Annotated in this window: 60 protein-coding genes and 1 tRNA gene (2 of these 61 cut by a window edge); 36 read left to right on the forward strand and 25 right to left on the reverse strand. The window is 65.2% G+C overall.

Features of this window, described 5'->3' with window-relative positions:
- Positions 1–31 carry the 3' end of an FAD-dependent oxidoreductase gene (locus ACOGI7_RS12940; protein WP_419849169.1) on the forward strand. The gene continues 1184 nt to the left of window position 1, outside the view, so only the last 31 of its 1215 coding nucleotides appear in the window; the start codon falls outside the window, past its left edge; its stop codon occupies positions 29–31.
- Here the strand turns inward: ACOGI7_RS12940 and ACOGI7_RS12945 are convergent.
- Complete coding sequence (locus ACOGI7_RS12945) at positions 18–1385, reverse strand: FG-GAP repeat domain-containing protein (protein WP_419849170.1); 1368 nt, start codon at positions 1383–1385, stop codon at positions 18–20. The two genes, ACOGI7_RS12940 and ACOGI7_RS12945, sit on opposite strands and share 14 nt — an antisense overlap.
- 253 nt (positions 1386–1638) lie before the next feature.
- Between ACOGI7_RS12945 and ACOGI7_RS12950 the strand changes: the two genes are divergently transcribed.
- The 7 genes from ACOGI7_RS12950 to ACOGI7_RS12980 are packed head-to-tail and all read left to right on the forward strand — an operon-like array spanning position 1639 to position 11484.
- Entirely contained in the window at positions 1639–2403 is a 765-nt protein-coding gene (locus ACOGI7_RS12950; RefSeq protein WP_419849171.1) for a hypothetical protein, read from the forward strand.
- Between the two features lies 1 nt (position 2404).
- Positions 2405–3682 carry a hypothetical protein gene (locus ACOGI7_RS12955; protein ID WP_419849172.1) on the forward strand — a complete coding sequence of 426 codons (1278 nt, stop codon included), beginning with the start codon at positions 2405–2407 and terminating at the stop codon, positions 3680–3682.
- A 9-nt stretch (positions 3683–3691) separates the two neighbouring features.
- Positions 3692–4987, forward strand: a complete 1296-nt coding sequence (locus tag ACOGI7_RS12960) for an acyl-CoA dehydrogenase family protein (RefSeq protein ID WP_419849173.1) — start codon at positions 3692–3694, stop codon at positions 4985–4987.
- Positions 4984–5238 (forward strand): hypothetical protein, encoded by a 255-nt coding sequence (locus ACOGI7_RS12965; RefSeq protein ID WP_419849174.1) that lies wholly within the window; start codon positions 4984–4986, stop codon positions 5236–5238. Before ACOGI7_RS12960 ends, ACOGI7_RS12965 begins: the two co-directional genes overlap by 4 nt.
- Before the next feature lie 28 nt (positions 5239–5266).
- On the forward strand, positions 5267–6712 hold the full coding sequence (locus ACOGI7_RS12970; RefSeq protein WP_419849175.1) for a hypothetical protein: 1446 nt from the start codon (positions 5267–5269) through the stop codon (positions 6710–6712).
- A gap of 9 nt (positions 6713–6721) precedes the next feature.
- A complete protein-coding gene (locus ACOGI7_RS12975; RefSeq protein WP_419849176.1) occupies positions 6722–8716 on the forward strand; it encodes an ATP-binding cassette domain-containing protein in 1995 nt (664 codons plus the stop codon).
- A complete protein-coding gene (locus tag ACOGI7_RS12980) occupies positions 8716–11484 on the forward strand; it encodes an ABC transporter permease subunit (RefSeq protein WP_419849177.1) in 2769 nt (922 codons plus the stop codon). Before ACOGI7_RS12975 ends, ACOGI7_RS12980 begins: the two co-directional genes overlap by 1 nt.
- Here ACOGI7_RS12980 and ACOGI7_RS12985 read toward each other — a convergent pair.
- The gene (locus ACOGI7_RS12985) at positions 11462–12268 is read right to left on the reverse strand and encodes an SDR family NAD(P)-dependent oxidoreductase (protein ID WP_419849178.1); all 807 of its coding nucleotides are present in this window, start codon (positions 12266–12268) and stop codon (positions 11462–11464) included. The two genes, ACOGI7_RS12980 and ACOGI7_RS12985, sit on opposite strands and share 23 nt — an antisense overlap.
- Positions 12269–12334: 66 nt before the next feature.
- Positions 12335–13294, reverse strand: coding sequence for a hypothetical protein (locus ACOGI7_RS12990; protein ID WP_419849179.1), 960 nt, complete (start codon positions 13292–13294; stop codon positions 12335–12337).
- 80 nt (positions 13295–13374) lie between these two features.
- Here ACOGI7_RS12990 and ACOGI7_RS12995 point away from each other — a divergent pair, with 80 nt between their 5' ends.
- The 4 genes from ACOGI7_RS12995 to ACOGI7_RS13010 are packed head-to-tail and all read left to right on the forward strand — an operon-like array spanning position 13375 to position 16218.
- Complete coding sequence (locus tag ACOGI7_RS12995; protein WP_419849180.1) at positions 13375–13830, forward strand: hypothetical protein; 456 nt, start codon at positions 13375–13377, stop codon at positions 13828–13830.
- A complete protein-coding gene (locus ACOGI7_RS13000; RefSeq protein ID WP_419849181.1) occupies positions 13827–14645 on the forward strand; it encodes a DUF3891 family protein in 819 nt (272 codons plus the stop codon). The genes ACOGI7_RS12995 and ACOGI7_RS13000 overlap by 4 nt, the downstream gene beginning before the upstream one ends.
- Positions 14642–15544 (forward strand): hypothetical protein, encoded by a 903-nt coding sequence (locus tag ACOGI7_RS13005; RefSeq protein ID WP_419849182.1) that lies wholly within the window; start codon positions 14642–14644, stop codon positions 15542–15544. Before ACOGI7_RS13000 ends, ACOGI7_RS13005 begins: the two co-directional genes overlap by 4 nt.
- Positions 15541–16218 (forward strand): hypothetical protein, encoded by a 678-nt coding sequence (locus ACOGI7_RS13010; RefSeq protein WP_419849183.1) that lies wholly within the window; start codon positions 15541–15543, stop codon positions 16216–16218. The genes ACOGI7_RS13005 and ACOGI7_RS13010 overlap by 4 nt, the downstream gene beginning before the upstream one ends.
- A gap of 79 nt (positions 16219–16297) precedes the next feature.
- Here the strand turns inward: ACOGI7_RS13010 and ACOGI7_RS13015 are convergent, their stop codons facing one another.
- The 5 genes from ACOGI7_RS13015 to ACOGI7_RS13035 form a co-directional block, all read right to left on the reverse strand.
- Positions 16298–16600, reverse strand: a complete 303-nt coding sequence (locus ACOGI7_RS13015; RefSeq protein ID WP_419849184.1) for a hypothetical protein — start codon at positions 16598–16600, stop codon at positions 16298–16300.
- 298 nt (positions 16601–16898) lie between these two features.
- Positions 16899–17840: a hypothetical protein gene (locus ACOGI7_RS13020; protein ID WP_419849185.1), complete on the reverse strand. Its 942-nt coding sequence runs from the start codon at positions 17838–17840 to the stop codon at positions 16899–16901.
- 9 nt (positions 17841–17849) lie between these two features.
- Positions 17850–18569, reverse strand: a complete 720-nt coding sequence (locus ACOGI7_RS13025) for a hypothetical protein (protein WP_419849186.1) — start codon at positions 18567–18569, stop codon at positions 17850–17852.
- Entirely contained in the window at positions 18566–19705 is a 1140-nt protein-coding gene (locus tag ACOGI7_RS13030) for a Rieske 2Fe-2S domain-containing protein (RefSeq protein WP_419849187.1), read from the reverse strand. Before ACOGI7_RS13030 ends, ACOGI7_RS13025 begins: the two co-directional genes overlap by 4 nt.
- 53 nt (positions 19706–19758) lie before the next feature.
- Positions 19759–20571: an oxidoreductase gene (locus ACOGI7_RS13035; protein WP_419849188.1), complete on the reverse strand. Its 813-nt coding sequence runs from the start codon at positions 20569–20571 to the stop codon at positions 19759–19761.
- Positions 20572–20688: 117 nt separating this feature from the next.
- Between ACOGI7_RS13035 and ACOGI7_RS13040 the strand changes: the two genes are divergently transcribed.
- A complete protein-coding gene (locus tag ACOGI7_RS13040) occupies positions 20689–21510 on the forward strand; it encodes an HpcH/HpaI aldolase/citrate lyase family protein (RefSeq protein ID WP_419849189.1) in 822 nt (273 codons plus the stop codon).
- 1 nt (position 21511) lies between these two features.
- Here the strand turns inward: ACOGI7_RS13040 and ACOGI7_RS13045 are convergent, their stop codons facing one another.
- Together ACOGI7_RS13045 and ACOGI7_RS13050 are read right to left on the reverse strand one after the other, a co-directional pair.
- Positions 21512–23119, reverse strand: coding sequence for a nitrilase-related carbon-nitrogen hydrolase (locus ACOGI7_RS13045; protein ID WP_419849190.1), 1608 nt, complete (start codon positions 23117–23119; stop codon positions 21512–21514).
- Between the two features lie 10 nt (positions 23120–23129).
- Positions 23130–23882 carry an IclR family transcriptional regulator gene (locus ACOGI7_RS13050; protein ID WP_419849191.1) on the reverse strand — a complete coding sequence of 251 codons (753 nt, stop codon included), beginning with the start codon at positions 23880–23882 and terminating at the stop codon, positions 23130–23132.
- Positions 23883–24053: 171 nt separating this feature from the next.
- Between ACOGI7_RS13050 and ACOGI7_RS13055 the strand changes: the two genes are divergently transcribed.
- The 4 genes from ACOGI7_RS13055 to ACOGI7_RS13070 are packed head-to-tail and all read left to right on the forward strand — an operon-like array spanning position 24054 to position 28927.
- The gene (locus ACOGI7_RS13055) at positions 24054–25244 is read left to right on the forward strand and encodes a CaiB/BaiF CoA transferase family protein (RefSeq protein WP_419849192.1); all 1191 of its coding nucleotides are present in this window, start codon (positions 24054–24056) and stop codon (positions 25242–25244) included.
- Positions 25241–26068 carry a cyclase family protein gene (locus ACOGI7_RS13060; RefSeq protein ID WP_419849193.1) on the forward strand — a complete coding sequence of 276 codons (828 nt, stop codon included), beginning with the start codon at positions 25241–25243 and terminating at the stop codon, positions 26066–26068. Before ACOGI7_RS13055 ends, ACOGI7_RS13060 begins: the two co-directional genes overlap by 4 nt.
- Positions 26065–27474: an MmgE/PrpD family protein gene (locus ACOGI7_RS13065; RefSeq protein WP_419849194.1), complete on the forward strand. Its 1410-nt coding sequence runs from the start codon at positions 26065–26067 to the stop codon at positions 27472–27474. The genes ACOGI7_RS13060 and ACOGI7_RS13065 overlap by 4 nt, the downstream gene beginning before the upstream one ends.
- Complete coding sequence (locus tag ACOGI7_RS13070; RefSeq protein ID WP_419849195.1) at positions 27467–28927, forward strand: dihydroorotase; 1461 nt, start codon at positions 27467–27469, stop codon at positions 28925–28927. The genes ACOGI7_RS13065 and ACOGI7_RS13070 overlap by 8 nt, the downstream gene beginning before the upstream one ends.
- Before the next feature lie 26 nt (positions 28928–28953).
- Here the strand turns inward: ACOGI7_RS13070 and ACOGI7_RS13075 are convergent, their stop codons facing one another.
- The gene (locus ACOGI7_RS13075; RefSeq protein WP_419849196.1) at positions 28954–29856 is read right to left on the reverse strand and encodes a hydroxymethylglutaryl-CoA lyase; all 903 of its coding nucleotides are present in this window, start codon (positions 29854–29856) and stop codon (positions 28954–28956) included.
- A gap of 32 nt (positions 29857–29888) precedes the next feature.
- Here ACOGI7_RS13075 and ACOGI7_RS13080 point away from each other — a divergent pair, with 32 nt between their 5' ends.
- Both ACOGI7_RS13080 and ACOGI7_RS13085 read left to right on the forward strand, forming a co-directional pair.
- On the forward strand, positions 29889–31085 hold the full coding sequence (locus ACOGI7_RS13080; RefSeq protein ID WP_419849197.1) for a CaiB/BaiF CoA transferase family protein: 1197 nt from the start codon (positions 29889–29891) through the stop codon (positions 31083–31085).
- Between the two features lie 18 nt (positions 31086–31103).
- Complete coding sequence (locus ACOGI7_RS13085) at positions 31104–31733, forward strand: N-carbamoylsarcosine amidohydrolase (RefSeq protein ID WP_419849198.1); 630 nt, start codon at positions 31104–31106, stop codon at positions 31731–31733.
- Here the strand turns inward: ACOGI7_RS13085 and ACOGI7_RS13090 are convergent.
- Positions 31726–32661, reverse strand: coding sequence for a zinc-binding dehydrogenase (locus ACOGI7_RS13090; RefSeq protein ID WP_419849199.1), 936 nt, complete (start codon positions 32659–32661; stop codon positions 31726–31728). The genes ACOGI7_RS13085 and ACOGI7_RS13090 overlap by 8 nt on opposite strands.
- Before the next feature lie 95 nt (positions 32662–32756).
- Here ACOGI7_RS13090 and ACOGI7_RS13095 point away from each other — a divergent pair, with 95 nt between their 5' ends.
- The 4 genes from ACOGI7_RS13095 (at position 32757) to ACOGI7_RS13110 (ending at position 36917) form a co-directional block, all read left to right on the forward strand.
- Entirely contained in the window at positions 32757–33311 is a 555-nt protein-coding gene (locus tag ACOGI7_RS13095) for an HD domain-containing protein (protein WP_419849200.1), read from the forward strand.
- Complete coding sequence (dcd, locus tag ACOGI7_RS13100) at positions 33308–33868, forward strand: dCTP deaminase (protein WP_419849201.1); 561 nt, start codon at positions 33308–33310, stop codon at positions 33866–33868. Before ACOGI7_RS13095 ends, dcd begins: the two co-directional genes overlap by 4 nt.
- An 80-nt stretch (positions 33869–33948) precedes the next feature.
- Positions 33949–35529 (forward strand): glycerol-3-phosphate dehydrogenase/oxidase, encoded by a 1581-nt coding sequence (locus ACOGI7_RS13105; protein ID WP_419849202.1) that lies wholly within the window; start codon positions 33949–33951, stop codon positions 35527–35529.
- Positions 35526–36917 carry an FAD-binding oxidoreductase gene (locus ACOGI7_RS13110; RefSeq protein WP_419849203.1) on the forward strand — a complete coding sequence of 464 codons (1392 nt, stop codon included), beginning with the start codon at positions 35526–35528 and terminating at the stop codon, positions 36915–36917. The genes ACOGI7_RS13105 and ACOGI7_RS13110 overlap by 4 nt, the downstream gene beginning before the upstream one ends.
- A 62-nt stretch (positions 36918–36979) precedes the next feature.
- Here the strand turns inward: ACOGI7_RS13110 and ACOGI7_RS13115 are convergent, their stop codons facing one another.
- The 4 genes from ACOGI7_RS13115 to ACOGI7_RS13130 form a co-directional block, all read right to left on the reverse strand.
- Positions 36980–37300: a helix-turn-helix domain-containing protein gene (locus tag ACOGI7_RS13115; protein WP_419849204.1), complete on the reverse strand. Its 321-nt coding sequence runs from the start codon at positions 37298–37300 to the stop codon at positions 36980–36982.
- An 11-nt stretch (positions 37301–37311) separates the two neighbouring features.
- Positions 37312–37635, reverse strand: coding sequence for a type II toxin-antitoxin system RelE/ParE family toxin (locus ACOGI7_RS13120; protein WP_419849205.1), 324 nt, complete (start codon positions 37633–37635; stop codon positions 37312–37314).
- Between the two features lie 120 nt (positions 37636–37755).
- Entirely contained in the window at positions 37756–39651 is a 1896-nt protein-coding gene (locus ACOGI7_RS13125; RefSeq protein ID WP_419849206.1) for a DUF262 domain-containing protein, read from the reverse strand.
- Positions 39652–39677: 26 nt separating this feature from the next.
- On the reverse strand, positions 39678–39860 hold the full coding sequence (locus tag ACOGI7_RS13130) for a hypothetical protein (RefSeq protein ID WP_419849207.1): 183 nt from the start codon (positions 39858–39860) through the stop codon (positions 39678–39680).
- A gap of 222 nt (positions 39861–40082) precedes the next feature.
- On the opposite strand from ACOGI7_RS13130, the gene ACOGI7_RS13135 reads away from it, so the two are divergent.
- The 3 genes from ACOGI7_RS13135 to ACOGI7_RS13145 are packed head-to-tail and all read left to right on the forward strand — an operon-like array spanning position 40083 to position 42432.
- Positions 40083–40736, forward strand: a complete 654-nt coding sequence (locus ACOGI7_RS13135; RefSeq protein ID WP_419849208.1) for a TetR family transcriptional regulator — start codon at positions 40083–40085, stop codon at positions 40734–40736.
- On the forward strand, positions 40733–41536 hold the full coding sequence (locus ACOGI7_RS13140) for an SDR family NAD(P)-dependent oxidoreductase (protein WP_419849209.1): 804 nt from the start codon (positions 40733–40735) through the stop codon (positions 41534–41536). Before ACOGI7_RS13135 ends, ACOGI7_RS13140 begins: the two co-directional genes overlap by 4 nt.
- Positions 41533–42432: a TIGR03620 family F420-dependent LLM class oxidoreductase gene (locus ACOGI7_RS13145; protein WP_419849210.1), complete on the forward strand. Its 900-nt coding sequence runs from the start codon at positions 41533–41535 to the stop codon at positions 42430–42432. The genes ACOGI7_RS13140 and ACOGI7_RS13145 overlap by 4 nt, the downstream gene beginning before the upstream one ends.
- 8 nt (positions 42433–42440) lie before the next feature.
- Here ACOGI7_RS13145 and ACOGI7_RS13150 read toward each other — a convergent pair whose 3' ends face one another.
- Positions 42441–43229: a polyphenol oxidase family protein gene (locus ACOGI7_RS13150; RefSeq protein ID WP_419849211.1), complete on the reverse strand. Its 789-nt coding sequence runs from the start codon at positions 43227–43229 to the stop codon at positions 42441–42443.
- A gap of 28 nt (positions 43230–43257) precedes the next feature.
- On the opposite strand from ACOGI7_RS13150, the gene ACOGI7_RS13155 reads away from it, so the two are divergent.
- From ACOGI7_RS13155 to ACOGI7_RS13165, 3 genes are read left to right on the forward strand one after another with little or no spacing between them, the layout of a single operon-like run.
- A complete protein-coding gene (locus ACOGI7_RS13155) occupies positions 43258–43473 on the forward strand; it encodes a ribbon-helix-helix domain-containing protein (protein WP_419849212.1) in 216 nt (71 codons plus the stop codon).
- Positions 43474–43478: 5 nt separating this feature from the next.
- A complete protein-coding gene (locus ACOGI7_RS13160; protein ID WP_419849213.1) occupies positions 43479–43826 on the forward strand; it encodes a type II toxin-antitoxin system PemK/MazF family toxin in 348 nt (115 codons plus the stop codon).
- 25 nt (positions 43827–43851) lie between these two features.
- Positions 43852–44853, forward strand: a complete 1002-nt coding sequence (locus ACOGI7_RS13165) for a queuosine salvage family protein (protein ID WP_419849214.1) — start codon at positions 43852–43854, stop codon at positions 44851–44853.
- A 72-nt stretch (positions 44854–44925) separates the two neighbouring features.
- On the opposite strand, the gene ACOGI7_RS13170 is transcribed toward ACOGI7_RS13165, so the two are convergent.
- On the reverse strand, positions 44926–45666 hold the full coding sequence (locus ACOGI7_RS13170) for a PaaX family transcriptional regulator C-terminal domain-containing protein (RefSeq protein WP_419849215.1): 741 nt from the start codon (positions 45664–45666) through the stop codon (positions 44926–44928).
- A 290-nt stretch (positions 45667–45956) separates the two neighbouring features.
- On the opposite strand from ACOGI7_RS13170, the gene ACOGI7_RS13175 reads away from it, so the two are divergent.
- Positions 45957–47054: an aromatic ring-hydroxylating oxygenase subunit alpha gene (locus ACOGI7_RS13175; protein ID WP_419849216.1), complete on the forward strand. Its 1098-nt coding sequence runs from the start codon at positions 45957–45959 to the stop codon at positions 47052–47054.
- Positions 47051–47320, forward strand: coding sequence for a hypothetical protein (locus ACOGI7_RS13180; protein ID WP_419849217.1), 270 nt, complete (start codon positions 47051–47053; stop codon positions 47318–47320). The genes ACOGI7_RS13175 and ACOGI7_RS13180 overlap by 4 nt, the downstream gene beginning before the upstream one ends.
- Before the next feature lies 1 nt (position 47321).
- Here ACOGI7_RS13180 and ACOGI7_RS13185 read toward each other — a convergent pair whose 3' ends face one another.
- Complete coding sequence (locus tag ACOGI7_RS13185; RefSeq protein ID WP_419849218.1) at positions 47322–48503, reverse strand: aminotransferase class V-fold PLP-dependent enzyme; 1182 nt, start codon at positions 48501–48503, stop codon at positions 47322–47324.
- Between the two features lie 158 nt (positions 48504–48661).
- On the opposite strand from ACOGI7_RS13185, the gene ACOGI7_RS13190 reads away from it, so the two are divergent.
- The 5 genes from ACOGI7_RS13190 (at position 48662) to ACOGI7_RS13210 (ending at position 51621) form a co-directional block, all read left to right on the forward strand.
- Complete coding sequence (locus ACOGI7_RS13190) at positions 48662–48988, forward strand: helix-turn-helix domain-containing protein (RefSeq protein ID WP_419849219.1); 327 nt, start codon at positions 48662–48664, stop codon at positions 48986–48988.
- A complete protein-coding gene (locus ACOGI7_RS13195) occupies positions 48985–49542 on the forward strand; it encodes a nucleotidyl transferase AbiEii/AbiGii toxin family protein (RefSeq protein WP_419849220.1) in 558 nt (185 codons plus the stop codon). Before ACOGI7_RS13190 ends, ACOGI7_RS13195 begins: the two co-directional genes overlap by 4 nt.
- Before the next feature lie 73 nt (positions 49543–49615).
- The gene (locus tag ACOGI7_RS13200) at positions 49616–50413 is read left to right on the forward strand and encodes a hypothetical protein (protein ID WP_419849221.1); all 798 of its coding nucleotides are present in this window, start codon (positions 49616–49618) and stop codon (positions 50411–50413) included.
- A gap of 278 nt (positions 50414–50691) precedes the next feature.
- On the forward strand, positions 50692–51051 hold the full coding sequence (locus ACOGI7_RS13205) for an excisionase family DNA-binding protein (RefSeq protein ID WP_419849222.1): 360 nt from the start codon (positions 50692–50694) through the stop codon (positions 51049–51051).
- 15 nt (positions 51052–51066) lie between these two features.
- The gene (locus ACOGI7_RS13210) at positions 51067–51621 is read left to right on the forward strand and encodes a PIN domain-containing protein (RefSeq protein WP_419849223.1); all 555 of its coding nucleotides are present in this window, start codon (positions 51067–51069) and stop codon (positions 51619–51621) included.
- On the opposite strand, the gene ACOGI7_RS13215 is transcribed toward ACOGI7_RS13210, so the two are convergent.
- The 6 genes from ACOGI7_RS13215 to ACOGI7_RS13240 form a co-directional block, all read right to left on the reverse strand.
- A complete protein-coding gene (locus tag ACOGI7_RS13215; RefSeq protein ID WP_419849224.1) occupies positions 51618–52190 on the reverse strand; it encodes a hypothetical protein in 573 nt (190 codons plus the stop codon). The two genes, ACOGI7_RS13210 and ACOGI7_RS13215, sit on opposite strands and share 4 nt — an antisense overlap.
- A gap of 181 nt (positions 52191–52371) precedes the next feature.
- Entirely contained in the window at positions 52372–52803 is a 432-nt protein-coding gene (locus tag ACOGI7_RS13220) for an SRPBCC family protein (RefSeq protein ID WP_419849225.1), read from the reverse strand.
- A 58-nt stretch (positions 52804–52861) separates the two neighbouring features.
- Positions 52862–52935: transfer RNA gene (locus ACOGI7_RS13225), tRNA-Met, on the reverse strand.
- Positions 52936–53053: 118 nt separating this feature from the next.
- Complete coding sequence (locus tag ACOGI7_RS13230) at positions 53054–53971, reverse strand: hypothetical protein (protein ID WP_419849226.1); 918 nt, start codon at positions 53969–53971, stop codon at positions 53054–53056.
- A 107-nt stretch (positions 53972–54078) separates the two neighbouring features.
- Entirely contained in the window at positions 54079–55257 is a 1179-nt protein-coding gene (locus ACOGI7_RS13235; protein WP_419849227.1) for an MFS transporter, read from the reverse strand.
- 17 nt (positions 55258–55274) lie between these two features.
- On the reverse strand, positions 55275–55586 hold the final stretch of the coding sequence (locus ACOGI7_RS13240; protein ID WP_419849228.1) for a carbon-nitrogen family hydrolase. Its footprint extends 453 nt past the window's final position; the window shows 312 of its 765 coding nt (coding positions 454–765); its start codon lies off the right edge, out of view; it ends in the stop codon at positions 55275–55277.

Here is a 55586-nt window from a genome sequence, read left to right on the forward strand (position 1 = left end):
CGAGGAAACGGGCGCAGTCACGACAGGCTGAAGATCAACACCTCGTGGGTCTCATAGCTGGTGAAGACCACCTCGTTGTCGCCATCGCCGTCTAAGTCGGCCACCGTTCCTCCAGCCGCCTGAGCGAACGACTCGGCCAGCACATGCTGCACAAACTGGCCCGGAGTTGTCTGCTCGAACCAGAACACCCGGTCGTCGCCGTCCCCGGAGACAGTGAGATCGATGTCGCCGTCGTTGTCCACGTCTCCCCATGAGAAGACCCCGGGAGCAGCTTGGAAGGCAGCCCCGATCGTGGGGCGCGACTCGATACCGTGGCTGATCATCCTCTGGCCCCAGGGCAGGCGAGGGTCGGACGGCGGCTCCATGATGTAGATGCCGGCCTCGTGGTCATCCGGGGTTTCAGGGGTGGGCACGTGGTTGGAACCCACCCAACCCACAGTCCCCTCGCCGTACAGGTTGGGAATCACCGAAAGCTGGATGGTGCGCCCTTGGGCATCGGTGATGTCGTGGCGCTCCCAAACTCCTTCCGGCCAGGCATCTGACGAGGGTTCGATGTACTCGAACCACACGTAAGACTGGCCCTCCAGGAAGTACTGGCCGCTGGCCAGGTCCAGATCGCCATCACCGTCCACGTCGTGGGCCACCGGGAGGCTTCCACCGCCGCGGCCGATGACCATCGGTGTCGGGTCGAAGCGGTTGGGCTCCTCGGTGCCCTTGAACCACTGCGCTTCGGCGTCGTCGAGCAGCTCAGCCACGGTGATGAGATCGTCAATGCCGTCATGGTCGATGTCGACAAACTCGGCCCGGTGGTAGAAGTACGGCGACCCACTGGGGACGATGTCCCGGCGAACCCAATCGCCCTCGGAGTTCTCCAGCCAGAACAGCGCACCGCAGGGGCCCACCGCCGGGTTGAACTCGCACACGAAGAAGCCGCCGCTCACCAACAGGTCGAGGTCGCCGTCGCCATCAATGTCATGGGGCAGGGCCTCGTTGGGGAAGTAGATCCCATCGTTCCGGGTGAAGAGTGGCTGTGGAGTCCAGTCGTCTAGCCCGCGGCCCCCGTTCCAGTAGATGGTGAGGGAGCCGGGCGGGAACTGCACCGGGGTGGGGTTGATGCCCCGCCAGCCGAAGGAGTTGACCACCAGGTCGAGGTCGCCGTCGCCGTCCATGTCGGCCGCCTCGGCGCCCGCGGGACCGTCGGCGAAGTCTGCGACCACCGTGATTGAGAACCGCTGGTCGGCGGCCGTGGTTGGTTCTATGTCGGGGGGAATGATGTTGCCCTCGGCATCCCGGGGCACCGGGTCGTCATCTATGGGGGCAGGTTCGGCCGGGGCGGGCTCGGCAGAAGCGGTTGGCAGAGACGTGGCCGTCGGTGAAGGCGCCACCGATTCCGCTGGAGCAGTTGGCTGCGGGCTTGCTGGGGCCGCTCGTTGCGGACTGCCGCCGCCGCAGCCCGAGATGAGCAGGGCAAATGCGATTGCCGATGCGACCACTGCGTGTTTCGTTGACCGGAACACTGTTTCGTTCTAGCCTAAGTCCGTCGTTGCGGGCAATGGCACACTTGCCCGCAAGGCCGTTTCGCAATTCGAAATGCCAAGAAATCCACTGCTGCTCATGGGGCACTAGGAGGGGGAACACATGTTGGATCGCACTATCAGGCGCCTGCTGATTGCTGGCGCCGCCATCACCCTTGTCGGTCTGTTTGTTGTCCCGGCGGCAGTTGCCGACCATGGTGAGGGGCACAACGGGGAGACTATGGAGCTCTCCAAGAGCGAGAACATCGAAGACGGCGAGGTGGTAACCGTAACGCTCACCAGCTGGCTGCCGGGCAATACTGCCACCATCGTCACCTGCTTCAGGTTCCCGGCAGCTGGACCGGCTGATTGCGAACTGAGCAACTACGGCATGCACATTGTGACGATTGGCGAGGATGGCACCGCCACCCTCGACTATCCGGTTGCCGTGGTGCCCGGACGCTGCGACCACACCACTCCCTGCTTCATCGTCGCTGGAGATGGCATTGGTGGCAACGCGAACTATGCCGCCCAGGAGATCACATTTGCCGAGAGTGCGCCCGAGCCTGAGCCGACCGAAGCGCCCGAACCCGAGCCGACCGAGGCCCCCGAGCCGGAACCGACACCAGAGCCCGAGCCGACCGAGGCCCCCGAGCCCGAGCCGACACCAGAGCCCGAGCCGGAACCAACCGAGGCAGCCGCTGCCCCCGCGCCCGAGCCAGAACCAGAGCCAACCGAGGCCCCCGCGGCCGCGGCCCCGGCCGCTGATGACGACGATGGGGGAAGCTCAGTCTGGGTGTGGCTGCTTCCGGTGATCATCGTGGTCGTGGTGCTTGCCCTGGTGGCGCTGTGGATGCGCCAGCGCAGGAGCGGTCGCGCCGCGGCCTGATGTGATCAGCCTCAGGGCAGCTCTCGCCGTTGCCGGGATCGCGGCCATCGCCGCGGTGGCCTGCGGTGGCGACTCCGAACCGGAATCCGCCGCCCAGAGTAAGCGGATCATCCAAGTCGGCACCGAGCAGGCCGATACCTCTTACGGGGTCTCGGCGGCGCCAAACGGCGATTTCGTACTGGCCGCCATCACCGAGGGAACTCTGGCCCGCGACAACCAGGGTCATCGGGATGTGTACCTGGCCCGATATTCGCCCGAAGGGGTGCTGCAATGGGCGCGCCAGATGGGAGGGCCGCAGAACGATTCTCCGCTGGGGGTTTCAGTGGCTCCCGATGGCTCCATCTATGTCGGTGGATTCACTGAGGGGGACTACGCCGCTCCTAATCAGGGTTCGGCCGACGTCTGGCTATCTCGGCACGACGCCGACGGAGAAGAGCTGTGGCGACGCCAGTTCGGAGGGCCGGCCTGGGACCGCGGATTCGACGTAACCGCCTTCGACGGCGGTGCCTACGTCACGGGCTACACCGCCAGCACGCTTGACCCCGAGTCTGATCTTGGGGGGTTTGACGGTTTCGCCGCCAAATACGACGCAGATGGCAATCAGCAATGGCTCCGGCACTTCGGTACTGATGCCACTGATTGGGGCCAGGGCTCGGCGTTGGCCCCTGATGGCGGACTCTACGTCACCGGGTACACCGAGGGTGATTTCGACGGCACGAATGCGGGTGACAAAGACCTGTTTGCGGCGCGGTTCTCGGCCGATGGCAGTCTGGTCTGGGTTACACAGATCGGGACTGCGGACCTCGACTGGACCCAGGGAGTGGGCGTCGGTCCCGATGGCGGAGTGCTGCTGGCTGGATCGACCGAGGGTGCCTTCGCGGGTAATCCCGCCGGTGAGCGGGACATGATCGTGGTATCACTGGATGCCGACGGCGTGGAGCGGTGGCGCTGGCAAGCGGGCACGCCAGGGGCCGACTCAGCGTTCGAAGTTCGGCACAGCGGTGATTTCATTGTGGTCAGCGGCAGCACCTACGGCGATCCGGTCTGGGACGGAGAAGGGTTCGGCGATCGTGATGGCATTGTGGTCGGACTCGACCTTGCTGGCAGTCCGGTTTGGGTCGCGCGGACCGGCACCCGCGATGTGGACGACATCACTGGTTTGGATGTGTCCGCCGATGGCACGGTGTTCTGGAGCGGGCACACGTTCGGCTCGCTCATGGAGCTAAACGCTGGCGAGTCCGATCTGATCTTCGGCATCGAATCGGATCTTGGAGAATGAGAGCGGGCAGTGGCAGCTGAGGCCAAGGGCCGGGCAACCGGCGAGTTGCTGGTGGAGGACATGACCGACGCCGAGCGCGAGCGGGCCTTTCGGGTCGATCAGGTGCTGTCCGCGTTGGCGGAGCGAGCGGTGGAGGCCGACCGCACGGGCGAGTTTCCCCTCGAGCACGTCCGCACCATCTCCGAGGCAGGCCTGTTGGGACTCACCGTTCCCACCGCCTTTGGAGGGTTGGGCGGCGGGCTGCGCGATCTGGCCGCGGCCACCTTCGCCATGGCCACCGCCTGCCCATCGACTTCGCTGGCCTACTTCTTCCAGTGCAGCGGCTCGTCTCGGGGCCTGCTGCCTTTGGCCGCCATTGAGGCCGGTTTGTTCGCCGACGACGAGGTGCCCATCGTGCGGGCGTTCGGCGAGAAGGTGCTGCGCCGCATGGGGGAAGAGGGCCGATGGGTGGCCAATTTCGCCAGCGAGTCGGTGCGGTCCAAGAACGCCGCCGTGACCATCGCCACCGAGGCGTCCCGCGCCGATGGCGGATGGCTGTTGAACGGGGTCAAGTCGTTCGGCTGCGCCACCGGAGTGGCCGACGACTACCTGGTGACGGCCAAGCTCGACACCGGCGACACCGCCGAGTTCTTGGCGGTGTTCCTGATTCCCCGAGACACGCCGGGGGTAAGCGAGCGGGCCAAGTGGGACGCCATCGGCATGCGGGCCACTGCCACCCACGGCATCGTGCTGGAGGACGCCTTCGTCCCCGACGAGAATGCGCTTACCGTGCCGGGAACATTTGTCAAGATGACCCAGGTGAGCCGGGGGAGCTTCGTCGGCAACCAGGTGGCCCTGTCGTCGGTGTACATCGGCGCGGCGCAGGCAGTACATGACTTCGCGCTGGACTTTCTCACTACCACCACCTACCACGGCACCGACGAGCCCATCGGCGGCAGCGACCTGCACCGGCAGCTCATCGGCAAGATGCGGGCCCACCTCGACACCGCCTACCTCTGGGCTCGCCGCCAGATCCTGCTGGAAACGGCCGACACTGAGATCATCCCCAAGGACGATGTGGTGGCCAACTGGCGGATCGCCAAGGGGGAGATTGCCGACAACTGCTTCCAGGCCGCAGTGCAGGCCCTCAAGGCGTGCGGCACCGGCAACACCGGGATGACGGGCGCAGTCTCCCGGGGCTTGCGCGACCTCTCGATGGGGTTAGTGCAGGGCTTTCCCGCCGAGCGGGGCCGCCTGGAGGCAGCCTCGTATCTGGTGTTCGGCAAGGAAGGCGATCAGTTCGGCACCACTAGGGGCACCCAATGAACCCGCTGCGGAAGCTCCCCTGGTTCTTCCCCGGGATGGGAGCGTTCCTTTACTTGACGGGGATGAACGACGAGTTCCTGCACATTGTGGGGGACCTGTGGCTGGACGTCGGCCGCTGGGGACAGACCGGCTTGGTGATCGCCCTTCTCGCCCTGGTGGCTTATTTCACGCTGGACGCGCTCAACCGCCGGCGTTCGGCCTACCGCTCGGCGGTCCGGGCCGCCGACACAACCCGTTCTGCCCGAATATGAACTTCAGCCCTATGAAAAGGTGTGTCCGATGATCTCTTTCGCCAATCGCCGCTCTTCATCGCTCCTTTCTCGGACGCTGGGACTGCTGATGGTGACCTTGCTGGTGGCCGCGGCCTGCTCACAGGAAGCCGACGATGCACCCTCGGCCCCGACCGCCGCCCCCACCGCGGCCCCGACCACAGCCGCAGATCCCGATGTACCCGATGCACCCGACGAACCAGAGGCACCGGCCCCTGAGCCCGAGGACACCACCGGCGGCTTGGCGCCCGCCGGACCGGACACCCCCGGTGTCTCCGATGACACCATCACCATCTCGTTCATTATCACCGACACCTCGGCAGTGGCTGCCGCCTTCGGCTGGGAGACCCCAGATGAGGGCGACCGCGAGGCCCAAGTAGCGGCACTGATCGACCACTTCAATGCCACTGGCGGCATCGCCGGTCGCCAAATCGAGGCCAAGGTCACCGTGTTCAACGCCATCACCGACAGCCCGATATCCGAGGAAGCCCTGTGCAACGCCATCACCCAGGACGACAAGGCCTTCGCAGTGGTGATGACCGGCCAGTTCCAGGAGAACGCCCGACCCTGCTATCGCAACGCCAACACCCTCATGTTCGATGCCACGCTGTATCCGGTGGACAACGCGGGGTTCGAGGAATTGGCCCCCTACTACTGGTCACCGATGCTCCCTTCCTATGACGACCTGGTGGGCGGCCTGGCCACGGGGCTCATCGAGGACGGCTGGTTCGAAGGGGGCACGCTGGGGATCATCGCCATCGACTCCGAGTTGAGCCAGCGGGTGTACGACGAGCAGTTCGCCCCCCGGCTGGCCGCCGCCGGAGTGGAGGTGGCCTCGTACAACACCATCGACCCCACCGACGGGACGTCGTTCAACAACGACCAACTCCAAGCCATCATCAACTTCAAGGAAGCGGGGGTGGACAAGGTGGTGGCCATCGGCGGATCTCGGCTGGTGTCGTGGTTCATCGACACCAGCATCACCCAGAACTACGCCCCCGCCTACGCCGTGACCAGCCACGACGCCCCCGAGTTCAACGTGTTCAACTACCCGGAGATGATGCCGGGGGCCAGCGGCATCAGCGTGCTGCCCGGCTACGACGTGAAAGACGACCAGTACCCGTTCCCGGCCAGCCCCGCCGAACAGGAGTGCGCCGACATCTTTGCCGATGCTGGTTTGGAGTTCACCGAGCGGGCCAACATCCGCACCGGGCTCATGTACTGCGACGTGCTGCGCCTGCTGAAGGCCGCCACCCCCCACATGACCGAGGTGAGCGCGCAGGGGGTCACCGACGCGCTGTGGGCCCTGGGCGACTCTTTTGAAGCTGCGTCGGTCTACGGGGTGGAGTTCACCGAGGGAAGCTACGCCGGAGGGGATCTCTACCGACGCTTCCGGTTCGACTCCGACTGCGAGTGCATGGCGCTGACCGGCGATCCGGTGGACTTCGACGGGTAATCGGCCGCCATGGTCAAAGAGCCTGAGGGGCGACCGGGCAACCCCCGCCTCTTGGCCGCGGTCTCCTGGCAGGGGGCGGCCTTGGCCTCACCGCTGCCGATTCTGCTGTTCCACCGAGCAGAGATCGCCGAGCGCCTCGACCGGCTGGGGGCGCTAACCGGAGAAGCTGCGCTGCTGGGCGCAGTGGCGGTGGTGGCCGCGCTGATCGTTCCCCGTTTGCGCGACAGGCTCCCCGCCGGAATGCTGCTGATGCTCGGCGGACTGGTGGCCGCGGTGGGCCTGGGGCTGATGGCTTGGACGATCGAGCTGACCCTGTTCACCGTCGGCGGCGTGCTGCTGGCCGTAGGAGCGGCCCCTGGTCTGGTGGCCCATCGGGTTCTTCTGACCACCGATGTCCTCCCCGCCGACCGGTTCCGCACCATGTCGTGGTATTGGGCCGCGGTGGCCACCGGCGCGTCGTGGCCGCTGCTGGTTCGCATTTTCAGCCCGGTTGACTACGACACAATGCTGTGGATCAGCGCCGCGCTGTCGCTGGTAAGCGCGCTTTTGGTGGGCCGTCACGCCTTGGCCCACGACGAGGACCAAGAAGTCGAGGTGACCGTTGCCCGCGTGGATGTGCCCTGGGCTCGGCGGTCCTACGGGGCAGCCTTCGCCGTGGGAGCGGTGGTGATCGGCGGCGCCGACGCCGCCCAATCGCTTCTGCTGGGGGAATGGCAGCGCAGCGCCGCGCAGAACGCCGCGGTGCTCGCCGCCGGATCGGGAGCGGCCGCACTTATCAGCCTGTTCGGCCCGTGGTATCACCGGCTGCACCGGTTGGGGGGCAGCCGCCGATCAGATGCCATCGGCACCCAATTGCTGATCGCTGGCGCACTGACATTCCTGGGCGGCCTGTCGTTCACTTACATCGGGCTGGTGGTGTGCTGGTTGTTCGCGGGCGGGGCCATCGCCATGGCCGCCGCCGGGCTGGACGCCGCGGTGTTCCCGGCTCTGGCCCCCGCAGTTCGACGAGCGGTGTCCGCCCGCCAGGTGTTCTGGGTTGGCGCGGGCGGGTTGGCTGGCGCGCTGGTCAACGCCCAGGTGATCGGGGCATGGTCGGACCAGTGGAAGATCGGATGGCTGGGCTTGCCCTTGTTGGTGGCGGGCTGGGCCATTCGTCGGTTTGCCGCCCCGGCGCGCGAATCCGAGACCGCGGTGGCGAAAGCCCAGGCCGCTACCGTGCCTCGACGGGTCTATGACGCGGGCTCCAGTTCTCCGCTGCTATCGGTCGAACAGGTGTCGGTGGCCTACGGATCGGTGCAGGTGCTGTTTGAGGTGGACCTCCAAGTGGAGGAGGGCGCAGTGGTCGCCTTGTTGGGCACCAACGGCGCCGGGAAGACCACGCTGTTGCGGGCCATCTCCGGCCTTGAGCCCACCATCGGCGGTCGCATCGTGTACGCCGGGCTGGATATCACCAAGACCCGCCCCACCTGGCGGGTCGGCATGGGGTTGCACCAGATCGTCGGAGGCGAGGCCGTGGTCGGCCCCCTCACCGTGGCCGACAACCTCAGCCTCTTCGGCCACGGGGTCGGCCGAACTCAGCGCGACCAGGGAATTGCTGAGGCCTACGGCCTCTTTCCCCGCTTGGCCGAGCGGTCGAGCCAGCGGGCGGCCACCCTGTCGGGCGGCGAGAAGCAGATGCTCTCGTTGGCCAAGGCCATCATCGCTCCACCCCGCCTACTGCTGATCGACGAGTTCTCGCTGGGCTTGGCCCCAACGGTGATCGCCGACCTGCTGCCGGTGGTCCGGCGCATCGCCGACCAGGGAGCGGCGGTGCTGCTGGTGGAGCAGTCGGTGAACATCGCATTGTCGGTTGCCGACCACGCCTATGTGATGGAGAAGGGCGAGATCGGCTATTCGGGCCCCGCCGAGGAGCTCCGTTCCCGACCCGACCTGTTGCAGGCCGCTTACCTCGAAGGCCTGGCCCAGGCTCTCCGCCACGAGGGCGGCGAAATCGGAGCGCAGTGATGGGCTCGTTCGACGTCTCCGGTCCGCTGTTGCTGCTGGGAACCATCTTCGGCTTGGGATACGCCCTGCTGGGCATCGGGCTGGTTCTGGCCTACCGATCCAGCGGATTCATCAACTTTGCCCATGGCTCCATCGGCTTGGTGGCCGCCTCGATGATGTCGGTGGTGGTCAAGGACTACGGGGTGCCCTACTGGTTGGGCTTTGTCGGTGCCCTGATCGTGGCGGCGCTGCTCGCGGCCGGAATCGAGTCGTTCGTGGTTCGAAAGCTGGCCGCCGCACCCAAGGTGCTGGCGATGGTCGCCACCCTGGGGGCGGCCGAGGCGCTGCTGTTGCTGTCGCTGTCGTTCTCCAAGGGGGGCCTGGGCGGGGGCAACTTCCCCCAGCCGCCGGGATTCCCCCAATTCGACCTCACCGTGTTCGTGTCGCCGTCGGCCACCGCGCTGTTGTGCCTGTCGCCGGTGGTGGTCGGCGGGCTCTACCTGTTCCTCCAGAGGAGCCGATTCGGCCTCGCCATCCGGGGGGCGGCGGCCAACCCCGACTCGGCCACATTGGCCGGGGTGGATCCCCGGCACATGGCCATGCTCTCGTGGGCGCTGGCCGGGGGCATCGCCGCCTTCGCGGCCATGCTCATCATCCCCAACCAGTCGACGGTCACCGCCGACGCGCTTGGCCCCGACTTCATCATCCGCGGCCTGGCGGTGGCGGCCCTGGCCCGATTCGCCAACCTTCCCGTTGCGCTCCTCGCCGGGCTGGGAATCGGATTGGTCGAGCAGATCCTGGCGTCCAATCCCGAGGCCACCGGCTGGTTCGAGGTGGCCCTGTTCCTGCTCATCCTGGTTGGGGTGGCCATGCAGGTGCGCGTGGGCCGAGAGCTTTCGGAGCGCTGGTCGAGCCTGTCGCCCAGTCGCCGCTTGCCCGACTCGTACCGCGACATCTGGTTGATCCGAAACCTGGGCTGGGTTGTGGGGGGTGTCGCCGCCGTGGCCGCCGCGCTGGTGCCGCTCGGGATCAGCAACCGCTCGGCGTTCGTGCTGTCCACCATCGTCGCCTTTGCCACCATCGGCATCTCGGTGAGCTTCCTGACCGGCCTGGCCGGCCAACTGTCGCTGGGCCAGGTTGCCTTCGCCGCCATCGGCGCGGTGGCCGGTGTTCGGGTGGCCGTCGACACCGGCAGCCTGCTGCTGGGCCTGCTGTGCGGCGGAGCGGTCGGTGCCGCGGCGTCGGCCGCAGTGGGGCTGCCCGCCCTGCGGGTGCGGGGCCTGCTGCTGGCCATCGCCACTCTGGCCTTCGCCTTGGCCACCTTCAGTTGGCTGCTCCGCCAAGACTGGGCGTTCGGCGCCGGTTTGTCGTCGCGTCCGGCCAGTGTGCTCGGAATCGACCTCACCACCTCCCGGGCCTTCTACTTCGTGGCGCTGGCCGTGTTCGCCGGCGTGCTGGCCGTTGCCCACGTATTGCGCCGATCCTCGTTCGGGCGCTCACTGGTGGCGGTGCGCGACAACGAGGCCGCCGCCCGGGTGTTGCAGATCGCCCCTCGGCGTCTGCTGTTGCAGGCCTATGCCTTCGCCGGGTTCGTGGCCGGAATCGGCGGCGTGATTCTGGCCATGAGCAACACCTTCGTCACCCGCAGCATCTTCACCCCCAGCGACAGCATCAACGTGGTCTCGCTCGCCGTCATCGGCGGCCTCTCGGAGCTCACCGGCCCCCTGTTCGGTGCGGCCTATCTGATCGGCATCCGGGAGTTCTTCGACCTGGAGCTCTCGGCCTTGGCCGGGTTGAATGCCGCCTGGCTGATCTTGATCCTGGAACAGCCTCGGGGCTTCCACGGGCTTCTGGAAACCACTCGGCGCAACCTCATCGACCAGATCGCCCGGTTGCGGGGTGTCGACCCGGTTGCAGCCCGAGACGAGGGGGCCGAGTACGAGGCTGGCGCGGCTTCGGTGGTGTCCGCAGAGTCAGCCCAGCCCACAAGATCTGGCGGGACGGTGCTGGAAGTTATGGGCCTCACCCGCAGCTTCGGCGAGTTGGTGGCGGTTGACGATGTGTCGTTCACCGTCACCGAGGGCGAGACGCTTGGGCTAATCGGGCCCAACGGTGCCGGCAAGACGACAGTGTTCGAGCTGGTCAGCGGGTATCTGCGCCCCCATGCGGGCACGGTGTTGTTCGAGGGCGTCGATGTCACCGGACTGCCGCCGGAGGCCCGCAGCCGCCGGGGTCTGGTGCGCTCCTTCCAGAACGCCCCGCTGTTTCCCACCATGACTCCCCGCGACATCGTCTTCCTGGCCAACCAGCGGGCGCACCAGCACGGCTTCGTGGTGGGCGGCTCGCGCACTGAGCGGGAGCTTGAAGACCACACCTCCGACACGCTGGCCATGTTCGGCCTGAACCGGTTGGCCGATCAGCCGGTCAGCGTGCTGTCCACCGGCACCCGGCGCCTGGTGGAGCTTGCCGCCAACGTGGCCCTGCGCCCCCGCCTGCTGCTCATGGACGAGCCGTCAGCCGGCATCGCCCAAGCGGAGACCGAGGCGTTGGGGACGGTGATCGCCCAAATCCGCCAGGCCTACGGCATCACGCTGGTGGTGATCGAGCACGACATGCCGCTGCTGACCTCGGTGTGCGACCGCCTCATCGCCCTAGAGGTGGGGGCGGTGATCGCCGAGGGCACCCCCGCCGAGGTGCAGGCCGATCCCGCGGTGGTGCAGAGCTATCTGGGAGGCGACCCCACTGCCATTGCCAGAAGCGGATCGATCACGCCCCCTCCACGTCAGTAAACAGGTCGCGCCTGCGGAACGAAGCGGTCATGAACCGGGCGAAGGCCTTGCGTCGGGTCAGCCACACCACCCGAGCCCCCGACTTGTCGGCGGCCAGGATGTGGTCGGCCAGCCAGGGGGTGACGGTGTGGACGTGGTCGCCCAAGATGTTGAAGATCTTCTTCGACTTCTCCCACTGCTCTGAGGTGAGGTCGTAGTCCCCGGTGAGCAGGTCGGTCACCACGATTCCCGGCGACACAGTGCATACCTGCACGGGAGTATCGGCGGTGTCCTTGCGCAGGGCCTTCTGGAGATAGCGGACCGCCCGCTTGGTGGCCCCGTAGGCCGCCATGCCCGACTGGGTGGCGCCGTCGGAACCGAACCCCTCGGTGTTCCACACCTGGCCGTGGCCCTGGCCCACCATGTTGGCGATGGCCGTCTTGCTGGCCAGCAGCGCGCCGGTGAGGTTGGTGTTGACCAGGGCAGCCAGGTCGCTGTCGGGCTGCTCCCACAGCGGCTGGCGGGCGATGCTGACGCCCGCATTGTTGATCCACACGTCAACCCCGCCAAAGGCATTGACGGTGCGGTCCCACAGCCCCTGGAGCTGTTGGGGATCGGTGATGTCACAGGCCGAGCCGCACACCTTGGACTGGCCGTAGTACTGGCCTAACTCGGCCACGACTTCCTCCACCTGGCCTGCCGACCGTCCGCTCACCGCCACTTGGCATCGGCGCTTCAAGAACTCTCGGGCCAACCCGTTGCCGATCCCCCTCGTGCTCCCGGTGATGACGATGCGCTTGGTCACTTTGGGCTCCTCCTATTGCTGCCGGTGATGACGATGCGCTTGGTCACTTTGGGCTCCTCCTATTGCTCAACGTCGTTCCCAGTGACTGACTGACGACTGGTCGACCAATTGCTCCATATTGGCCCGACTCGGCCGGCCCAGGCTGGCGGCGGTGAACGCGGCGATGAGGTCGCCGAGCAGTTCCCGGATGGCTGGGTCGGCGGTCGCGGAGTCGGACTCCAGGAAGGAGCGGCCGCTGGTGGTGTCCACCGGGTCGCAGATGGCGAAGTGTCCTGCGCCGGCCAACTCGACCAGCCAGGAATCTCCCTGCTGCCGATGAATGGCCTCGGCAAAGGTCCGCCGGACGGGGTCGTGGTCGCCGTCGTCGGTGCGGTAGCGGTCGCGGCTGGCCGCGATGACCCCGTCGTCGGCACCGCCCAGCAGCAGCATCGGAACTTTGGCCGGAATGGGCACGACGGCGGCCTCGCCATGCCCCAGAGCCGTGGCCACCATGGTGTGGGCGGCGTAGGCGAACACCGCCTGCAAGCCCGGCACCCAAGACGGATCGCTGTTGTGCAGCGCTGCCGTGCCACCCGCCGAATGGCCGCCCACCACCACTCGATCCAAGTCCACCTGTCCGGCCACCGGGCTGTGCTCATCGGCTGAGAGTTCTGCCAGGCAGGCCAGCAACGGCCCGAGTGCGGTGGAGGAGGGCCGGGTGCCGATGGTGTCGGGGGCCAATGCGGCCAGGTCGAGACCAGGGGTGATGCCCCGCCCCGCCGGTCCCAGCGACCCGATGGCGGCAAAGGTCACCACGCACAGTCCCTCGGCCACCAGCCGGTGGGCCAGCCACCGGTAGCCGTCGGGGGCCACGTTGATGCCCGGCAGCAAGACGACGACAGGCCACGGGGCATCGGTGTCGTCGGCTGGAACCTGTCCGGTCAGGCGGGCCTCATCGAGGCGGCGGTCGTCGCCGGGGTAGAACAGCGTTCCCAGCGCGGCATCTCCGTCGGCGTCAAAGGAGAAGTGCAGCCCTCGGACGATCATGTGGCGCTCTTGGTCACGGCGTTGTTTCGCTCAGAGGAACACGGTTTCATCAAGTTCCAGCACACTCTACGATTCCCAAGGTGAGCGACACCAGAAACTACGGCCCGGCCTCGCCTCGGCCGTACCAGTGCTTTATGGGCCACTGGGAGGGGTTGTGCAAGAGCTTCACCCCCCACGGCGATTTCCTCGAATCCAGCGCGGTACACATGGACGTGTACTGGCTGGACGACAACACCTGGCACCTACACGAGCACTTCGAGAACCTCTACGGCGTGGGCGAGACCATCTTCGACACCCCGATCCAAGTCGACGGCAAGCGGTGCTTTGCCGACAGCGAGCAGCTCAGCCTCGAAGGGGCCGAGCTCACCCCGTACAACTACGTCTTCACCATCGACAGCCGGGTGAGCAACAACATCGTCTACAACAACCACTATTTCTTGGATCCGGACACCCGTCGCATCATCACCCACAAGGTGCGCGATGGCGCCACCAACCTGTTCCAGATCCAGGACTTCACCCGGGTGCAGCGGCCATGATCGTCCAGAGCGCCCCCGGAGGCGAGGCCGACGCCCCCCATTTCGTGATCGCCATGCACCAGCACACCGCCTTCGCCGGGTCGCTGGCCGCCAACTTCGGTAACAGCGAGTTCGACGGGCTCGAACCGGCCGAGCCGATGCAGTTCATCGTCGACCACCACGACCAGGGCTGGGCCGACCTCGACGCCCAGGCCCCCCAGAACCCCGACACCGGCCTTCCCTACAACCTCACGGCCACCCCGCTGCCTCAGATTGTGACCACATCGGCTGGGTCGCCGGCGTTCAACGAGGCCCATCACCCGTTCAGCGGCATCATCTCGTCGATGCACACCTACGGCCTGTACCGGGGACGGTACGGGTTGAGCGACAAGATCTTCTTGGACCTGATCCCCAACGACCTGCGCCCCGAGGTCGACGCCATGCTGGGCGATGAGGAGAGCCGCCAGCGCCGCCTGAAGGAGCAGTTGGCCGCCGACGATCCCGACCACGCCAGCGACGACTATCTGTTCCACGCCTACAAGCAGCTCCAGTTCTTCGACACCTTCTCCCTGTACTTTCACCTGGCTCCTGAAGGAGAGCGGGGCCCCTCAGACTTCCTCAACGTGCCCCGGGCAGTGGGCGACGACGTGACCATCTCGGTAGTCGAGCGTCCTGGCGGGGAATACGGGTTGGATCCCTACCCGTTTGGCGAAGACGGGCTTGAGCTGGCCACCGAAGGCCGGTATCTCGCTCCCCAGCCTCCCGGTACCGACCTCGGCGCGGTGCTGGCCGCCACGCCAGTGGCGACACAGACGGTTCGCCTGGTCGGAATGTGAGCAAGGGGTCGTTTTCCCAAGGAGTCGGCGAGTGGATCGGCGCGGCTGAGGTCTACGACGCCGATGGCCGCTTTGCCGGAATGGGGCGCGACACCCGATCAGTGAAGGCCGACGACCAAGCTGGTCGGGTGACGGTGGAGGTCGAGTTCGACGGGCCGTTCTCCCTGTCTGGCGTCTACACCATCGTCGACCACGGCTCGCACCGCACCTACGAAGGACCGCTCAACATCGGCTATGCCGAGGCGATGGGCGACGGCCTGGTGGTCGCCCACAACTACTGGCCCGACCTGGGGCTGTCGCAGCGCTTCTTCCTGATGGTGCTGCCCGACGGCACCCACCAGCTCTCGCTGGCCCTGCTCAGTCGGGGCGACCGGCTCCGCTGGACCGTGGTGGGGGAATACCAGCGCCAGGTTGACCCGTCGGATCCCAAGCCACCCCCGGTTGCACCAATGGACCCGCAGGCGCTGGGCGACGATCCCACAGCCGGCCGAGGCGAGCTGTTGCTGCTGCGGGCCGGCCGGTGGTCGGGCCAACTGCATCGCCTCGACGCCGACTACGCGCCCACCGGACCAGCCGATTACACCGAAACAGTCATTCAGCAAGGCGACTCGTGGGAGGTAGGACTCTCGGGCGCCGACTACTCCCCCGGCCTGACGTTCACCCTGTTGTCTGACGGCTGGACGGCGTGGACCCCGGAGGGCGATCTGATGGGCAGCGGCAGCCTCAGCGGCGGCCGAGGCTTCAGCGGACAGCTCCATCTCCACCGCCAAGGGCTTCGGGTGTGGCGACGCGAGGTGGTGTCGCGAGACGGCACTATCAAGGCGGTGCTCCACATCTGGTATCGGGGCGAGCAGCGCCTCGGAGCGGCCTACGGGGCCTTGGCCTTCGAACCGGCATGACCGAGAAAGACCGCTTCAGCGGCGACTGGTTGATCAACGAGTACGTCTACGACCCCGACGGCACCTTCCGGGGCGAGGTGGCCCAGCGCCGGATCGTCGAGCCCACCGGAGAGAACCAGCTGCGGGTGACCCAGCAATGCCATCCCTCCCCCGAACTGGCCGACCACCCCATGGCCGCCTTCGCCGGCGAGTGGGTATTCGATCTAGAGGTCGCCGGTGACCAGCGCCGCTATCTCGGCCCCGACGTAGTGGGCGTCGGCACCATGTGGCAGCCCGGCGCCCTCACCGGCCAAGGACTCTGGCCCCGCTTCGGCTACGAATTCGAGTCCTACAGCGTCCTCGTCGCCCCCGACCGCCAGCTCACCGGCGGCTTCTTCTCCCTAGCCGGACGCTCAGTAGCCGACATCATCGGCGTAGCCGTGCCCGAAGCCTCCAGCATCGAGCCCCGCCTCGACTTGTCAGCCCCCGCCCCCAAACCCAACGCCCACTGGCCCCTCCAAAGAACCGTCGGCCCCATGCTGGTAGCCGCCGACCAACCCTCCCCCACACACCACCGCCGCCTCTGGGCCATGCGCGACCCGATCGGAGCCACCGGCATCCAGATCACCGAAGACGTGGACGATGGGGGCCGCTCGGTATCGGTGACCGTTGATGGTCCACCTGCCCGGTGGTAGGTTGCCTGCACCACCCCTATCGCTTCGCCGGTAGGGTCGAGACCGCCGTCTAACGGCGGTCTCTGTCCTTGTTGGGCAGCTAGTGGGCGGGCTCGGGGGCGTCTATCAGATGGGAGTAATGCTCCTGGGCGGCCTGGGAGGAAGTGCCGAGGATCTGGCCTATGCGAGTCCATGAGGTTCCGTTCGCTCTAGCTGCTGACACCGTTTCGATGATTTGCGACTCATTCCTGGGTCGGGCCGCGGCCGCACACCCGAGGTAGAACTCGGCGACGGGGATGTCCTCCCCCTCTGACCAGTCAAAGCTCTCGCACCAGTCAGCGACCGCATCCCAGTTACCGCTCGTCTTAGCGTCAGCGATCAATTCTCGAAGAGATTGGGTCATGTCGGTCACCTCAAGTAGTGGGTCCGTGCCGGCATCGCATGAATGATTCTAGGGGTTCCATCCGTATTCGCTACCCCCACTTCCAACATCCGGCCGCTGCGGTCGCTTCCAATGAACATCAACAAGTCATCCAGGCGGATGATCCGGATCGCGTTCCGGCATGCGTGGAGCGCATCGTCTTCCGCAACTCCATGTCGCCGTGCGCTGTCAGAGAATTGGAGCTGGGAGAAATCCAAATACACTGTAATAATATTATATTACATAACATGTGCCTAACAAGGTTCCCCAGGTGTTGCCGCTAGGCGTCGGGGGTGTAGGTGAGGGGGCCGAAGACTATGTCGGTCATGCGGTCGCCGTCGTAGAGCTTCCAGGCCACGGCCAAGGTGTAGTCGCGGTCGATGATGAACTCTCGGCCTTTGACTTTGAAGGGCTCGCTGACGTGGTGCTGGGAGGTGTAGAGGGCTCGGCCGTAGGCGATGGCGTTGCCCCACAGATCGGGGCCGTCGTAGGTGTAGCGGTTGCCGTGGGAGCGGGTGCGGATGAAGGTGTGGGAGTAGTCGATTTCGCCGGAGAGCTCCAGGACTTGGGTGGCGCGCACCAGGTCGATGGGGTCGTGGCGCAGGCGCACGCTCACGGTGCCCCGGCGCTGCTGGTCGGCCCCGAACACTTCGCACTCCCCGGTCCATTCGCCTCCGATGCGGTCGGGCACGGTGTGGGGCCAAGCGGCCATTTCCCGCTCGGCCTCGATGTGGGCGTCGATCCACGCCTTGGTGTCGGGATTGGTGTCGTAGTCGTGGGCGTTCAGGTACACGCCGTTGAACACCGAGAAGATGGTGGGGCCCTCATACAGCAGCGACGAGTACACCTGGGTCACCCCGTCGGGGAGGATCTGGTTCATGGTGTTGAGGTCGGCCCGCCAGCCCGGCGCGTAGTAGTGGGAGTCCACCAGTGAGCCATAGGGATGCCCGGCTCCGTAGAAGTCGGGACCCTGGTAGATGCGGTCGTTGCCCCGGTCGTCCACGCCGAACTCGAAGTCCCTGATCTCGAACCGATTGCGCAGCGGACCGGTGTTCATGAAATTGCACTGCATCCAGTAGGTGACCTTGCCGTCGGCGAAAACGCTGGCCCGGCTGACCTTGTTGAACCCGGTGTGGTTGCCCTCGGCGTCGAACACTGACGGCAGGCCGTACCACTCGCCGGTGATGCGCTGTTGCCACTCGGAGGCTTTGGATTCGCTCATGGGGTCTCCTCAGGTGCGGGCCGCGGTCTTCAGGCTGGCTTGGATGTCGGCGCTCGTCTCGGGGCCGAGCAATTGGTCGACTCGGGCCCACACCGGGTCGACTTCCGGATTGAAGATGGCGGCCCGGTTGCGGGCATCGCGATCAGAGAGCTGCTCGGCGGTGGCGCCGCCGGTGGCCTCGTCGGGCACACCGGCTTCCACCAGTCCCAGCCAGTGGTCGCGGTAGGAGGCCACTGCGCCGAACACGGAACGGAAGCCGTCCTCATCCGCCCGGTGGGCCAGCATCCATGCCGACATGAGCTGCCACTGGCGGGGCGACAAGTGGGCGGGGGTGAGCCCTTCGATCTGCATGGTCTCGTCGTGGACTTCGGTAAGCGGGCCGTAGCAATGGTCGATGTAAGCCAGGTTGGCGCCTGGGTCCAGCCGAGGGATCAGATCCAAGTGGAAGGCGTAGTGCGGTCCGGCCAACACCGAGTCGACCGTGAAGTGGGGCACCGGGCTGGCCGCCGGGGTGAAGGCGAAGCACATGTGGCTGTCGAGCCCGAATGCCTCCACTGTCATGCCCACGTACACCAGTTCCGCCACCCCGTCGCGGGCCAGCACCCGATGGGCCCCGACCGGCGATTCGTCCATGGCCGAGGCCAGCGGAGTGTGCACGGTCTCCTCCAGGTCCAGTCGGCTGGCGATGGCCTCCACGGTTCCGATGCAAAGATCAGCCGACAGGCTCATGATCGGTCCTCGCCGACAGCGGGGAACACCCAGGCGTTGGCCAGCTCGGGGTCGCCGGTGCGCCCCGGCGAGGGAATCACCGCCGCGGCCCGCATGGCCTCCTCGTCCGGCGGGGTCTCGAGCGCCCAACCCTTGTCGATCTGCTCCTGGCGCCAGCGGCGGTAGGCCAGTTGGATGGAGTCGGACTTGACGTGGAGCTCGGCGGACAGGTCGAACGGCAGCAGCTCCGGCCGCTGGCCCTCAACGGTGGGCTGGTCTTCCAGGAAGATCTTGATGGTGCGGTCGTAGGAGTTCTTGTCGGCCCAGCCCCCGGTGAAGAACGTGCGCAGCATGCAGAACTTGGAGACGGTGACGTGCTCGTCGCGGGGCACCGCGGCGGTGAAGATGCGGATCTCGCCCATGGGCAGCCGCACGATGAGCATCGACACGTTGGGCGGGTAGAACCCGGTGGAGGTGCTCACCGGAGGGCGGTCCTTCTTGGAGATGAACCGCCACATGCCCGACGGGCGGGGCGGTTCGAGCTCCACGGTGGCCGTGACCGACGCCAAATGGCCGTTGACCCGGGTTTCGTCGAGGTCGAAGTCTTGGATCTCGGGTTGATCTTTGTTGCCGAACGAACCGGAATGCACGAAGGGGGTGTGGGCGATGTCCACCGCGTTCTCCAGCACCCGGTCGTAGTTGGCCTGCCAGGTGAACTCGCCGATGATCGCCCGGTATCCCTCGGCCCTGGCTTCGGTGTGCTCCTCAAGCCCATCCAACTCGGGCACCGGGGGCCGATCCTCGGGGGCCAGATCGCCCAAGAACACCCACACGAAGCCGTAGCGCTCGATGCAGGGGTAGGTGTCGATCCGGGCCTTGCGGGGAATGGGCAAGCCCGGGCGGTTGGCGGGTATCTCCACGCAGTCCCCGTCGGCTCCGTAGCGCCAGCCGTGGTAGGGGCACTGCACGCAGTCGCCCACCACCGAGCCGCCGGCCAGAGAGCCGCCCCGGTGCACGCACAGGTCGGACTGGGCGTTGACCGTGCCGTTCGGGCTGCGCCACAGCACCAGGTCGTGGCCGTGGACCCGGGCCAGCACCGGCTGGTCGGTCACCCACTGTCCGAATTCCACGGCATACCACTGGTTCTTGATCAACATGGCGCTGTCCTCTCCAGTCGGTGTGAGTTGCCGATCAACATGCCAGCTCCCCCTCAGCCGGGTCGGGGCAAAACCCGGTCGCCGCCCCACAGGGCCCGCACCAGACGGTCGGTCATCTCCTCCCCGAAGAAGCGCACACCCATGACGTTGGCCGGGTCTCTCTCGGCGATGTTACGCCGCCGGGTCAGATCGTCGGCGGCCAGCTGCTCCCGGCGCTCCAGTGGCACGGGCTCGGCCTCGTCCACCCACGCCAACCACTGGTCGACCCGCCGGTGGGCCAGCTCGCTCACCTGGTTGAGCCGGCCCTCGTCGTAGGTCTGGCCCGGAGTGGTGAAGCAGACAGCCACTTCGCTCAGAGCCTGGCGCACGTACAAGGCCCGGGAAGTGAACGGCGCCAGCCCTTCGTCGGCCCGCAGCTCCAAGAACTCCTCGTTGAGCGGACCCCAGTACTTGTCGAGCGAGTCGGTGTCGAGCATGAGATCGGAGCGAGGGTTGTAGTCGATGTAGAACCACAGGTCGGGAAGCGTTCCCCAGGCGATGCCCAGATGGGGCACATCAATGTGAGGACCGAGCCAGGCGGTGACGTGCATGTTGGTGAACCCCAGCGGCGGGTTGCCGATCCACGAGTGGATGAGCCAGTCCATCTCCGGGCCGGTGTAGCCGGCCAGCCGTCCCGCGGGGAACTCGGCCTCGCCCCGGTACGACTCCAGGTCTTCGGTGCTGGGGTCGCGTGACAGCTCAAAGCGGGCCTCGATCTTGGCCATGAGCTCTTCGGTGATCGACCACAGTCGGTTGAACGTGGGCGTGGCGTTTGTGGGGCCCCGTTCGTCGAAGATGTCTTGGACGCCCTTCAGCGTCTCGCGCATTGGTGCTCCGGTCTCGTCAGCGGCACACTGTTCCGGTAAGCGGAACAACGTTTCGTTAGTCTGACAGTAGGGCCAGGCCAAACCAGTGTCAACCAGCCGCGAGGAGCCGAGAATCCGATGAGCCGCACCACGCTTTATGTCCCCGGAGATCGTCCCGACCGCTTCGACAAGGCGCTGACCTCGGGAGCTGACGCCATCATCTGCGACCTCGAGGACGCGGTGGCCGAAGCGGCCAAGGCAACCGCCCGAGCGGCGGTGGGCCAGTGGCTCCGGGCCAATCCCGGCGTGCCGGCCTGGGTGCGGATCAACAACCGCCCCGACATGGTGGACGAGGACGCCGAACTGCTGCGGTCGCTGGTTTCCGATGGCGTGGGCTTTGCCGGCGTGGTCGTGCCCAAAGCCGATGCCGCAGCCTGCTCGATCGACTTCGGCGGCTGCCCGGTGACCGCTCTCATCGAGTCGGCGGTGGGGGTGGCTGAGATATACGAGATCGCCGCGGTGCCCGAGGTGGTACGCCTGGCCTTGGGCGAGGCCGACCTGGCCGCCGACATGGGCATGCAGCCATCGCCCGACGCTCTGGAGATGTGGCCCATCCGCACTCGGGTGGTGGTGGCTTCGGTCGGCAAGGGGCTCGAAGCACCCTGTGGGCCGGTGTTCACCAACCTCGACGACGACGCGGGGCTGGCCGCCACCAGCGAATCGCTTCGCCGCCACGGCTTCGGCGGCCGGTCGGTGATCCACCCCAAGCAGGTGGCCGCAGTGAACGCCGCCTTCACCCCCACGGATGACGAGATCGCCCGGGCGGAGGCGGTGGTGGCCGCTTTCGAGGAGGCAGCGGCCGAGGGTCGGGTGGTAGCGGTGCTCGACGGTGAGTTCATCGACGCGGCAGTGATGCGCTGGGCCCGGGCGGTGCTCGCCCGAGTACCGGCGGATCGCTAGGTCAGCCCTCAGCCATAGCTTGAGCCACTGGCTCAACTAGTGCCGCGGAGGCTCGCCATGGGCGCCCGCCTACCAGGTCGGTGTCCTTGGACACCTCTCGGTTCACTGCCCGGCCGGGGTGCAGCGAGCCGATCAGCAGATCGTCGTCGGGTTCGGCCCGCTGACTAGTCGGGGTGTTGATGGTGCCGTTGTAGGGGCTTGACCGGTTGGGGTTCCACAGCGAATCGGCTGGGGGGTCGAGCAGCATGGTGGCGGCCAGCGGGCCGAGGGGTCCGCACGCCGCCACGCTGACCCGGTTCTCCGCGGCCCGTTCGACCAGGGCCAAGTCGCATTCCCAACGGTGCTCAGGCTGCCAGCACACCGCGACCAGATGGGCTCCGGCGATGGCGGCCAGTCGGAAGGTCTCGGGGTAGCGGTGATCCTCTCCCACGATCACCGCCAAGTCGCCGAACGGCGTCGGGTACAAGCTCATCTCGCTGCCCAACCGGGTGACACCACCGTGGCGGTCGCAGTGGTGGATCTGCGCCTGTTCGTGGACAACGCCATCGGCCGACCACACCTGACCGAGGTGCTGGCTATCCCGCAGGACAGTGGTCACCACCAGCACGCCGGGAGGGATGCTCGGTGGCGGCGGCGTCAGCTCGGGCAGCACCACCAGGGAGGCTCCGGCACCAATGGCCTCGGCGACCAGCTCGGGAGATGACTGGGCGCCGGGAATGCATCCAGCGACCACCTCGGATTCCAGGTCGCTGGCGGGATGGGCGGTGTGGGATTGGGCCAGTGGGCCGTACACCTCTGGTCGGCGGTCCCGCAGCCGATCCGGCTCAACCCGGGACAGGTCCAAATCGGCCACGACCACTGCCTCACCGGTGCGGGGGGCCATGGCCAACACCGTGCCGTCGGGGGCCACGATCTGGCTCTCCCCCGCGCCATTCAGAGCCTCTGGGGGCACGCCCAGTGCTTGGCTGAACGCCGGCACCTGTTCGGCGGGCAGCAGTGGACCCACCTTGTTGGCGGCCACCACGTACACCCCGTTCTCCACCGCCCGCACCGGGATGTGCAGCCTGGCCTCGTCGAGGGCGAACGAGTTGAGGCTGTTCAACAGCAGACGGGCGCCCCTCACGGCGAACGTGCGGGGCACCTCGAAGGTCACCCCGTCCATACATGAGTACAGCCCGACCGGGCCGAATGCGGTGTCAGCCACCGGACTTACCTCTGCGCCCGCGTTCAAGTGGGCCCGTTCGTTGCCCATCAGCATCTGCTTGTCGGCCGTAGCGGCCAGCTCCCCTCGGGGATCGATCAGCACATTGGTGGCGGTTACCCGGTCGCCACCCCGGGGGACGGTCACCGTCAACGAGGTGTAGACGCCGTGCTCTGCGGATCGCCGGGTCAGCGCCCCCAGCCAGGGGCCGTCGAGCGACACCGCCACCGAGCGGCAGTGGTCCTGGTCGTCGTACACCGAGAGGTGGTTGCAGAACTCGGGCATCACCACCAGCTCGGCCCCCTCGGCGGCGGCCGCGTCCAGCATCCGCAGACAGGTGGCCAGGTTCTCGTCGAGGTCGGTGCCGGTGGCGAACTGCACCGCAGCCGCTCGAACCTGGTCCGTCACTGGCCAGTCCTTAGTTGGTGGGGCGGGCCCCGAGCTTGGTCGAGAGCCCTCGGGTGGCCTCAACCACCGCGGCGGCCGAGCGGGCGATCTTGTCGCGGAACCGCTCCAGCGGTCCGCTGATGCTGATCACCGCCACTGGTTGGTGGTTGTGGTCGAGGATGGGCGCGGCCACCGAGCCAGCGTCATGCTGGCGCTCTCCCAGCGACACCGCGAAGCCCTGCTGGCGGATGCGGTCCAGCTCGGCGCGCAGCTCGTCGACAGACACGATGGTGGCCTCGGTCAAAGAGTCCAGCGGATTCTCGGCCAGGTAGTGGTCGATCTCGCCGTCGCTGAGCCAGGCCAGGAACGCCTTCGACGAAGCGCCGGCATGCAGCGGGAACGATCCGCCGATGGGCACGGTCATCTTCACCTCGCGGGGAGGAGTGATCTGGGCCACGTAAACCCGGCGGTTGCCGTGGCGCACCGACAGGGTGGCGGTCTCGTCGGTCTCGGCGCTGAGCCGGCGCATCTCTTCCAGCGCCAAGTCCCTCACGTCGAGTTGATCGCGGTAGGCCGCGGCCAACTCCAGCACCGCGGGCCCCAGCGCGTAGCGCCGACTCTCGGGGTCGACGATGAGCAGGCCGCGTTCGCACAGGGAGGTGAGAATCCGGTGGACCACCGCCTTAGACACCCCCAGCTCGCGCGAAATCTCGGTGACGCCCAGCGTGCTCGACGACCGCGAGAACAGGAACAGCACATCCACGGCTCTCTCGATTGCCGCCACTCCCCGACCCGAACCAGACACCGAGTCCGAATTTTCTGCTGTTCCGCTCAGAGGAATGACCATACCGCGAAGCTGGTGTCTTCACCCATAATTCCCTGTTGATGGTTGCCTGAACCCGCCAAATTGGGGAACACTACAAGCAATGTTCCACTGGGAGAAACGTCGTTCCGCATGATTGGCCCTATCGCCGATCTACGGGTCATCGACGCCTCCACCGTTCTGGCCGGACCGCTGATCGGCCAGATCATGGCTGATTTCGGTGCCGACGTGATCAAGGTCGAGCACCCCCTCACTGGTGACAGCCTGCGGGGCCACGGTGCGCAGAAGGACGGCCGCGGGCTGTGGTGGAAGATGGTGGCCCGCAACAAGCGCTGCTTGGGCTTGGATTTGAGCCATCCCGAGGGCGCTGAGGTGTTCTTGGACCTTGCTTCCACCGCCGACGTGGTGATCGAGAACTTCCGGCCTGGCACGCTTGAGCGCTGGGGTCTGGACTGGGATGTGCTGTCCGACCGCAATCCGGGCCTGATCTTGTGCCGGGTCACCGGGTACGGGCAGACCGGCCCCTACGCCGATCGGCCCGCGTTCGGCACGCTGATCGAGGCGATGAGCGGTTTCGCCCACATGACCGGCGAGGCCGACCAACCCCCTACCCTGCCGCCCTTCGGCTTGGCCGACAGCGTGGCCGGTTTCAGCGGAGTGGCTGCGGTGATGATGGCAGTCCACCACCGCCACGCCACCGGCAGGGGCCAGGTGGTGGATTTGTCGATCTTGGAAACCCTGGCCGCCGCGCTCGGCCCCCATGTGGTCACCTGGGATCAGACCGGTCACATCGCCCAGCGGTCGGGCAACCGCTCGTCCAACAACGCGCCGCGTAACACCTATCTCACCGCCGACGGCTGCTGGGTGGCGGTGTCGAGCAGCGCCGACTCCGTGGCCCGCCGAACTATGGAACTGGTGGGCCGAGGAGATCTGGTGTCCGAACCCTGGTTCGCCACCGGAGCCGGTCGAGCCGAGCACGCTGAAGAGATCGACGAGGCCCTGTCCTCATGGATCGGCGAACGGACGCTGGCCGACGTTGTGGACGCGTTCGCCGCCGCAGAAGTTGCCGTGGCGCCGGTCTACGACGTGGCCCAATATGCCAGCGACCCCCAAGTGCAGGCTCGGGAGGCGATCACCGCGGTAGACGACCCCGACCTGGGTCCGGTTCGTATGCAGAACGTGCTCTTCGGACTTTCAGCCACGCCGGGGACCATCCGGCACACCGGTCGTGATCTGGGGGCGGATACCGACGAGGTGCTGAAAGAGGTTGGACTGAGCGTTGAGCAAATCGAGGACTTGCGAGCCAAGCAGGTGGTGGCATGAGCAGCTCGAGCCAAAGCGTGAGCACGGCGGGGCTGATCGACTTGGTGGCCCAAGCCACGGTGTATGACTTGGGCCGAACGCTGCGAAATGGCGTGGCCCAATCACCCAACCATCCCCAGTTTCACCACTGCCTGGACCGGCGCCACGGCGATCGAGTGCGAGCCGACGGCGGTTCGGCCGCAGCCGATCTGCTCACCACCGGCTGCCATGTCGGCACCCACGTTGATGCCCTGGCCCACGTCAGCCACCAAGGCCAGCTCTACGGAGGAGTCGACGCTGCCGAGGCCCAAGCGGGCGACAGCTTCACCGTGCTGGGAATCCACGAGCTTTCGCCGTTTGTGGGCCGAGGTGTGCTGTTGGACATTCCCGGGCTGCTGGACGTGGAGATATGCGAGGGCGGCCACGAAATCACCGTCGCCGAATTGGAGAACGCCGTCGCCCGCCAAGGAACGCCGATCCAACCTGGCGATGCCGTGCTGGTGCGCAGCGGATGGGGGGCGCACTTCGACGATCCCGAGCGCTATCTGGGCACTGACACCGGCGTGCCCGGGGTAGGGGAAGCCGGAGCTCGGTGGCTGGCCGACCAGGGCGCTGCGCTGGCTGGCGCCGACACTCTGGCCTTCGAGTGCCTGCCCGCCGGACAGGGCCACGCTCTGCTGCCCGCCCACCGGGTGCTGCTGGTAGAAGAGGGCATCAACATCATCGAGGCGCTGGACCTTGACCGCTTGGCTGCCGACGAGGTGTACGAGTTCGTGTTCGTGCTGTCCCACCTGAACATCTACGGCGCAACTGGCGCTCCGGTCCGACCGCTGGCCCTAGCATGACCCCGGTCCTTTCGCAGCTCAGCACCATGGCCAGCGGTCCGGTGCCCGAGGCGGTGCGAGCTGGCATCCCCTCTCGCATCATCGACATCGTGGGGATCGCGGTACGGGCCAGCGTGCTGGACACTTCCCGCGCTGTCGTGGGTTTCGCCGCCGACCAGGGTTCCGCCCCTAAAGCCACTCCCATTGGCGGCGGTCGGGCAACCTCCGCGGCCGAAGCGGCATTTGTCAACGGCGTGCTGGCCCACTCGCTCGACTACGACGACACCCATCTGCCTTCTATCCTGCACCCCAGCGCATCGGTGGTGCCTGCCTCGCTGGCTGTGGCCGAATGGCAGGGAGTATCCGGCGCAGCCCTGATCGATGCAGTGGCGGCGGGCTTGGAGGTCACGGTACGCCTGGGCATGGGCGGTTACGACCGCCAGGCCCGCCAGTCGGTGTACTTCGAGCGGGGCCAGCACGCCACCTCGATCTGCGGCGCGGTGGGGTCGGCGGCGGCCGCCGCCCGTCTGCTCGGCGCCGATGCCGACGGAATCGCCCACGCCATGGGTATCGCGTGCAGCATGGCCAGCGGGATCATCGAGGCCAACCGAGCCGGGGGCACGGTCAAGCGGCTCCACTGCGGCTGGGCCGCCCGAGCCGGGATCACCGCGGCCCAACTCGCCGCCCGAGGCATCACCGGCCCGCCCACCGCCGTGGAGGGCCGCTTCGGTCTGTTCCAGGCCTACCTAGGCGACCAGGCCGACTGCGAGGCGGTCACCGCCGATTTGGGAGAGCGCTGGGAGGCCGACCGCATCTTCTACAAGCCCTATCCAGCCAACCACTTCACCCACACCGGCATCGACGCGGCCATCGCCCTTCGCTCAAAGGGATTGGACCCCGAAGACATCGTCACCGCCACCCTGGAGGTGGCCCCGCCCACCGTTCGCACCATCGGCGAGCCCATCGAGGCCAAGCGGGAACCGGAAACCGGGTACCAAGCCCAGTTCAGCGGTCCCTACACCGTTGCCGCCGGGTTCTTGGGCGGGGGTGGGCTGGGAGTGGGATTGGCCGATTTCACCGATGAGCTGGCCTGCGACCCGGATCGGCGAAAGCTGATGGCCCGCATTGAAGTAATGGGTGACCCCCGATTGATGGCCATCTACCCCGACCAGCTTCCCGCCCGGCTGACCGTGACCACGATCTCGGGCCACACCCTGGTGGAGGAGGTGCTGGCCAACCGGGGCGGTCCCGACCGGCCCCTGTCGGCCACCGAGTTGGCGGCCAAGTACACCGACAACACTGCGGGTTTGGTGGCCGACGATGTCGCCAGCCGAATCTACGATGCCTTATCCGGCTTGGCCGCGGCACCGTCGGTCACCGGATTGCTGGCACCACTGCTCGACCCCATAGGAAGCAGCCATGACTGACACCGTGATCACCGGTGCCAAGGTGGTTCGGCCCGACACGGGCACGGTTGACGAGGTTGACATCGCCATCACCGACGGAAAGATCAGCGATTTGGCCGTAGGCCTGGCCGCTTCCGCTGAACCCACCACGGTATTCGACGCCACCGGCCTCATCGCCTTCCCCGGATCGGTGGACGCCCACACCCACATGGGCATCTACAACCCGTTGGACCAAGATGCCACCAGCGAGAGCCGAGCCGCTGCCCAGGGCGGCACCACCACGGTGCTCAACTACATGCGGACCGGCCAGTACTACCTCAACCGAGGCGGCCCCTACGCCGAGTTCTTCCCCGAGGTACTGCGCCTCATCGACGGTCGCAGCTATGTGGACTACGCCTTCCATCTCGCCCCCATGCAGGCCTCCCACATCGACGAGATACCCATGCTGGCCACCGAATTCGGGGTCACCTCGTTCAAGATCTTCATGTTCTACGGCGGCCACGGCTTGCACGGCGCGAGCGACGACCAGGCCAGCTTCTTGATGACCCCGCCCGACGAGCGCTACGACTACGCCCACTTCGAGTTCATCATGCGGGGAATCGCCGAGGCTCGTCAGGCCCATCCCGAACTGGCCGATGTGCTCTCACTCTCCATGCACTGCGAGTCGGCAGAGATCATGACTGCCTACACCAAGTTGGTCGAGGCCGAGGGCAGCTTGGCTGGATTGGCCGCCTATTCGGCGTCCCGGCCTCCCCACTCCGAAGGGCTGGCCGTGACCGTGGCGTCGTATTTGGCCCACGAGACCGAAGTTGCCAACATCAACCTTTTGCACCTGTCATCGGCCAAGGCCATGGACGCCGCCCTGCGCATGAGCCGGTGCTTCGAGAACGTGGACTTCCGCCGTGAGGTCACCATCGGGCATCTGCTGGTGGACATCGAGACCTCGGGCGACCCGTGGGGAAAGGTCAATCCCCCGATCCGACCCCGACCCGATGTGGAGGCGCTGTGGGAGCACGTGCTGGCCGGCGAAGTCGACTGGGTGGTGAGCGACCACGCCTGCTGCCGGGCAGAGGCCAAGGTCTCCGCCGAGAATCCCGATGACATCTGGCTGGCCAAGAGCGGTTTCGGGGGCACCGAGTACCTGCTGAACGGGCTGTATTCCGAAGGCACCAAGCGGGGCTTGGGACTGCCCGACATGGCCCGGCTGCTGTCGTGGAACCCAGCGCTGCGCTACGGCCTGGGCACCAAGGGCACCATCGGCGTCGGCTACGACGCCGACATCGCCTTGCTCGATCCGGGGGTCAGCCATGTGGTGCGAGCCGCCGAGTCGGAGTCCAGCCAGGGCTACACCCCGTTCGAGGGCCAAGAGCTCACCGGCAGGGTCAGCCATGTCTGGATGCGAGGCCAGCGCATCCTGTCCGACGGACAAGTGGTGGGCAGCCCTCTCGGGCAATACCAGAAGAGGCCGACATGATTGCCCCCCGCGCTGGCCTCAGGAGATCACTTCGGAGTGGGAAATCCCCCGGCCTTGGCCACCAGGCTGGGCACGCCGTGGCCGAGTTGGGTCTCCAGCCATGCGGTGGTGTCGATGAGCGCGTCGAGGTCGAGCCCGGTGTCGTAGCCCATCTCATGCACCAGATACACCACGTCTTCGGTGGCCACGTTGCCGGTGGCCTTGGGAGCAAAGGGGCAGCCCCCCACCCCGCCGAGGCTGGAGTCGAACACCCGCACGCCGGTGTCGATTGCGGCGGCGATGTTGGCCAGCGCAGTGTTCCGGGTGTTGTGGAAGTGCCCTCGCAGCGTGATCCCGGGTGCCCGCTCTCGGGCCCCGGCGAACAGGTCGGCCACTTGGGTGGGAACACCGGCCCCGATGGTGTCGGCCAGGGCCAGCTCGTCGGGTTGGGTCTCGGCCAGCTCGCCCACGATGTCAAGCACACTCTCAGCGGCCACCCGCCCCTCGTACGGGCATCCGCACACCGCAGAAACGGTGACCGCGGTCTTGACGCCAGAGGCTCGGGCGGCATTGCTGATGTCTCGCCACCGCTGCACCGACTCGGCCACTGTGGCCCGCTGGTTGGCCTGGGAGAACGCCTCGGTGGCCACCACCACCCCGCAAACCTCGTCGACCCCGGCGGCGATGGCCCGCTCAACCCCTCTTTGGTTGAGAGCCAGCGCGCTGTAGCTCACCTCGGCCGACCGGGGCACGCCAGCCATTACCGCATCCCCGTCGGCCATCTTGGGCACCGCCTTGGGGCTGACGAAGCTGGTGGCCTCGATGCGAGTGTGGCCGGCCGCGGCCAGCCGCTCGATGAGCTCGACCTTTTGGGCGGTGCTGAGGTCGGCGGGGTCGGCCTGCAAGCCGTCCCGGGGGGCCACCTCCACGATTTGAATGCGCTCGCTCACAGCAAGTCTGAGCATAACCAGGGAGGACGAACATGACCGGGGCTCTCACCGATATCCGGGTGATCGAAATGGGAACCCTGCTGGCCGGGCCGTTCTGCGGCCAGCAGCTGGCCGACCACGGTGCTGAGGTGATCAAGGTAGAGCCGCCGGGCACCGGCGACCCCATGCGGGTGTGGGGCCAGGAGAAGGCCGACGGCAAGTCGCTGTGGTGGCCGGTGGTGGGCCGGGGGAAGAAGTCGGTCACCATCAACCTGCGGGAGGCCGCCGGCCAGGATCTGGTGCGCCAACTGGCGGCCAATGCCGATGTGCTGGTGGAGAACTTCCGCCCCGGCACGCTGGAGAAGTGGGGCCTGTCGCCTGCGGAGCTCCACGCCGTCAACCCCCGGCTGATCATCACCCGGGTTTCGGGGTACGGGCAGTCGGGGCCGTATACGTCCCAGCCCGGCTTCGGCGCCATTGGCGAGGCCATAGGCGGCATCCGCTACACCACCGGTGATCCCGAGAAGATGCCCAGCCGCACCGGCATCAGCATCGGCGACACCCTCACCGCCATGTTCGCCACCATCGGAACCCTCAACGCCCTCCACGCCCGCCAGCGCACCGGCAAGGGGCAGGTGGTGGATGCCGCGCTGTACGAGTCGGTGCTCGCGGTTATGGAGTCGCTGCTCACCGAGTACCACGTGGCCGGGTTCATTCGAGAGCGCACCGGTTCGATGATTCCCAACATCGCGCCGGCCAACGTCTACCCCACCCGCGACGGCAAGATGCACCTGATCTCCGGCAACCAGGACACTGTGTGGCGGCGGCTGGCCGAGGCGATGGGCCGCCCCGAGCTGGGCGACGATCCCCGCTACGCCACCCACCTCGCCCGAGGCGACAACCAGATTGAGCTCGACGAGCTGATCGCCGAGTGGACAGCCACCGTCGACGCCGAGGACCTGCACCGGCTGCTGAACGAGCACGGCGTGCCCAACGGCCAGATGTATCGTGCTCCCGAGATGCTGGCCGACGAGCACTTCGCCGCCCGCCAGGCCATTGCCTGGGTGAACAGCCCCGACTTCGGCTCGATCCCCATGCAGAACGTGGTGCCCAAGCTGTCGGACACCCCCGGAGATATCGAGTGGTCGGGGCCGACGCTGGGCCAGCACAACCAAGAGGTGTTCGGCGGCATCCTCGGGCTCGACGATGATGCGGTTGACCAGCTCCGGGCCGACGGTGTCATCGGCTGATGAGGGGAGTAGATCAGCATGACCGATGACGGGTTGGCCGAGGACTATCGCCAGGCCGGGTTTAGCAACCGATTGGGCTTCGGCGAGCATCCCGCGCTGGTGGTGGTGGACTTCTGCCAGGCGTACTTGGACGAGCAGTCGCCGCTGTACGCCGGCGTGGAAGACGCCCGAGAGTCGTGCATTCGGATCTTGGCCGCCGCCCGCAGTGCCCAGATCCCGGTGCTGCACACCAGGGTGGAGTTCCAGCCCGGCGGCGCCGACGGCGGGATCTTCTTCCGCAAAGTCGCCGCGCTGGAGTGCTTTGTGCGGGGCAATCCGCTGGCCGAGTACGGCGACGGCCTGGAACCGGCTGACAACGAGGTGGTGGTGGTCAAGCAGTACGCCTCGGGATTCTTCGGCACATCGCTGGCCTCCACGCTGACCTCCCTGGGTGTCGACACGCTGATCATCACCGGCGTGTCAACCAGCGGCTGCGTTCGGGCCACCGCGCTCGACGCCTGTCAGCACGGGTTCGTCCCCATCGTGGTGCGCGATGCCTGCGGCGACCGAGACCAGCGCGTCCACGAGGCCAACCTGTTCGACCTCGACGCCAAATACGCCGACGTGGTGTCCGAGCAGGAAGCGCTCGACCAGCTGTCCTCTAGGTGATCAGCACAGCTTTGCCGAGCTTGCCGGGAACGGCGAAATACTCATAGGCCGCAGGCGCTTCAGACAGGGGGAAGGTGCGGGCAACGGGAACCCGGACTTGATCCGATTCCACAAGGGGGAGCACGTGGCGTTCTACCAACCGGGCGACGGCGGCGCGCTGCTCCAGGGGGCGGGGCCGGAGTGTGGAGGCGAACATCCGGATCCGCTTGACCATGAGCAGCGCCAGGTTCAGCGTGACCTCCGACCCTGCGCCCACGCCGATCACCACAATGCGCCCTTCGGTGGCCAGGGCTTCCAGGTTGGCGGGCCAGTTGGGAGCACCTACCAACTCGAGGATCACATCGAATGGCCCGGCGTCCACGAAATCGACCGGGTCGATGGCGTGAGCACCCAACTCAGCTACTGCACCGCGGGAGTCGGGGTTGCGCACGGTCGCGGTCACCTGAGCGCCAGCGGCCGCGGCCAACTGCACAGCGGCCACTCCCACCCCTCCCGCGGCACCATGGATGCACACCCGCTCGCCCATGGCCAGACCGGCTTGGGTGAACAGGGCATCGTGGGCGGTGGCGAATACCTCGGGGAGTCCCCCTGCGCTCTCCCAACCCATCGACTCAGGCACCGGCATGGCCAACGGCTCGTCCACCACGCAGAACTCAGCCTGCCCTCCCCCCTGGACAACCGCCATGACCCGGTCACCGGTTGAAAACCGCTGGCAGCCCGAACCGGCGGCCACCACTTCCCCGGCCATCTCCAATCCGCCGGTGGCCGGCGCTCCCGGCGGCGGAGCGTAGCCCCCTCGGGCTTGGGCGATATCGGCGCCGTTCAGTCCTGCGGCCCGCACCTCCACCAGCAGCTGCCGGTGGCCCGGTTCCGGGTCGTGCACCTCGCCGGTCGTTACCCAGCCTTCTTGGAAAATCACCGCTCTCATCAGCCCTGCAATCTAGTGGTGTGTCGCAGAAAGACTGGTCAAAACGGCTTTTTGCGGGGGTGTCCTGGCGACATCTATGCCGTAGGCTTTCTGCCATGACCACACTCACTCATGCCACGTTCACCCGCATGGACGAGTCCACCGCCGAAGACTGGGTGGCATCCATCCCGGCCCACCAGCACGTCGAACAGGGGTTGGCTGACCGAGTTCTCCGGGAGTTGCGGGATCTGGCCTCCGGGCCCCAGGGATTCGCCGTCGACCGGCTGGTCCACAGCATCCAGACCGCCCACCGGGCCGAAAAGGCCGGGCGGGACGACGAATATCTGGTGTGCGCGCTGGTCCACGACATCGGCGACCTGCTGACCCCCAACAACCATCCCGATCTGGCTGCCGCCATCCTCAAACCGTTCGTGTCGGAGGCCAATCTTTGGATGGTGCAGATGCACGGCGTCTTCCAGGGGTACTACTTCTGGCACCACGTGGGGTTGGACCGCAACAGCCGCGACGCCTACACCGACCACCCCCACTACGACCGCTGCGCCGAGTTCTGCGCCGAATACGACATGCCTGCGTTCGACCCGTCCTACCCCACGCCGCCCTTGGAGCACTACGAGCCGCTGGTGCGGAGCTTCTTCGCCCCCAGAGCGTGATCCTCTCCGACGTATCTATCCGCAAGGAGTTGGAGGCGGGCCGCATCGAGATCGAGCCGCTGGCCGACGGCGCCATCCAACCGTCTTCGGTCGACCTGCGCATCGACCGGCATTTCCGGGTGTTCCGCAACCACACCGAGGGTCTGATCGACGTCAAGAAGAACATGGACGCCCTCACCGAGCCGGTGGAGATCGAGTCCGACGGGGTGTTCATCCTCCATCCCGGCGAGTTCGTGCTGGGTTCCACCCTGGAGCGAGTGCGGATTCCCGACGACCTGGTGGCCCGGCTGGAGGGCAAATCGTCGCTGGGGCGCCTCGGGCTTTTGATCCACTCCACCGCCGGGTTCGTGGACGCCGGGTGGAACGGCCGCCTCACCCTGGAGCTGTCCAACGTGGCTACCCTGCCCATCACCCTGTACGCCGGCATGAAGATCGGCCAGATCTCCTTCATCCGCATGACCACCCCCGCCGAGAACCCCTACGGCTCCTCCGAGGCCGGCTCCAAGTACCAAGACCAAGCCGGCCCCATCCCCTCCCGCTACTGGAAGAACTGGTAGTGGGGAGCGACAGACATAGCTAAGCAGTGTCTGAAACCGCTCTTTCGACGTCGCTGACGCCGAACTCACGTTCTGGGCTATTGGCCGAGCTGGGGGGCGAGCGGTTTGATCTGGTGATAATTGGTGGGGGGATCACCGGGGCGGGGGTGGCGCGGGATGCGGCCCGACGTGGGCTGCGGGTGGCGCTGGTTGAAGCCAGCGATTTTGCCGCGGGAACCTCGTCCCGCTCCTCCAAGCTGATCCACGGCGGATTGCGCTATCTGGCCATGGGGGAGGTCGGGCTGGTGCGGGAGACGGCGCGGGAGCGCCAGGCCGTACATCAGATGGCACCGCATCTGGCCGAGCCGTGCTGGATGGTGGTGCCGGCTCGCAGCCGGGCCAGCCTGATGAAGATCCGGGCCGGAATCGGCGCCTACGAGAAGCTCGGCGCCGTGACCGACGCCGACCGGCACCTCAGCTGGGATCGGGACGCTCTTGGCGAGCGAGAGCCCTGCCTCCGGCGGGACGAGTATCCGTGGGTATGCGCCTACCGGGAGTACATGACCGATGACGCCCGCCTCGTTCTGGCCGTGCTGCGCGATGCGGTGGGCGCTGGTGCCCAGGTGGCGAGCAGGCTGCCGGTAGTGGACGTGATCTGGGAAGGGGATCGGATCGACGGGGTGGTGACCGAATGCGGGGTGAGCGGCAACCGGGTGGAGATCCGCTCTGATGCGGTGGTCAACGCCACCGGACCTTGGGTGGAGCGCCTAGCCAACCTGGAGGAGAAGAGCGCTGCCGACCGCCTCCACCCCTCCAAGGGAATACACATCGTGGTGGACGCCGTCCGGCTCCCTGTGCGGAACCTCGTGATCATGGAAACCCATGACAAGCGCAGCATCTTCGTGCTGCCCCGAGGCGACTCTGTGGCCGTCGGCACCACCGACACCAGCTATCACGGGAGCCAGTTTCTTTGGCCCGAGATCGAGCAAACCGACGTGGAGTACCTGCTTCACCCGCTCAAGCGCTACTTCGATATCGAGCCTCCAGGCCTCGACGACGTGGTGGCGGCCTGGTCGGGGGTACGCCCGCTGGTGGCCCAAGAGGGCAAGGAGGCCACCGAGATCTCCCGCAAGGAGGAGGTGTGGGTGGGAACTGGGGGGATGATCACCGTCGCGGGCGGCAAGCTCACCGGCTTTCGCACCATGGCGATGACGGTGCTTGATTTCGTGGCTGAGCGGTTGGGCCGGTCGCTGGGGCCAGGGCCGGGACCCGATCCGATCCCCGGCGGTAATTTCTCATCTGATCTCGATGGCCATGCGGCGTCGGTGGCCGCCACCGGCGTCGATCGCCCGCTGGCCGATCGCTTGGTGCGGCTCTACGGCGACGAAACCGGCCCAGTGCTGGCCCGGGGCGACGAACCGCTGGTTCCCGGCGGCCGGGTGGTGGCCGGCGAAGTGAGCTGGGCTGTGGAGGTGGACGGTGCTCTGACCCTCGAAGACTTCATCTATCGCCGCACTCGGGCGGCCTGGTACACGCCCGCCGAGCGTGTGGCCCTGCTCGCCCCGGCGGCAACTCGGATGGCCGATCTACTGGGATGGGACGAGGCCCGCACCGCCGCTGAGATCGAATCGGTTCAAGCCCGCTACGCCAGCGAGCTCCAATTCCAGGACAGTACCGGATGACGCTTCTCGACGAACTCGCCGGCCTGCTGGGCGACGATCTCCTTCTCGACCACGATGTCCGCCGAAGCCGAGCCCGCGACAGCTGGCCCCGCTCCGAGTTAGATCAGTGGCAAGGCCGGCTGGCGCTTCCTGCGGCGGTGGCGATGCCCTCGACGGCCCAACTCGTGGCCGAGACAGTGCGGAAATGCCGGGCCTACGGGGTGCCGATGATTCCCCGGGGCGCCGGGTCGGGCTGTGTGGGCGGAGTGCTGGCCTCCCCCGACTCGGTGGTGATTGGCACCGAGCGCTTGAGCGGGCTGCGGTGGCTCGACCCGGTGGACGGCTTGGCCGCATTCGGAGCGGGCACCATGGGCATCGACGCCGAGAACCGGGTGCGAGAAGACGGCTTCACCATCGGGCATTGGCCTCAATCGATCGAGATTTCCTCAGTGGGCGGATGGGTGGCCACCCGGGCCTCAGGCCAGTACTCCACCGCCTACGGCAACATCGAGGACATCGTGTACTCGGTGGAGGCTGTGCTGCCCGACGGGTCGATCTATCGGTCGCGCCCCACTCCCCGGGCGTCGGCCGGACCCGACCTGCGCCAGCTGCTGTTGGGCAGCGAGGGCACGCTCGGGATCATCACCGAAGTGACCTTCTCGTTGCGCCCGCTCCCCGAGCCGGGGGTGCGCCAGGCGTTCCACTTCGAGGACATGAGCGCGGGAATCGACGCGGTGCGAAGCGTGATTGTGCCCGGCTGGCGACCCCCGGTAGTGCGCCTCTACGACGCTGGCGAGACACGCCGCCACTTCCGCGACCACGTGCCCAAGGGACGCTGCGTGGCCATCTTTCTGCACGAGGGACCGCCCGGTCACGCGGAGTTGGAGGCCGCCGCGGTGGCCGAGCTGTGCCGGGCGGGGGGTGGCGAAGCGGCCGACTCCGGTGCAGTGGATCACTGGTTCGAGCACCGCAACACCGTGCCGACCTGGACCGAGCTGTTCGAGCAGGGCCTAGTGGCCGACACCATCGAGGTAGCCACCGGCTGGCGCCACTTGGCCCGTCTCTACACCGCGGTCGTCGAGGCCATCAGCGCGGTACCCACGGTGATCGCGGCCACCGCCCACACCTCGCACGCCTACCAGTCCGGGGCCAATCTCTACTTCACCTTCGCCGCCCAGCCGTCTGATCCCGACGAGTACCAGTCGGTCTACGACGCCTGCTGGACCGCGGCCATGGGCGCGGCCACGGACAGCGGCGCCGGCATCGCCCACCACCACGGCATCGGCCGAGTCCGCCGCCCCTGGATGGCCAACGAGCACGGCAACGCCGGCATAGATGTCCTTCGGGCCGTAAAGGCCGCACTCGACCCCCAAAATCTAATGAACCCCGGGGTCTTGATCCCCGACTGACCGCAATCGCTCCAGCCGTTGCATTCCGAACCACATCAGCAACAAACCCTGACCCCGGGGAGTCATGCGACTTGGACTGCATCAGTGAGCTTGTCGGGAACATCAGCTGGGAACGACAACACGAGATGCCTGTCGAGCGCCGTCGCGACCCGGGCGAGTGTGTCGATCCGATTCTTCGCACCGCCACCTTCCTCAAGCCGAGAGATGACCGACTGAGTGGTGCCCATCCGGTCGGCAAGCTCTCGCTGGCTCAAGCCAGCTTCGGTCCGCAGTTCAAAGATGAGCTGTCCCAAATCAAGATCCTGCTCGATCCCGGCCCGCGTTTCGGCGGACGGTTCGTCTTTGGTCTTCTTGATGTCTTCCCATCTGGACAAATTGGCCATCGTGCTCCCTTCTACGGATTGTACTTGGCGCATTCCTGAGCGATATTTCGAGCCCGAGCAATTTCGGCCCGCTCGTTGTTCCGTTGCTTACGGAATGTTGTCAACAAGATGATGCGGCCATCACCAGTAAATCTGTAGGTGATACGCCGAGCAGTTGCACCGAGTGTGAACCGGACTTCGAATAGACCCTCGCCAAGACTTCGTGACAGCGGCATTCGCGCTCGAGTCCCGAGGGAACCGAGTCGGTCAACCACGGTCACCGTCCGTTCCCATTCGGTATGGCTGAGCTCGTCGAACCATTCGACGACCTCATCGTGCGCCTCAATCTCAGCCACACATAGCATCATTGCAAATGTGCGATGATCGCACAAGAGCGATCATGCGCGCCGTCACAGAGTGACGCGCTCGATCCGAGACTTCTCGCCTACGGAAGCCTACCGTTCAATGTGATTCACTCATTGCGACTCGATTGTGCTGCTGAAGGCAGACGTCTTCGACAGTTCCTCAGCGGACGGCCAGATTGCAATTGCGATTGTCGCGAGCGCATCGGCTCGTTCCGAGATGCTCTCTTCATCCCATGATTCGTTGTGTGCAAGTCCGTAGTTGATGACCAAGGACTTCTGCTTCTCGAACTCCTGCTTCTTGAATATCCAGCCGAGATGCGAGACGGAACCATTGAACGACGATGTCACCAGGGTGAGATTTCCGATCCGGTCCACGGCCCGGTCGCGCACATCGGAGAGGCTCAGCCACTGTGGATCCGAGGTATCTTCCTCAACGGCTGAGCCGTCCTCATGGATGAGCGGCCAGTGGTCCTGCCATCTCTGGGGCATCACGTGCTCGATCTGAAGATTGTCGTACTCAATGCTCGCTGGCGGCTCGTTAGGATCTTCGTTGCGAAGTCGTTCGTCGATGGCACCCAGCAGCAAACGAATTCGCGCCTGAGATATTCCCCGGTAGTACTTCCGCTCTCGAAACGCCCATCGGATGTCTGCATCGGTCGGCCAATCGAGGAAACCACCTTGGAGGCCGGTGACTACAGCTTCAGCAATGTCGACGTTCTTCTCTGCCGCCTGCTTTGCCTCACGGAGCACACGGGAGAAATGGGTGCCATATCCTCGTGTCTGCCAGCCGACAAAAACGCGCCTCAATGCCCAAGATTCGATGGCTCGCACAGCCCGAACATGGTCTTCTGGGTGTAGCTGGGTAGGACTGACCGTTCGTAGCCAGGTGAGCAGCGGCACAGCGGTCATGATTTCAAGTGACCTGACCCGACCGTACGATACTGCCAGTCGTTCGTCCTCGCAGGAAGCTGCGTTGTACATGACCTTGTACGCCTCTGCAAAGATGTTCAGTTCTTGGAGGATCATCTCCGTTTCCGGCCCGTCTTCTAGGTAACCGCGCACCTCGCGGTAGAGGTGCCCAACGTTCGCTTCCTTACCGGTCGCAGCGGTTAGCCAAACCGAAAGCAATACATCGCGATGACCTCTCTGTGCGTGACCGCGCCCAACCTCCTTCTTCCACCAGTCGTCATCGAATTGGGCCCAGTACTTGTCGTAAAGCACTTCTACGTCTTCGTCGTTAAATTCGCTGCGCAAGAAAAGTAGGTTCTTCACCAAATCAATTGCCGAAAGCGGCGTCTGGCGACCGTTGAGAACCTCGAAGATCACTTGGGCATCGTCATTGTCGTCGAGGTCTATAACAACCAGTTTGAACAGGCTCGATATTGCGTCTGACAGTGCAACCAGTCGCGGCACTTCAAGTTTTCCATTGCCGTCTTGCGCGAACTCTCGGGCGGATTTGGCGAAGAACTCTCGCGCTTCTAGATACCGATGATCGCTGGCACAGTTCTCCGCCGAGGGTTTATCATCAAGCGCACTCGGCCAGACCTCTCGATCCTTGCGGCGCGGCCAAAGCTTGTACACCTCTTCGTGCCTTTCAACGACGTCATCCGGATTGAAGAGCATTCGACGAACTGACTTGGCACGATCCGCCTCCTCCTCCTGAAGAACGTCAAGAAGGCCTCGGATCATCAGCAGGACGGTTGTCAGACGCTGCTGTCCGTCGATCACAGAACGAGGCGCTATGCCGCCAGCAGGGAAGGGTAGCCCCGCACAAACTATGGCTCCAAGAAAATGGGGCGAGATGCTTTGCTCCCTGCTCGTCAGCGAGGATCCGGTCGGCCCAATGAGCCGCACCTCAAGGAGGCGCTCGGCGGCATTTTCTAGATCTTCAAATAACAGCTTCCACTGTCCTTCTAGCGTCCACTCGTAATCGCGCTGAAATGTCGGGATTATGTACCGGCGCTCCGGCTTGAGGATCTCCTGTAATGAGTATGTCTTTGCGTCCATTCATCCCCCTCTATGGTCGGGCCCGCTCAAAGGGACGGGCGGGTCGATTTTGGTGTGAAAGGAAAGCCACCATCGCCTGTCAGCCAGTCGTTTGCGGTCCCGAACATGTGGTCGTCGAAGCTCCGCACCGGCACGCTGACATCCTTGTCGCCATCGAACGCTGGGATCGAATCTTCTGCTGTATTGAGCATCCGATCGCGCTTTGCCACGCGTGGTGAGAACTGCAGCGGAGGGGGCTTCGGCCTTTCACTATGCGGCTAGGACATGCAGTCACCACACGTCGCCCAGGGCCACAAAACCTCATGAATCCCGGTGTCTTCATCCCAGACTGACGATCCCGAGGACAGATCCGCCTCGACGGGGCCACAGCCTTCACTGCAAGTAAAATGGCAGAAGTTGCTATATGTCACATTCTGTCATAATATTGATACGTGGATGCCAAACGGCATAGCGCCAAGAAACTCGAAACGGGGCTTCGAGAGCGCAAGCGTGATCGGACGCGGCGGGCGCTGAGGGAGACGGCGGTGCGACTGTTCGCCGAGAACGGCTATCACGAAACGACCGTCGACGAAATTGCCGAGGCCATCGAAGTCTCTCCTCGAACCTTCTATCGCTATTTCCCGAACAAAGAAGAGGTGCTGTTCGACGAGTCAGCCGACATGAGGGCAACAGTGGCCGAGGTGCTCGCCGAGGCAAAGCCCGGGGTATCGCTGGTTGAAGCCATCACTTCAGCGGTGGTCGAGGTTGCGGCCACCTACGACAGCCAATCCGTGCAGTTCCAGCAGCTCGCGCGAATCCTGATGGCTTCTCCGGAGCTTCGCTCTGCCGGGCTAGAAGACCTTCACCGCTGGGAGGCGGTCTATGTTCCGATCATCGCCCGCCATCTCAAGGGCAACCCCGATAGTGATCCGACTATCCGAGTTCTTGCCGGAGCAGTTGTCGCCGCCCAGCGCATCGCTCACGACCGCTGGATGGAGGGAGGGCAGCGACAGGCGATGGCCTCACACGTCAAAGAGACCCTTGCCGTCTTGGAGCCGCTTTTCGTCGCCGTCGAGTCCACATTGCAGAGAGGCGGAACTCAATGAACCAAACGATGATTGAGCGATACCCAGGGTGGTCGTTGGTGACCGGCGCCTCTAGTGGGATCGGCCAGGCCTTCGCCCGGCATCTTGCCGCTCAAGGCATGAACGTCGCCCTAGTTGCCCGCACAAGAGACCGCCTCAACGAGATGGCCAATGAGCTGAGCAAGCAGCACTCGGTATCAACGACAGCGATCACCGTGGATCTCGCAGACCCGACTGCTGCCCAACACATCTCAGAAGAGATGGACTCGCTAGGAGCAAGTGTGAGTGTGCTGATCAACAACGCAGGCTTCGGATCGCTCGGACCCTTTCACGAGGCCGATCCCGAACGCATGATCGAGATGGTTGATGTGAACTGCCGAGCCGTTGTCGATCTGGCGGCCCGCTTCTTGCCCCCGATGGTTCAGCGAGGAAGCGGCGCCATGATCGTGACAGCCAGTATGGGGGCGTACATGGCCGTTCCCGGCTCAGCCGTCTATGCCGCGAGCAAGTCCTTCGATCTGATCTTCAGCGAATCACTGTGGGCCGAGCTGAGGCCCCACGGCGTCGACGTCCTCGGGCTGTCACCGGGAGCGACCGCAACCAACTTCCGACGCGCCTCTGGGATAAAGGGTGATACAAACCTCGGCGGCACCAATTCACCCGACGATGTTGTTGCATTTGCCCTGGCCAAACTGGGCCGGACACCCTCGGCTGTGCCGAACTGGCGCAATCGGCTGCCGCTCAAGCTCAACCGGCTCTTGCCAAGGCGCACAATCATCTCGATGACCCATCGGGTGAACACCCGCCGCCGAAGCCGATGACACTTCCGTTTGGGATTGGGCTCGGCTTTCGCTTCGACCATCTGACCGTCAGGGAAACGCAGGATCTTGCTAGACGCAGCGAGGAACTCGGCTACCGGGGTATCTGGCTGACCGATTCCTTCGGTCGAGACCCGCTCATCCATGCCGGCCAGTTGCTCGGTGCCACGAGCTCGCTCACAGTGGGCACTGCGGTGCTCAACATCCATCTGAGAACGCCCGAGTCGGTGGCCGGTGCCACCAATACGCTTGCCGATCAGTCCGACGGGCGCTTCGTGCTCGGAATCGGCATGTCGCATCCCGAGTTGATAGAGGATGCACTCAAGCGGACATACGCCTCACCGGTTGAGACCGTTACCCAATACTTGGGTGCCATCCGAGCATCCCTCTGGCTTGGCCCCGCGATCACAGAAACACCCCCAGTTGTGCTCGGCGCACTCGGCCCCAAGATGCTGGAAGCAGCAAGTGCGCACTTCGCCGGCGCCATCCCCGCTCAGATCCCACCCGAACTCACTGGCCGAGCCCGAGACACCATCGGCCCCCAAGCCTGGCTCGGGGTCAAGCAGTACGCCTGCCTTACCCAGGATCACGCAATAGGTCTAAATGCCGCCCGTGCTCGCCTGGCCGGAACCCTGGGAATGCGCAACTACCGGCGGCTCTTCCGCTCTGCCGGACTCACCGACGACGACTTCGCCAACGGAGGCAGCAACCAGTTGTGCGAGGCCATTGTGGCTATCGGACCAGCCGGCGCGATCGCCGAGCGAGTAGGCGAGCACTTCGCAGCAGGTGCCGACCACGTGGTGATCGAGCCGATCGGAGCCGAAGATCCCCACCTCATCGATGCGGAAGCATTCGAGCCGATCATTGATGCCGCCCGCGGTCAGATCGATCTCTGTTGAGGTGCCGTTCAAGTACCTTGCGGAGATCGCAGCATGGCTACGCCCATGCATCGACCCGCCTGGCCGGACTGACCGCGATGGGAGAAGAAGCGCCGGGCGTCCAGCGTGTCCATCCGACAGTCTTCAATGTTCTTGAGCCATACACCGGCGTCGAGCAATTGCTGTTTGACCATGAACGGGATGTCGAGATGGGGCTTATCGCCAGCGTCGTAAAGAACCGCCGGTTGCTGATGGAACTCCCCTTCGGCCTGCATGGCTTCGTTCATAGAGACTTCGAGGGAGAGCGGTTGCAGGCATGGACCGATTCCGGCCTTGATATCCCGTGGTCGACTGCCGAACTCCCGAGCCATGGTCTCGACAGTCTTCTGGGCGATGCGCCCGATCGCCCCGCGCCATCCCACGTGAACGATTCCGATGGCCGGTTGAGTCGGGTCGTAGAGCACCACCGGCGCACAGTCGGCCACCAGAACGGCCACCGGGATATTCGGCGTGCTGGTTACCAGCGCATCGCAGGCGGCCACCCCTAATTCCGCCGAATCGGCCCCCCGACCCCTGTCCTGTTCGCCGACAACCTTGATCCGAACCCCATGCACCTGGCGGGGCACCACCAATTCTCGGAAGTCGAAGCCGAGGCTGTCGCCCGCGACCTTGCGGTTGGCGACAACGCGCGCCGTGTCGTCCCCCACCTCAAAGCTCAGGTTCAGGCTGGCCAGATCACCCGTACTCACCCCACCGTCACGGCCCGTAACCGCGGCCAGCGCCTCGGGCCCGTCAAAGCTGAACCGAACTGAATTCATTGAGTCCTACCCTAGTAGTATTTCTGGTATGAAAGTTAGCGTCAGCCTGCCTGATGAGGACGTGGAGTTCCTCGACGACTATGCCCGAAACCACCAGATCGCCTCCCGATCAGCCACCCTGCACCGGGCCATACGGCTACTGCGGGCATCCGAGCTGGCGCAAGACTACGCCGAGGCATTCGCACAGTGGGATCGTGAAGAAAGCCGCCTCTGGGACTCTGCCGTTTCTGACGGACTCGCATAGCTCCAATGCGCAGGGGAGAGATCCGAATTGTCAACCTCAGTCCCACTCTCGGGGCTGAGGCCGCCCAAACCCGCCCCGCGGTGATTGTCAGCAACGACGGTGCCAACACCACTGCCGCTCGGCTGGGACACGGAGTGGTCACCGTCATCCCAATCACCTCCAGCACCGAGCGGGTCTACCCGTTTCAGGTGATGCTGACTGCCGGTGACACCGGCCTAGAACGCGACTCCAAGGCCCAAGCCGAGCAAGTCCGGTCGATCTCCGTCGAGCGAGTTGGCCGCCTGCTCGGTCAAGTGCCCTTTGACCTCATGGCCCATCTCGACAACGCCCTCCGCCTCCACCTCGCCCTCTGACACCACCCGAGCAAAGGAGCTTTACGTGCACGATTCCCCAGTGTGGTCCTCGCCGGTCTTGCGGTCGGTGCGCGGGGTGGTCGAGCGCTCCCGACACGTTCGCACATCGGTCGAGGCCATCGAGCAAGTGGCTTCTTGGATGGCCTACGAGGAGTTCGCCTTCCCGTCTGGCGCGGTCGACGGAGCAATCAGTAGCCGGACCGACCCGGCGGAGATCATTGATGTTTCGTTCTTCTATGCGGTAATGAACTTCGCCTTCACCGACTTTGACTCTGGGGTGAAGTTCGCCGCCGATCATCGGGGTCGGACCTGGTCGGACAGCGAGGGCATGTTCGCTTGCGTTGCCCAGGCGTTGGACGATGGCGTGCCGCTGACCGACGGGGCCTACCTGGCCGAGATCAGTCGAGCCGAACTAAGCCGAGTGTTCACCGGGAATATCGAGATCCCCATGCTCGATGAGCGGGTCGAAATCCTCAACGCGGCGGGCCAAGTTCTGGCCGAGCGCTATGGCGGCAGCGCCCACCGGTTCGTGGCCGACTGCGCGCCCGCCATGTACGCCGCGGGCAACGGTCTGATGGAGCGGCTCGTGGCCGAGTTCCCCCGGTTCAACGATGTCAGCACCCACGATGGCCATGAGGTGCAGTTGCACAAGCTGGCCCAGCTCTGGCTGTGGCAACTGCACATGGCACTGGCCCGCGAAGGCGCCTTCGCGGTCGCCGATCTGGATCGGATGACCGCGTTCGCCGACTACATCGTCCCCGTCGCCCTGCGGCTCATGGACATCCTGTCCTACTCCGCAGAACTGGAAACTGCCATCAACAGAGGCGACCTGATCGCCGCGGACAGCCCTGAAGAAGTGGAGATCCGGGCCCACACCCTCTATGCCACCGCCCTGCTCACCGACGCCATCAACCGGATCCGCCCACCGTCGCAGTCGCTGGTAGTCCCCCAGGTGGACTTTCGACTCTGGAAGGCCTACCACGCCACCTTCTGGCCCCACCACCTAACCCGCACCATCATGTACTGACCACTGGAGTCGAGGTCCTCGGGGTCTCAACAGCCCGAACACGCTCGGCGGATGTCATCAGCGCGGAGAGAGCTAGGAGCGAGTCGCTGCTGGAGGCAGTCTGTCCTGATAGGCGTTGGTGAGGCGGGGCCACCACCGATTCCAAAACGAACCAGACGTTTCGGCGAGGGCGCGATCAATCTCTTGGGTGTAGGACTGCATCAGCTGGGAATTGCGGAATAGCTCGCTTTGGGTGCTGGCTGCGGAGTGCGCGGTCAAGAAGGCCTGACGGGCTTCGGTGCCGGGCCATCGGTCGGGAAGGAGTTCGGACGGCAAGAGCGGATCGTCGCGCATGACCGCTTCGGTGGCGACGATGGCCGAGACCATGGAAGCTGCGACTTGGTCGCCGTCCATCGTTGGGGCCTGCTCGGCTATGGACGCCAATTGCCGGCCAACCACCTCGTACCGCCCGGAGAGGTCGGCCAACGGCCAAAGCCGCTCTACAAGATGGTCATCGGAAAGTTCCTCCCCGACTCGGATCGTTCGGGTGGCGAAAGTCGTCACGGCGTCGGACACCTCGAGGTGATCGGCGAGCTGGAAGACGAAGTCAGTCAGATCGTAGGCGTGGACGTAGAGCCCCGACTGGACAGGGGCAGCCCCAAACTCGACCAGCAGGTTGCGAATCGCATCGCGGGCCCCCCGACGCCTCTCTGGAATCCCGAACCCGACCAGCCGCCAATACCGATCCCAGGGTTCGAGTCCGGCATCGACTCGATGCGCAAAGGCTGACCAGCCAAGATCCACGTCGAGCTCGGCCCGTCCCGCATCGGTCACCCAATATTCCGCCGAGCGGCCCCGACCCCCGGATTGAGTCAACAGACCCTCCCTGACAACCCGGCCGAGACAGTCGCGCATTGCCTTGTCGGAATGGCCGAGGAGAGAGGCCATGGCAAACAAAGGGCCGGCTGACACCCGACCGTCTTGGCCAATCCCCGACAGGACAAGGGCTCGGGTTGGAACATAACTCATAGGGCCACTGTGCTCCTCTCCCTCGGACTTGCCATATTGTCGTATTTTATCAACGACCGTTGTCTTTCTGCGACAATCCCGCTACATTGCCCCCTGTGAGTTCCGCTGCACTGACGTTCGCCCCCGACCGTGCCCTGCCCAACATCGCCTACCGGGATCCTTCGTTCCTCCAGGCCGAGATGGACGGCATCTGGCACGGAGATTGGGTGTTCGTCACCACCGAGGATCATGTCGGTGCTTCAGGCGATCAGCTTCCGGTCATCATCGGCAACCAGCCAGTCCTGTTGTGGCGGAATCAGCAGGGCGAGCTGGCGGCAATGTCGAACCTCTGCGCTCATCGGGGAACCCTGCTGGTCGATCGGCCGTCGAGCGCCAAGCGAATCCAGTGTCCGTACCATGCTTGGACTTACAACGACGACGGTCGGCTGTTGTCGGTGCCGTTCGCTCCGAACGACGCCATCGACAAGGCCGCACACTGCCTGCCGAAATATCGAGTCGAGTCTTGGCACGGGTTGGTGTTCGTGAGTCTCAACCCTGACGTGGAGCCGCTCACCGAGCGTTTCTCGGCCATCGAGCCCCACGTGGTCGCGCAAGGGATCGACCAGATGACACACCGCTCAGATCAGCAGGACACACAGGAGTGGGAATGCAACTGGAAGCTGGCAATTGTGAACGCAATGGAGAGCTACCACTTGTTCCAGGTCCACCCCAAGACGCTCGAGCCCTTCACGCCGACCAGGGACGCCTACTACATCGCAGGCTCGGCCAGGGCGACAGCCACCGGTGGCAAGGCGGAAAACCAGGGGGACTACCTCCTGATCAGCCTGCCGCCCAACTTCGTGGGCGTGTTCAACTCCGGCGGCTTCTACTGGCAGACGGCCCACCCGATCGGCGCCCAACGCTGCGCCATCCGAACTGGAGGGGCTGCTGCCTCATCTCCCGGTGCTCGCACTATTGATCGGTTCAGGCGCTGGACCAGTCAATTGGCCAGCAGCGCGGCGGCCTACTCGCTGCCGGACTTCCTGCCCGAGGACAAAGCCATCTGCGAGAGAGGACAGCGTGGTGCCATAGGGGATTTTGAGCCCGGACATCTCGTTCCCATTGAGCGGGTAGTGGCCGACTTCGGCCACTACCTCAATTGGCGGATCAACGGCATTGAGCCGCCCGCCGTCCACGCCGAGGAGATCCGGTGATCCCAAATCCTGCCCGACCAACTCAAACCCGATCCTTGCGGTTGTGGCCGACATGGACTGCGGTGGCCGCGGTGTGGGCCTTTTCGCTATCCAACCAGATTTGGCTCTTTGCCCTGCTGTTCTTGGCCTGGGCCGCATTCGACATCGTCACCGGCGAGAGCAGCTTCGTCCAGCGCGTCACCCGCCGCGAGCAACCGGGTACTTATTGGCTGGTGGTCTTCACCTGGGTCGTGCTGTCAGTTTTGTGGCTCGTCTATCCGGGATAGGTCAGGCGCTGAGCTCGGCGAGGAGGGCGGTGGCCAGGATCCGGTAGTCGGATTCCTCGTTGTAGAGGTGGGCGGAGATACGCAGCAGGCGCTCGGGCGGGTCGGGCCAGGCGAAAACCGGTACCAGGATGTTGTGTTTGTCGGCCAGCGCGTCCATGAGGGGGTCGAATATCTCTGATCCTGAATGGTCGGCGGGAGGGACCGGCACCGAGGCGATGGACCCGATCATGTCCTCTGGAGCTGGCGGATCGATCCCCAGGGCGTCGAGCAGGATTTCCCGACCGGTCAGGCACAGCTCCCGAATGGCCTTCCGGACCCCGGGCCAGCCGTCGGGGTGCATGGCGGCCACCGCGTCCAGGGCGTCGGGTACCGTGAGCCAGGGGCTGGGGTCCTGGGTTCCCGTCCAGTCGAACTGGGCATGGAAGTCGCTGCCGCTGGATGGCCAGCCGCCGTTGTAGCCGTGGCTGATGACCGGGGGGTACACCCCCTCTCGGCGATCCTCCCGAACCCAGAGCAACGCCGCGCCCTTGGCCGCGCACATCCACTTGTGGCAGTTGGCGGTCACATAGGAGACGCCCAAAGCAGAAACGTCGAAGTCGATCATGCCGGGGCCGTGGGCTGCGTCAACCAGCACCGCCACATCGGGCTCTAAGGCGGCGGCGAGCTCGGCCACCGGCATTACCAGCCCCGTTGCCGAGGTCACTGAGTCAATCATCAGGATACGAGTGCGATCGGTAACCGCCCCGAGCACGGCATCGACGATCTGCTGGGAGGACTCCAGTGGAAACGGCGCCCGGGCGGTGACCACTTGGGCGCCGGTCCTCTCCGCCGAGACCATCGCGGCGTTCACGCAGGCGTTGTATTCGTGGTCAGTGATAAGGATCTCATCCCCAGAGGCGAGGCTCGGCTCCAGCGACCGCATCACCGCGTTCACGCCGGTGGTGGCGTTGTTCACGAACACCAGCCCCGCCTCATCGGCCCCCACGAAGTCGGCCACCACCCGGCGGGCGGTATCCAGTTCATGCTGGTACTCGTCGCCGACGAAATACCTGGTGGGGTTGGCCTCCATGCGCCGCCGCACCCGCTCCTGCGCTTCCAGTACAGAAGCCGGCGTCGCCCCAAACGACCCGTGGTTGAGGTGCAGCACCCCGTCTTCAAGCAGCCACGGACTCACAGAAACCACCGCCGAACCCTACAGACGAGGTCCCCCATCGCCCACCGATAGAACCCCTCGATATCGAGGCCGCTTTCTCCATTCTGCGAGCTTGGAACCATGAGAAACATGATGCCACAAGAACGCCCATGCACCATATATAGACAAGTCGATATATACTGCTGGTTATGGAACCGGCGGAATTGCTGCGAGTGGCGCGGCGACGCTTTGGCTTGAACCAGGCGGAGTTGGCGAGACGGGCTGGTACTAGCCAACCAGTGATCTCTGCCTACGAACGCGGGCGACGCGATCCGACGACCCGGACGCTGCGGCGGCTCGTTGCAGCCGCAGGCGGCCGACTGGAGCTTCGCTTGGCTGACGAACCGCCCGACATACCGCCACCGACGAGCTTCGCTGAGCACGGCGAAAGACTGGTGGATGTGCTCCTTTTGGCCGATGCCATCGGGCATCGCAATCGCGCACCGCTTGCCTATCCGCGAATCGACTCGTCGTGACCCGGCTGTCGCTACCCGAAAAGATCCTCGCCATTGGCCATGCCCTGAAAGACATCCCTCATGCCTTCGGCGGTGCGATCTCGCTCGGCTACCACGCTGAGCCGAGAGCCACCATCGACATCGACCTGAACGTCTTCGTCACAGTGGACCGGAGCCATGAGGTGCTCGATCTACTGAGTGAACTTGGGGCTGAAATCCACACCGCAGCCGAGACAGTTGCCCGTGACGGCCAAGTGCGGATCATGTGGGACAACACACCTATCGATCTCTTCTTCTCCTACGACCCATTTCATGACGCGGCCAACCGTGCGGCCGTGTCCGTTCCCTTTGCTGATCACACCATTCGGGTGCTATCTGCCACCCACCTCAGCGTCTGCAAGGCAGTGTTCGACCGGCCCAAAGATTGGATCGACATCGAGGCCATGATCGCCATCGGTACCCACATCGAAACCGCTGAGGCCCTGCGCTGGGTGGGACGGATCGCTGGCGACGAAGATCCCCGTTATGACCGCCTCGCTACCCTGCTCAGCAAGATCGGCAGGCCTGACAGGTGATGGGGCTTGATCCTCCGAGAGCACCGAGAGATGAGCCCGCCCGTATCATGCGGCATCGACAGGAGGCAACGACATGTCTGATACGAACCTGGCCGTCGGCAGCCAGATCCATCTCGGCCACTCGATGATCACCTTCATCGAGCCCCACCGAGGCGAGGGGCTGCACGAGTACAACCGCTGGTACGAGCACGACCATGCCTATGCCGCCATGCTGGCCGCGCCGGGCTGCTTCGGGTACCGGCGCTACGTGGCCACGAGGCGGCTGAAGAATCTGCGCTTCCCTGCCGACGGCGCGGTGGCCGATCCGGTGGACAACGGCTCGTTCATCGCCCTGTACTGGATGGAGGAGGGGCGCGACACCGACACCTTCGGCTACTCGTTCTCCGTCGGCCCCGACCTGTTCGCCGCAGGCCGGATGAACCCCAACCGCGACCACGTCAGCACCGCCGGCTACGACCTCGCCGGGTCGGTCGGCCGAGGCCCGGCACCGGTCCCGCCCGAGATCGCCCTCGACCACCCCTACGAAGGGCTAGTCGTGGCCTGGATCAGAGGCGACGACACCGACTCGGTGCTGGCGGCCGCAGCCGGATTGCGAGCGGGGCGCGACCTTGAGCTGCTGGCCGAGGACAGCCCCATCGGCCAGATCATCGATTTTGTCCAAGTCAATAGAGAAGGCGGCATGCCGCCCCTCACCGGCGAGTGCCCCGAGGTGATCCGCCTCTACTTCTGCAACCAAGACCCCGAGCACTGCTGGGACGCCTTCGCCACCCTCGCCGACGACGTCGCCGCCCAAGGCGCCCGCCTAGAACTAGCCGCCCCCTTCATCCCCACCATCCCCGGCACCACCCAATACCTAGACGAACTCTGGTAGATGCAACCGGCCTGCATGCTGCATTCATACATGTTCGTTAGTTTCTTCTATTGCGAATATTTCGAACGTAGCTTACACTGACACATAACGTGTCGCTTGGCACAACTCAGGTTTTGACTGCGTCGAAACCGATCGGCATACGACAAATGCAATGGAGGTAATGGGTGGCACCCTCAGCAGTACTTGATCATCAACTCGCGATTCCAGACGCGGCTACAGCCAGCCAGGCCGCTGAAGCCGTCGACGCCCTAGAGCGCTTCCTTCGCAGACACCCCACAGTGAGCACCGCATCGGTCTCCTTGGAGGCGGATGACGATGACTCCACTCTGGAAATTCCCGGACACGCACTTCGGCTACTGGTGGACATCTTGGCCCAGATCGCCAACGGCAACGCCGTGACTGTCGCTCCAGTTCACACCGAGTTGACCACCCAGCAAGCCGCGGACCTATTGAACGTCTCGCGCCCCTACCTGGTGAAGCTGCTCGAGGAGCGCAAGATCCCCTATCGCCGAGTCGGAAACCGACGCCGAGTGCTGCTCGCCGACCTTCTCGCCTACAAACGCGTTGACGATGTCGAGCGCCAATCCATTGCCAACGAACTAACCGCAGAAGCCCAACGCCTCGGCCTCGACTACTGACCTAATCCACCCTCAGTGTCTTTCGACGCCACCTACGACGCCTGCGTGCTCCACCCCGCTGGGCTACGCGACTTTTTGGTCCGACTCGCCATGACCGGGCTCTTTCGAGCCCATTGGAGCCAAGACATCCTCGACGAGATGATCTCCTCAATTCTCGCTCGAAGACCCGACCTCGACGAGGCCCAACTTTCACGCACTCGGGAGCTGATGTGTGACGCAGTCCCCGACAGCGTCACCACCGGATACGAAGATCTCATTGAGGGCCTCAACCTGCCCGATCCCAACGACCGCCATGTGCTCGCCGCTGCCATCCGCTCCGGCTCTCAAGTCATAGTGACCGAGAACATCGATGACTTCCCCCTGCACACACTCGAGACCTACAACATCGAGGCCCAAACAGCCGACGTCTTCGTGCTCCACCTAATCGACCTGTCGCCCACCACGGTCTCCAACGTCATCCAAGCACAAGCTGCTGCCCTAACGAACCCACCGATGAGCATCTCTGATGTCCTCGACCGCCTCGCCCGATCTGGTCTCCCCCGCTCAGTAGCAGCGCTGAAGGAGAACTAAGGCTCCGCTTGCAGCGACACTTGCTGGCTGCCATCGATACATCGATCTAATGCATCTTTGATTTCGGACCAAGCGATAGGTTCCCCGAACCGCCCATTCAGAGTCGCAACGCCGACAGTCTTCTGCGTACTGAGTTCATCGTTGAGCTTCTGCTTCGATACCACCCAGAACTCCCAGGAGGCTGGGTCCCGTACGTTCTCGTTGTTGGCCTCCTCTGGCTTATGGAGGCAAAACACGTACACGTCGGCGAATCTCACGGGGGGATCGTGCTCAATCCAGTCGTTGCTCTCGGCCTCCCATGTCCTCCACCTTGGGGCAATATTGAAATTCGGCTTCGACGGCTGATCCTGCGGCCAAGTTTGGTCTAGACCCGAGGCCTTGACCTCAACCTTGACTTCCCCATACAGCAAGTCGTACGCATCCCACTCATGTCGCACCTCGCTATCTCTGATAGCCCCGAGCGCTTGACCCACCAACCACTCCGCCAAGATCCCCAGATTCCGGTTGTCGACGAGATCCCCCATAGCCCATCGATAGAACTTGTCGATGTCGAGATCATGGCCTCCCACGACAATGACCCTATCGATGACAAAACCCAGGACGCTGGGGTGAAGCTACCTGGGCTTTAATGTCGCTTGGTGCTCTGTTGACGAGCAAACCGGGTGCATCGGCGTTTGAACACCTTCGATATGGAGGAGGCGGCATGACCACTCCCGGATTATCTGGACAAGGGGAGTCAAGCTCAGATCATTAAGAGAAGCGCTTGACGAGGTTGTCCAAGGTGGTGGCGATGGAGTCTTCGATGAGCTCTTCTTTGATCATCCGCGTGGTGAGGTATGGGAATCGGATGCTTCTGTAGTCAGCCGACTCGGTTACCCGGGTGCCGCCCTCTACGGGCTCCAATTCATAGCGCCAGCGGTTCTTGATGAAGTGGCTCCAGGCGATGAGCCGGTTCTCCTCGTACTCCACCACCTTGCTGGTCACTCTGTAGGGGAAGCCGTAGGCCTTCATGGCAATCGTGAACTTCGACCCCAGTTGCATGGACCCCTGACCTCTGATGAGCCTTTGAAGGGTTCCGGAGCCGTCTATCTCAACGTGGCGGGCCGGATCGGCCAACAAGGCGAAGATGTCCTCGGGAGCAGCAGGAACCACTCGGCTGGCGGTAAAGAGTCGCTTGCTCATGACAATCGCTCAGCCTACGTGAACTCAGGCAGCGAGGCTGGCGAAATGGATCTGCTAGTGGCGGGGGCAGGATTTGAACCTGCGACCTTCGGGTTATGAGCCCGACGAGCTACCAGACTGCTCCACCCCGCGTCGAGTGGACTGATTACTCTATCCCCCTCCCGCCGGGCTGTCACCTGGTTTTCCATGGTTCGGTGGTGACAGCCCAGCGGGTCGCCAGGGGGTTCGGCGAGTTGGTCCGGTAGGCGGGCTAGCCGGGGCTGGCGAGGGCTTGGATCTCGGCCACCGCGATGGGGTGGGGCGAGGCGGTGAGCACTTGGGTGGGCACCACCGGGGGCGGGTTGGTGCAAGGTCCGCCGTTGAACACGCATGCCACCGAGACATCCCAGTAGGCGGTGAGGGCCACTTGGTAGCGGAGGTCGGGTTGGCTGACCGACGATTGCCGGTAGTAGTGGAAGCAGTTTGATGGCTGGTCCAGCGGGTCCCGGGAGTGGTTGAAGGCCACGACGTGGTCGGCATCGCACCACAGCGTGGTCCCGTCGCCCATGGCAACCCGCAGAAAGCCCAGCCGCCGAGGGAAGGCGGTGGCGGTGAGGGTCAGTTCGTGGCCGTCCAGCGTGGTGGTCACCGTCTCTGACACCGGGGTGCGAGCGGCAGCCGGCACCCACACGTAGGTGGGGAGGTGGACGATGGTGACTTCGCGGGGCGCGGTCAGCGTGGTCGGCTCGGGAATGGCCAGCCGCCCCCAGGCCTCGTTGCGCAACCGGATGGTCTCCTTCATTGTGGGCGGCGGAGGTTCTTTCGGCGGCGCGGGCTGGTACACCCAGAACGTGACGAGCTGCGTTCCCGCCTCGGTCTTGCAGAGCTTCAAGATGTAGGTCTCGTCGGGGTCGGGGGCGGCCACATAGTCATTCTCCAACCAGGCGTTCAGCTCGGCGTAGTTGCCCTGTCGGAAGTAGCAGGGCGGCATCGAGGGATCATCGGGGTTTGCGTCGGGCTCCGACGCTCCGGGGATGTCCACTTCGATCCATACCCCGATATCCACCTCACCGTCTTCCGTCTCGACCGAAGTGCCTTTGTCCGCCTGGTGCCAGCCGGCAGCCGGACCTGGGCTGGACACGGCAAGCAAGCAGGCGGCGGCTGAGACCAGCAGCGCAGTGCCTCGCATCGAACTTCCCTTCGGGCTTTCGGGGGCGCGCGTGGCGCGAGAAGGGGGAAGCTCAGGGGGAAGGGGCCAACTCTCCTACGGCAGCCCTCTGCTGTCAATAGGCAATCTCAGTAGGCAGTCTTCAACTGCGGCCGAACCACTGTTCGGCTCACCACTAGGGCAATCAACGAGAGGCACCCACCCGCGAAGAAGGCCATCGAGTACGACGACACCTCCACCACGCCGCCCAGGATCAGCCCACCGAGCCCGACGGCCAGGTCGAAGGCGATGCTGAAGGTGCCGATGGCCTGGCTGCGCTTGTTGGCCGGTGCCGACTGGACGGCCATGACGAATAGCGCGGGGAACAAGAACGTCTGGCCCATGGCCAGGATCGCTGTGCCGATGAACACGCCGGGGATCTGTGACCAGAAGGCGATGATCCACAGCCCGGTGGCCGAGCACACATACGACATGGTGCTGGTGCGCTGCGGCCCCAGCCGATCGGGCAGGCGGGCCAGCAGGATGCGCAGGCTGATCACCATGACAGCGAAGGTGGCGAATACCGCCCCGGAGTGGGCGAACCCGATGTCATCCACATGCAGCTTGATGAAGGCCAGGAACCCGGAGTAGCCCAGCAGTCCCAAACCCAGCAGCAAGGCCGGACGGGTGGCCGGCCAGTGGATGAACGAGGTGGGCCACCCTGTCGGGGCATCCGCGGGACGCCCGGGCATGGAGGTCGTGCCCAGCACGGTGGCGACCGCCATCATGGCCCCGCCCAGAATCCACACCGCATCGGCATTGGCCGCCGCCTCCAACTGCTCGCCCAGGATCGGCCCCACAGCCAGACCTGAGTACACCGTGACCGAGAAGTAGGAGGTTGCCTCGCCCCGACGATGCTCAGGAGCCATGTCTTGGGCCGCGGCGGCGATACCCACGAAATAGGCGGCCTCCCCCAAGCCGGTGAGCAGTCGGAACAATAGGGCCACTGCGACGGTGGTGACCCATACGTTGCCGAGGATGCCCAGTCCGGCCAGCACGCATCCCCAGACCACTACGAAGCGGCGCCCCTTGGAGTCGCCCAGCGGGCCGACGAGCGGTCGGGCCACCGCAGCCGAGAGCCCGAACCCGCCGACGGCCAGCCCTACTGCCACTGGCCCCCCGCCCAAATCGTTCTTCACGAAGCCGGGCAGCACCGGATACACCAGCCCCAGCGCCATGAAGTAGAACACCCCGCACAGGCACAGCGCGGCGAAGCGGGCCGTGAACAGCGGCTGGGAATCCCCCACCGGCGGATTATCGCCGGTCATCGTGGCAGCACCCTCGACTATCGGCGGTCTTCAAGAAACGGATAGCGGGTGCGTATCTTCTCCACCCTCGACAGATCGATTTCGGCATACAAGATCGCTTCTTCGCCCTCAGGCGCGCTGGCCACCTCAACCCCGAACGGGTCGATGACCACTGAGTCGCCCTGGTAGTCGATGCCGCCGCCGGTGCCCACCCGGTTCACCCCCACCACGTAGGCCTGGTTCTCAATGGCCCGGGCCACCAGAAGGGCCGACCAGTGGGCCCGGCGGGGTGCCGGCCAGTTCGCCACCACCACGTAGCAGTCGGTGTCGTGGGCCAGACCCCAGAACTC

Origin of the sequence: Candidatus Poriferisocius sp. (assembly GCF_965204145.1) — a bacterium.
GTDB lineage: Bacteria > Actinomycetota > Acidimicrobiia > Acidimicrobiales > Bin134 > Poriferisocius.

Coding starts and splice junctions, on each gene's coding strand:
- ACOGI7_RS12950 (WP_419849171.1), top strand. CDS start 1,639: ATGTTGGATCGCACTATCAGGCGCCTGCTGATTGCTGGCGCCGCCATC.
- ACOGI7_RS12965 (WP_419849174.1), top strand. CDS start 4,984: ATGAACCCGCTGCGGAAGCTCCCCTGGTTCTTCCCCGGGATGGGAGCG.
- ACOGI7_RS12970 (WP_419849175.1), top strand. CDS start 5,267: ATGATCTCTTTCGCCAATCGCCGCTCTTCATCGCTCCTTTCTCGGACG.
- ACOGI7_RS12975 (WP_419849176.1), top strand. CDS start 6,722: ATGGTCAAAGAGCCTGAGGGGCGACCGGGCAACCCCCGCCTCTTGGCC.
- ACOGI7_RS12980 (WP_419849177.1), top strand. CDS start 8,716: ATGGGCTCGTTCGACGTCTCCGGTCCGCTGTTGCTGCTGGGAACCATC.
- ACOGI7_RS12990 (WP_419849179.1), bottom strand. CDS start 13,294: ATGATCGTCCGAGGGCTGCACTTCTCCTTTGACGCCGACGGAGATGCC.
- ACOGI7_RS13000 (WP_419849181.1), top strand. CDS start 13,827: ATGATCGTCCAGAGCGCCCCCGGAGGCGAGGCCGACGCCCCCCATTTC.
- ACOGI7_RS13010 (WP_419849183.1), top strand. CDS start 15,541: ATGACCGAGAAAGACCGCTTCAGCGGCGACTGGTTGATCAACGAGTAC.
- ACOGI7_RS13015 (WP_419849184.1), bottom strand. CDS start 16,600: ATGACCCAATCTCTTCGAGAATTGATCGCTGACGCTAAGACGAGCGGT.
- ACOGI7_RS13020 (WP_419849185.1), bottom strand. CDS start 17,840: ATGAGCGAATCCAAAGCCTCCGAGTGGCAACAGCGCATCACCGGCGAG.
- ACOGI7_RS13025 (WP_419849186.1), bottom strand. CDS start 18,569: ATGAGCCTGTCGGCTGATCTTTGCATCGGAACCGTGGAGGCCATCGCC.
- ACOGI7_RS13030 (WP_419849187.1), bottom strand. CDS start 19,705: ATGTTGATCAAGAACCAGTGGTATGCCGTGGAATTCGGACAGTGGGTG.
- ACOGI7_RS13035 (WP_419849188.1), bottom strand. CDS start 20,571: ATGCGCGAGACGCTGAAGGGCGTCCAAGACATCTTCGACGAACGGGGC.
- ACOGI7_RS13040 (WP_419849189.1), top strand. CDS start 20,689: ATGAGCCGCACCACGCTTTATGTCCCCGGAGATCGTCCCGACCGCTTC.
- ACOGI7_RS13055 (WP_419849192.1), top strand. CDS start 24,054: ATGATTGGCCCTATCGCCGATCTACGGGTCATCGACGCCTCCACCGTT.
- ACOGI7_RS13060 (WP_419849193.1), top strand. CDS start 25,241: ATGAGCAGCTCGAGCCAAAGCGTGAGCACGGCGGGGCTGATCGACTTG.
- ACOGI7_RS13065 (WP_419849194.1), top strand. CDS start 26,065: ATGACCCCGGTCCTTTCGCAGCTCAGCACCATGGCCAGCGGTCCGGTG.
- ACOGI7_RS13070 (WP_419849195.1), top strand. CDS start 27,467: ATGACTGACACCGTGATCACCGGTGCCAAGGTGGTTCGGCCCGACACG.
- ACOGI7_RS13080 (WP_419849197.1), top strand. CDS start 29,889: ATGACCGGGGCTCTCACCGATATCCGGGTGATCGAAATGGGAACCCTG.
- ACOGI7_RS13085 (WP_419849198.1), top strand. CDS start 31,104: ATGACCGATGACGGGTTGGCCGAGGACTATCGCCAGGCCGGGTTTAGC.
- ACOGI7_RS13090 (WP_419849199.1), bottom strand. CDS start 32,661: ATGAGAGCGGTGATTTTCCAAGAAGGCTGGGTAACGACCGGCGAGGTG.
- ACOGI7_RS13095 (WP_419849200.1), top strand. CDS start 32,757: ATGACCACACTCACTCATGCCACGTTCACCCGCATGGACGAGTCCACC.
- ACOGI7_RS13110 (WP_419849203.1), top strand. CDS start 35,526: ATGACGCTTCTCGACGAACTCGCCGGCCTGCTGGGCGACGATCTCCTT.
- ACOGI7_RS13115 (WP_419849204.1), bottom strand. CDS start 37,300: ATGGCCAATTTGTCCAGATGGGAAGACATCAAGAAGACCAAAGACGAA.
- ACOGI7_RS13125 (WP_419849206.1), bottom strand. CDS start 39,651: ATGGACGCAAAGACATACTCATTACAGGAGATCCTCAAGCCGGAGCGC.
- ACOGI7_RS13140 (WP_419849209.1), top strand. CDS start 40,733: ATGAACCAAACGATGATTGAGCGATACCCAGGGTGGTCGTTGGTGACC.
- ACOGI7_RS13145 (WP_419849210.1), top strand. CDS start 41,533: ATGACACTTCCGTTTGGGATTGGGCTCGGCTTTCGCTTCGACCATCTG.
- ACOGI7_RS13150 (WP_419849211.1), bottom strand. CDS start 43,229: ATGAATTCAGTTCGGTTCAGCTTTGACGGGCCCGAGGCGCTGGCCGCG.
- ACOGI7_RS13155 (WP_419849212.1), top strand. CDS start 43,258: ATGAAAGTTAGCGTCAGCCTGCCTGATGAGGACGTGGAGTTCCTCGAC.
- ACOGI7_RS13160 (WP_419849213.1), top strand. CDS start 43,479: ATGCGCAGGGGAGAGATCCGAATTGTCAACCTCAGTCCCACTCTCGGG.
- ACOGI7_RS13190 (WP_419849219.1), top strand. CDS start 48,662: ATGGAACCGGCGGAATTGCTGCGAGTGGCGCGGCGACGCTTTGGCTTG.
- ACOGI7_RS13200 (WP_419849221.1), top strand. CDS start 49,616: ATGTCTGATACGAACCTGGCCGTCGGCAGCCAGATCCATCTCGGCCAC.
- ACOGI7_RS13220 (WP_419849225.1), bottom strand. CDS start 52,803: ATGAGCAAGCGACTCTTTACCGCCAGCCGAGTGGTTCCTGCTGCTCCC.
- ACOGI7_RS13230 (WP_419849226.1), bottom strand. CDS start 53,971: ATGCGAGGCACTGCGCTGCTGGTCTCAGCCGCCGCCTGCTTGCTTGCC.
- ACOGI7_RS13235 (WP_419849227.1), bottom strand. CDS start 55,257: ATGACCGGCGATAATCCGCCGGTGGGGGATTCCCAGCCGCTGTTCACG.